Below are 48,834 nucleotides of genomic sequence, written 5' to 3'. Positions count from 1 at the left end.
CAAATCCTGCATCGCCGACCATTACACTAATTCCCCCTTTTTCTTTTCAGCCACTACTGCTACATTTATCTAATACTTAATCAAAAGATTTTGTTGTTAATCCTTGGCTGGAGCTATTGTTATGGACTTTAAGAAAAGTTTAAAGAATCCCGCTGAAGCGTTCGATTCTCCGCAAGACGTGGCAAATGATCCTGAGCTTTCAAACGAGCAGAAAATCGAAGTGCTGACGCAGTGGCGTTATGATGAATTGGAAACCGAAGTCGCCGATCAAGAAAATATGGCCGGGGATAAACCGGATAAACTGGGCGAAATCAACAATCTACTCCTTGAGCTTAAAGATAAATCTTAGTTATTTTTCCTTCCGTTAAAGTGAAGCCTAAAAATTGCCGCTCGGGGGCTCGACTCCGGGCGGTCACCTCGCTATAATGCTGCGTCATTTTTAAAGGTCAACGCCGTTGCCGTATCTCATTTTTATAATGATAAGTTGATGCGAGTAACATTCATTGATTGAAACCGAGGTAATGAAGCAATGCAGGTTTCTGTAGAGACAACTCAAGGTTTAGAACGTCGTGTGACTGTTACAGTCCCGGCAGATACAATTGATAGCGAAGTAAAACGCTTATTAAAAGAAGAATATCGCCATCGTCGTGTGAATGGTTTCCGCAAAGGAAAAATTCCGCCAAACGTATTACAAAAGCTGTTTGGTCGCGAAGCCCGTTCACGTGCAGCGTCAAGTATCATGCAAAGTAAGTACTTTGAAGCTGTTATGCAGGAAAAACTGAACCCTGCTGGCGCACCTGCAATTGAACCTAAAGTCAATGAGCCAGGTAAAGATCTTGAGTTCACGGCTACGTTCGAAGTGTATCCAGAAGTAGAAGTACAGAACCTGGACAAAGTAAAAGTTGAAAAGCCTGCTGTTGAAGTCACTGAGAAAGACGTCGACAACATGCTGGAAACGTTGCAGAAACAACATGCTGACTGGAAAGAAGTTAAGCGTAAATCCAAAAAGGGTGACCGTGTCACTATGGATTTCGTTGGTTCTATTGACGGTGAAGAATTTGAAGGCGGTAAAGCTGACGACTTCGCGCTTGAGCTGGGCGAAGGTCGCATGATTCCTGGGTTTGAAGATCAAATCAAAGGAATTAAAGCGGGCGAAGAAAAGACTATTGAAGTCACTTTCCCGGAAGACTATCACGCTGAAAACCTGAAAGGTAAAGAAGCGCAATTCGTGGTAACCGCGAAGAAAGTTGAAGCACGTGACCTGCCAGAGCTAAACGATGAGTTCGTTGCATTGTTTGGTGTGAAAGAAGGCGGCGTTGAAGCGTTGAAAGAAGAAGTTCGCAAAAATATGGAACGCGAGCTGAAAAACGCAGTGAAAGCAAAAGTTAAAGAACAAGTACTGAAAGGTATTGTTGAAAACAACGACGTTGAACTGCCTAAATCAATGATCGACCAGGAAATTGACCAGTTGCGTAAGCAAGCGGCTCAACGTTTCGGTGGTAATGTTGAACAAATGCCTGACTTGCCGGCGGAGCTGTTCGAAGAACAAGCGAAAGAGCGTGTTAAAGTTGGTTTGTTATTAGGTGAAGTGATTCGTGGTAACGAGCTTAAAGCTGATGATGAGAAAGTTGATGAAATCATCGCAACGGCAGCTTCTGCTTATGAAGACCCGCAGGAAGTTGTGGAATACTACAAGTCAAACAACGATATGATGCAGCAAGTTCGTAACTTAGCGTTGGAAGAGCAAGCAATCGAATTCGTGTTGGAAAAAGCCTCGGTTAAAGATAAAAAAGCGAGCTTTGATGACATCATGAATCCGAAGCAGCAGTAATCTAGTGTAACGGAATCCTTGACGGGTCCCGCTACAGCTTGGTTTAATGGCTCGTATGACCTCATACGAGCCATTTTTATTTCAGGAGCTTTATAAAACATGTCGAGCGATATTCAGGATCCAATGGCACAGCTAGTCCCTATGGTCGTCGAGCAGACTTCGAAAGGTGAGCGCTCTTACGACATCTATTCACGTCTCTTAAAAGAACGTGTCATTTTTTGTTGTGGTCAGGTAGAAGACCACATGGCCAATCTCATTGTGGCTCAGCTACTGTTTTTAGAATCAGATAATCCTGATAAAGACATTTACCTTTACATTAATTCGCCTGGTGGGGTAGTGACAGCGGGTATGGCTATTTACGATACCATGCGCTTTATTAAGCCGGATGTTAGCACGGTATGTATGGGCCAAGCGGCCAGTATGGGCGCGTTCCTATTGGCTGGTGGTGCTCAGGGTAAACGTTATTGTTTACCTAATTCCCGAGTGATGATTCACCAGCCGTTGGGTGGATTCCAGGGACAAGCGTCAGATTTTGAAATTCATGCGAAACAAATTTTGGATCTGAAAGAGCGCTTAAACCGTATGTTAGCGGAGAACACAGGTCAGGATTACGAGAAAGTGGCCAGAGACACTGATCGCGATCACTTTTTATCGGCAGAAGAGTCAATCGATTACGGCCTGGTTGATGGTATTTTACGTCAGCGTGGCGAAGAGTCCTGAGTTGGCGCAGAGCAGTTAGGAGAAAAGCATGACGGATCAGTCCAAAGGTGACGGCGATAAGCCGCTATATTGCACTTTTTGTGGCAAAAGTCAGCACGAAGTTAAGAAGCTTATTGCAGGACCGTCCGTATTCATTTGTGATGAATGCGTTGAGCTATGCAATGACATTCTAAAAGAAGAAATTCATCAACTGTCTCCGGTTCCGGATCAGGATGAGTTGCCTGTGCCAAAAGCTATCCGTAAGCATTTGGATGACTATGTTATTGGTCAGGATCGCGCCAAAAAGGTGTTGTCGGTAGCCGTTTATAATCACTACAAACGCTTACGCGGTTCAGCCAAGCAGGAAGTTGAGCTTGGCAAAAGTAATATCCTGCTAATTGGTCCGACAGGCTCAGGAAAAACTTTCCTGGCTGAAACCTTAGCGCGTTATTTGGATGTGCCATTTACTATGGCAGATGCAACAACATTAACTGAAGCGGGTTATGTTGGCGAAGACGTTGAAAACATAATTCAAAAGCTTTTACAGAAGTGTGATTACGACGTTGAGAAAGCAGAGCGTGGTATTGTCTATATTGATGAGATTGATAAGATTTCACGTAAATCTGACAATCCGTCGATTACTCGCGATGTCAGTGGCGAAGGTGTACAACAAGCCTTACTGAAACTGATTGAAGGAACAGTTGCTTCTGTGCCGCCACAAGGCGGTCGGAAACATCCTCAACAAGAGTTTCTGCAAGTCGACACATCAAAAATTCTGTTTATCTGTGGCGGTGCTTTTGCTGGCTTGAATAAAGTTATCGAGCAACGCTTGTCTACCGGAACAGGTATTGGTTTTGGCGCAGAAGTGAAGAGTAAGACGCAAAGTGAAGAAGGGGCAATCATTGCTAAAGTGGAACCGGAAGATTTGGTTCGCTATGGCTTGATTCCCGAATTCATTGGTCGCTTACCGGTTGTAGCCACGCTAGATGAGCTGGATGAAGAAGCGTTGATTGAAATTTTGCGTGAGCCAAAAAATGCGTTAACCAAGCAATATTCAGCTTTGTTTGAAATGGAAGACGTTGAACTGGAGTTTCGTGAAGATGCTTTAAGAGCTATCGCGAAAAAGGCTATGGCTCGCAAAACAGGTGCTCGTGGTCTACGTTCCATTGTGGAAGGTGTTCTGCTGGGCACTATGTATGAACTGCCTTCTATTGAAGGGGTCGCGAAAGTTGTGGTGGATGAGTCGGTAATCGCTGGTGAATCCGATCCTATTCTAATTTACGCGAATCAGCAGAAAAATAAGCAGGCTTCGGGCGAATAATCCGAAACTGTATTAAAAGTGTTCGAAAAAGGGCCGGAAAGGCCCTTTTTTTCTGTCAAGGATTGAACTTTCAGGTAAAGACCGCATATTACAAAGTAAACCTAGGTCGGGAGAGAATTTAATGAGCGAAGAGCGCACCGAACAATTAACGATGCCGGTTCTGCCGTTGAGAGATGTCGTGGTATACCCGCATATGGTGATACCACTGTTTGTCGGTCGGGAAAAGTCGATTCGATGCTTACAAGCCGCTATGGATGAAGATAAACAAGTTTTTCTGGCGGCTCAGAAAGACGCTTCTGTGGATGAACCTACTACTGAGGATATTTATCAGGTAGGTACAGTTGCGACGGTTCTACAGCTACTGAAACTACCCGATGGCACCGTTAAAGTGCTGGTTGAAGGTAAGCAACGGGCGCAGCTGGATGAATTGCAGGATAACGAAGAATACTTTCAGGCTAGTATTCATTATCTGGCCGCGGAAGAGTTACCGGAAAAAGAAGAAGAGATTCTTATTCGTTCGGCACTGAATCAGTTCGAAGGCTATGTAAAGCTAAATAAGAAGATACCGCCGGAAGTACTGACGTCTCTGTCCGGCATTGAAGACGGCGATCGCTTAGCGGACACAATGGCTGCTCATATGCCGCTGAAACTTGCAGAAAAGCAGGCCATTCTTGAAATTACTGACATTCGGGAGCGCATCGAACATCTGATGGCTCTGATGGAAGGTGAGATTGATATTCTGCAGGTGGAAAAGCGCATTCGTAGCCGCGTTAAAAAACAGATGGAAAAAAGCCAGCGCGAATATTATTTGAATGAGCAAATGAAAGCCATTCAGAAAGAGCTGGGTGAAACCGAAGATGGCGTCGATGAATTTGAGCAGTTACAGAAGAAAATCGATGACGCCAAGATGCCGGCAGAAGCGAAGAAAAAGACTGAAGCTGAGTTACAAAAATTAAAAATGATGTCACCCATGTCAGCGGAAGCGACTGTCGTGCGCGGCTATATAGACTGGATGGTATCGGTTCCATGGAAGAAACGTTCGCGTATTAAGAAAGATTTAGCTCATGCTGAAAAAGTTTTAGATGCTGATCACTACGGGCTAGAGAAAGTTAAAGAACGTATTATTGAGTATCTTGCGGTACAACAACGAACCACCAAAGTGAAAGGTGCGATTCTTTGTTTAGTAGGTCCTCCAGGTGTCGGTAAAACCTCGCTTGGACAGTCGATAGCGAAGGCGACGGGGCGTGAGTATGTGCGCATGGCGCTAGGGGGCGTACGCGATGAAGCAGAAATACGAGGTCACCGTCGTACTTATATTGGCTCTATGCCCGGTAAACTGATTCAAAAAATGTCAAAAGTTGGCGTTCGTAATCCACTGTTTCTGTTAGATGAAATTGACAAAATATCGGCTGACATGCGCGGTGACCCGGCTTCAGCATTGCTAGAAGTACTGGATCCTGAGCAAAACATTAACTTCAATGACCATTATCTTGAAGTCGATTACGATTTGTCAGATGTCATGTTTGTGGCGACATCTAACAGTATGAATATTCCAGCGCCATTATTAGACCGCATGGAAGTGATTCGCTTGTCGGGTTACACCGAAGAAGAGAAGCTGAATATTGCGAAGCGACATTTGTTAACCAAGCAAATTGGCCGTAACGGTTTAAAAGAAAAAGAAATTACGGTTCAGGACAGTGCAATTATTGGCATTATTCGTTATTACACCCGCGAAGCCGGGGTGCGTAACCTCGAACGTGAGCTGTCGCGCTTGTGCCGTAAATCGGTTAAGCAAATTTTGCTGGATAAATCGATAAAACATGTTGAGATTACCGGCGACAATCTTAGCGACTATTTGGGCGTGCAACGGTTTGATTACGGCAAAGCTGAAGAAGCGAATCAAGTCGGTCAGGTTACTGGCTTAGCATGGACTGAAGTTGGCGGAGACTTGCTGACTATCGAAGCTACTAATGTAGCTGGTAAAGGAAAGACAACCACCACAGGTTCCCTGGGTGATGTTATGCAGGAGTCGATTCAAACTGCTCTGACAGTGGTTCGTAGCCGTGCTGACAAGCTGGGCATTGCGGAAGACTTCCATGAAAAACGCGATATTCACGTGCATGTGCCAGAAGGCGCTACACCGAAAGATGGGCCCAGTGCAGGTATTGCTATGGTGACAGCTATGGTGTCATCGTTAACCGGTAAACCTGTTCGTTCTGATGTAGCAATGACGGGCGAAATTACGTTGCGCGGTGAAGTGCTGGCCATTGGTGGTTTAAAAGAGAAATTGCTGGCTGCGCACCGTGGTGGAATCAAGCATGTGTTAATTCCTAAAGAAAATGAACGCGACTTGAAAGAAATTGCTGACAACGTAAAACAGGACTTAGTGATTCAGCCGGTAAAATGGATTGATGAAGTATTGGATGTTGCTTTGGTTAAGGAGTAACCAGCAATATAATACTAAAGTCATATTCAAGCACTAGAATGCGGTCTGCGGATGAGAAATCATGCTTCAGACCGCATTTTTTCGTTAAAAAGTGAGTAAAAAGGGTTTTCAATCTAAAAGACTGTGGTAGCCTAGAGTTTATAGCTGATTCACATGTATGACATACGAACAGCTGGATAGGAAAGCCATTTGGACTAATGGTGCTTGAACAATTAAATCAAGCTTGATATAACCGTTCTGGCCCATTTTAAAATCCGAATGGAACCACGGAAACTTGATAATAACAATCTAAGGGGATGATACTGTGAACAAGTCTCAGCTTATTGACAAAATCGCGGCAGGTGCAGATATTTCTAAGGCTGCTGCTGGTCGTGCTCTGGACTCTATGATCGATGCAGTAACTGATGCTCTAAAAAAAGATGACCAAGTCGCATTAGTTGGCTTCGGTACGTTTAGCGTGCGTGAGCGTTCTGCTCGTACTGGTCGTAACCCTCAAACGGGTGAGACTATTCAGATCGCTGCTGCTAAAGTTCCTTCTTTTAAAGCAGGTAAAGCACTGAAAGACGCAGTAAATTAATTAAAGCGCATTAGCGCTTTTTTTAAAGAATAATAATAGTAGCCCGAGGTTTATAAAACCTCGGGTTATTTTTTTGTATGAATGGTGAGTTTTAAGACGAATCACCTTATAATGTGACGTTGTTTATTCAGGTTAAATAAGGAAAGCCTTATTATGTTAGAGCGGATTCGGGAAGGCTCGCAGAGTTATACTGCTAAGGCCATTCTTGTGTTAATCATTCTAACTTTTGCATTAGCAGGTGTTGGTGGTTATATCACTAGTGACACAGAAGATGCTGTCGCAAAAGTTAATGGAGAAGAAATTCCTCGTAGTGACTACGATCGTGCTTATGAAAATGAGCGTAGTCGCTTGCAAGAGCAGTTTGGTGATATGTTTTCTGCTATTACTTCCGATCCAGATTATATGCGTAATTTACGCAGTGGAGTATTAGAGCAACTCATCGAACAAGAGCTTTTAGTGCAATACGCTGAAGATAACGGGATGAGAGTGAGCCCTGAGCAGGTAAAAGCTGCAATCCGTGATATTTCTCAATTTCGTACAGCAGGACAATTTGATAACGATGTCTACCTGATGGCTTTGCGTAATGCGGGTTATAGCCCTGAAGCTTTCGCGAAAGTGATGCAACAGGATATGACCCGAAATCAGTTACTACGAGGCTTGTCTGCGACTGCGTTCGTGCTTGAACCTGAAGCTATTGCCTTTATGCGCTTACAAAGCCAGTCGCGTTCAGGCGGCTTTTTAGTGGCAAGCAATGAAAGTTTCGAAGAGCAGGTAGAGATTGCAGAACAGGATATCGAAAACTTCTATCAGCAAAATCAAGATATGTTCCGGACTCAGGAAAAACTCAGCGTCGCCTATGTTGAGCTCTCTTTAGCTGCTGTTGAATCAGAAGTCGAAATTTCAGATGAAGAAGTGCGTCAATATTATGATGAGCGTCAGCAGCAATATTCGACCGAAGAAGAGCGCCGTGTTTCTCATATTCTGATCGAGTTCGAGACTGATAACGCTAAAAAGAAAGCTGAAGAAGCACTTGCTGAACTTAAACAAGGTGCGGACTTCTCGGAGGTAGCGCAAACTTATTCAGACGATACTTTCTCAGCTGAGCAGGGCGGAGATCTAGGTTGGATAGAAGCCGGAATGATGGATGAAGATTTCGATGCCTCCGTTTTTGAGTTAGAAAATGTTGGTGATTTATCAGACGTTGTTGAAACGAGCTTTGGTTACCACATTATTAAACTTACCGATTTACGCGAAGGTTCAGTCACACCATTTAACGAAGTGAAAGACGAAGTGCGTCAGCAGTTGTTAACCGAAAAGGCAGAAGATCGCTATTTTGAAAAACAACAGAAACTGGCGGAAATTAGCTTTGAGCAACCTGACACATTGGAGCCTGCTGCTGAAGAAATTGGATCCACTGTACGCCGTTCCGATTTATTCACTCGTGACAGAGCCCCAACGCCCTTGAGCGACGATGTTGTTCTCAATAACCTATTTTCAGAGCAGTTAATTAAAGAGAAGTTGAACAGCGATATTATTGAAACTTCAGATGATCGGTCACTGGTAGTACGTGTAACTGAGCATCAACCAGTGCGAGTAAAAGAGCTGGACGAAGTTCGTGAAAAAATAGTGTCCGAACTGCGCGTAGAAAAAGCTCAGCAATTAGCGCTTGAGCAGGCTAATGAATGGATGCAAGCCTGGAAAGCGGGTGAAGAGGTGAGCGACGAAATTGTCTGGGTAGATAGCATTCAGCGTAACAATGGTGAGCACCCAAGAACTATTGTACGTGAGCTATTCTCAATGTCTCCTTCAGCAAGCGATGAGAGCGTCTTTAACACGGTTGCGTTACCGAATGGAGATGCTGCTGTGGTTGCACTGACCGAAGTTTCTCCAGGAAGTACTGATGACAGCCAACTTGACGAGTTAAAGAGTCAGATGCGGAACCGTCAGGCTCAGGTTATGTTGCAAGCCTTTATTAATAACTTAAAAGCGGACGCAGATATAAAACGTTTATCAACTCCGTAGACGTTGATATCGCAAAAAAGGCTCAGACCGTGACAAGTCTGAGCCTTTTTTATTTCTATTGTAGTGAGTTTATCCGTTATTGCTGTACAAGTTTGGCAACACGTCTTTAGTAGTTGTTATATTTTTTTTTGCTTCTATAGAGGTCTTAACTTCTTTATAAAGCACTTTTCCATCCTGCCATGAGGTAGCCTTCGGCTGATAAAGGCTTTGTTGCAAGCTTGAGCATGCATTTTCTATTGAAAGATATTGAGACAGCTCAGTTATGCTATTAAAGCTGCGTTCAAAATAGCGGTTTGCCCATTTCAGCAAAAACTCTTTTGCTTCTTGTGCGTTATTGTTACGGCAGGCTAGTTGAAACTCTCTCCATAATTTGTCTTTGTTTAGATTGTGAGGTTTATCTTCTGTTGTTTTACGCGTCGATACTTTGCTCTTAGAGCTTGTGCTTCGACTCCAGAGAAGGTACGCGTTCAGTATAATTGAAACAATCAGTACCAGGGCGAGTAAGCTAACTATCCAGGTATTCCATTCAACTGATTGGGTTTTCGCCTCAGTTTGAGTTACTTCCTCATCATTTAGCTGCTGCTCTTCAGTCGCTTTAGCTTCGGCATTATTGCTTGCCTTCGGAATAGATTGCATTCCGTCACCCATTGCGACAGAAAAGTTCAGCTCTTCGGTTACCGCCGATGCAGGTTTGCCCGTTTTGGTATTAAACCAGGGGATATTTAGTGCCGGAATTCTTAATGGTCCTGGCTGATTGGGGACGACCGCAAAGCTTATTGTTTTTTGAGAGATAATAACGCCGTTGCGACTAAATTGATCCGTCTCATCGCCATCCGGATAAATCCTCACCGTATCGGGGAAGCTTGGTCGAACGTCTGGTAGCTGCTCTGGTTTTACACCAACAGCGGTCAGCATATAGGAAATAGTGAAAGGTTCACCTACGGTATAACTTTCTTGCTCAGGCGAAACGGATTGAGAAACACTGACAAGCTCGCTAGGCAACCAGTGACCTTGCCAGCTATCAGGGACGGCCTGCACCTCAACCTCGATAGTTTCAGCAATGGTGCTGACAGGCTGTGTGTTGGAGAAAGACGAAAAGATAGAGCGTTGCCCTTGAGTGAAAACTTCGCCGTCGAAACGGGCGCCTGCGATACTTAAAGAACCTGACTTGCTTGGCGTTATTTGGTAAACACGCTGATAAACCTTATAGCGCCTGCCATTCACCATTTCTGTACTTTCTTCATCCCTGCCAATTTGCTGAATGTCGGCGTTTTCTGCTTCAGGCGGTATTAGGTTTCCTTTGTTCAAGTCGGCCGCAAGAAATAGCCGCGCAACATAAGTGATAGGCTGCTGCAGATAGACTTGCTGATTGTCTATGCGAGCTTCCAGAAAAGCGATTTTCTGTTCGTTATCCTGGTTGTTGCCGGGTTCCAGGACTTGCAATGAAATAGGAGCCGACGAGACACCACCTATGCTAATTTCGGGGATTTTATATTCTCCGGCAGACTGGGGAATAAGCACGGTTGTAAAGCGCGTCTGTTTGCTAAGTTTTCCGTTGATCATTGATGTCTGGCGACTGACCGATGTTCTGCCTACAACGAAGTCTTTTAGTAGTTTAGATGGCGAAAAGCTGTCGTTAGCAACATCGTCATCAACGGTTATCGTTAATACGAAGGATTCGTTCGCCGTAACCGGATTACGGTCTACCGTAGCAGTAACCTCAGAGACATCGGCGTGAGCAAGTTGGCTCACAAGTAAAAAGCTCATCAATAAGATAATGTGTCGCCATACTCTTACCATTTTTTATCGTCTCCCTGGGGTTCTGAGGTTCTGCGCTGACGCCGTTTCTGGCTCTCCAGAAGCATTTTATTACGTAGCAGTATACTTGGGTCATCCGGCACCCGGTTCATCCACTGCTCCAGTTGTTGGGCTTTTTCAGGGTCAATCTCGCCTTCGCGGACCTTCTGTTGAAGTAGTTGGCTGGATTCCTCCTGGCTTTCTGGGCTTGTGTCCTGGCGTTGCTGCTCCTGGGGTTCTTCTTGAGAAGGCTCCTGTTCTTTTTGTTCCGGCTCCGGCTCTCCATCCTCTTGACCCCTTTCATCAGGATTAGGGGGCCCATCACTGTTATTGGACTGATTATTTTGTTGCTCCTCGCCGTCACCACTTTGCTCAGAATTCTTATCCGATTCGTTTTTATCAGAATCTGATTCCTTGGAGGATTCGTCTGAACCGCCGGAGTCTTCTGATTCCTGCTGTTGCTTCAATTGCTCAACGAGTTGCTTATTTTCGGCTGCCTGGGACCAGTCAGGGCGTTGTTCTAAAGCGTTGTCGTAAGCTTCTATTGCCGCATCGTATTGTTGCTGCTTAGCCAGTGCATTACCTAAATTATATTGCGCCTCTGCCGAATCGCCTTGAGAAAAGGCTTCGGCGGCGGCTTCATAGTCACCATCGCGATACAGAGCAGCGCCCTGACGAAACGGAGTTCTGCTAAGGTTAGCCGCCCGTTGGTATTCTTCTTCTTGATATAAACGCTGTGCACGTTGCTCACGGTTTAGCAACTGCTTCTGCCAGACGGATTCTTGTGCAGCATGCACATTGGGACTGAAGCCGATTAAAGGCAATAACATAGAGAGTAATAAAGGGCTAAGCAGGCTGCCCCGACGCCAGCTAAACAACATAATAGGTAAGATAAAGAGGGCAACGTAAGGACCCATATCACGCCATGCGTCTCCTTGCTGTTGTTCATCGCCGTCTTTACCTTCACGCGTCAGTGGTGCCTGGTTTATGAGTTTATCAATATCACGATTGTCGGCGGTTACTGATGAAAAGGCTCCTCCCGTAATAGAAGCCAGATCGGATAATCGTGAAGGATAAGTTTTGGCAATAATGACCTGATTGTTGTCTTTTAATAAACGGCCTGAGCTATCGCGAATTGCAGCACCTTCTTCAGTACCAACCGCCAGAATAGAAACCCTATGATCGACAGAACGCAAGTAACTACTGAGTTGGTTGAGTTCGTTACTACTGATGCCGTCGGTAAGCCAGTATATATCGCCCTGAGGGTAGCCGGCATTTTTTAATAAATCGTCAGCCAGCTTCAAAGCTAACAAGGGTTCACTGCCTTGCGCCGGCATAATATCGGGTGACAGTGATGGGATTAAATTTATTAAATTACGGTTATCGGCAGTAAGCGGACTGATGATAAAAGCATCGTCGGCGTAAGCAATAAGGCCGGTATCACCATCAAGTCCTGCCCGGACTAAATCAATGGCTTTGTATCTCATTCTGGTTAAACGGTTAGGGGCAATATCATCGGCTAAAACCGATGGCGACATGTCCATAATCACGACCTGTCCCGATTCAAGCTGGTAAACCGGTTGTGGTAGTCGTTCCCAGGTGGGCCCGCAAAGAGCCAGTGTTGCCAGAACTGAAATTAACAAAAAACGGTGGGCAGGCCAGAGAGACGGTTGTGACCCTGACTTAACCAATACTTTTGACAGGTGCCCGGGGAGCCATTGATGCCATCCGGCCTGATGTTTCTGACTGTAGAGTAAACGCCAATACAGTAGTGCAACTGGAACTAAAGCCAGTAACCACCAGGGGCGCAATAAGTGAAATTCGCTCATGAACGTCTCCCCCATGGTCGATAGTGCAACATGGCTAACGCAATAAACAGAAGAAAACTTATTACCAATGGCCAGTAAAATAAACTCACTCGAGGTCTTAGTTGCTGAGGGTCGCCAGCAATAGGTTCCAGCTTGTCCAGGCGTTGATAAATTTCTTCGAGTTCATTGGTACTGCGAGCACGGAAGTACTTACCACCAGTTTGTTTAGCGATACTTTGCATTAAAGGTACGTCCAGGTCGCGGCTTGGATTAACTCTTCGTTGCCCGAAAAAGCTATCAACTACTACTTCTTCAGCACCGACCGCAATAGGGTATATCGTTACATCGTAAGCCTGAGCCAGTTCAAGTGCCTGCTCAGGGGGCAGGTTACCGGCTGTGTTCTGACCATCGGTTAGTAATACCAGTACCCGGTTTGACTTTTCGTCGTCTCGAAAGCGCTTCACAGACAAAGCAATAGCATCTCCTATCGCGGTTCGTTCGCCAACTAAGCCGAGTACAGATTCATTAAGCATCTGTTTTACGGTGTTGCGATCGTAAGTCATGGGAGTCTGTAAATAGGCCGTGTCTGCAAATAGAATCAGTCCGAGCCTGTCACCTTCGCGGCGTTCAATGAAATCGCTCAAAACGTGCTTAACCATAGTTAGACGGTTCACTGAGCGGCCTTCCAATTGCATATCTGCAATTTCCATACTGCCGGATAAGTCTACAGCCAGCATAATTTCTCGTCCTTCAGCCCGAATTGCTAGCGGCTCGCCCAACCATTGAGGCTTAGCCACCGCAGCGACCAGCATGATCCAGCATAAACTCATCAGCGGTAACAATAACCAGCGTTTACCAGAGCTCTGACTGCCGCTAACTAAGCCGTAAGTACTGGGAAGGCGTATAGCCGAGCTATTTTTACGTACGGCCGGAAACCATTTCCAGATAATTGCGGGTAAGGGCAGTAGGCAAAACATCCATGGCCAGGCAAATTCAAACATCTTCGGCTCCGGGTTGTTTGCTCAAATCTTTGCTCAGCCAAAGGTGAGCGAGTTCGTAGTATTGTTGATTAAAGTTATTATCAGCAATGCCATAAAAGTTTTTATTAGCCTCATTAAGCAAGGATTCATAAGTTGCTTTTTCCTTTTCTGACAGAGGAGTGAGCAAAAAACTTATCCATTGGCGACTGTGCTTTTCCGCAACGAATTCTCTGGGATAATATGCCAGCGCGGTGCGCTTAAGTATTACCGTAAGCTCTTCGATGCTTATGTTTCTGTCTTGTTGTAACTGCCGGATCGCGATTTTGCGTATGTGCGACTGCTGTCGACGCCGAATCAACCAGAAAATAAAAAAAGCAGTACCGACAAGAAGCGCTATGGCAATAGCAATTGTCGGCCACGAAGGCGGCCACCAACTCGCCGCTCCCGGCTCAACAATATCATTAAGATTATTTAGTGACGGTTGCTGCATTATTTTACCTCTGCCCATTGCTGTTCCAACGGTAAGGCACTGGATATTGGTGTTAAAGCCAGCTTCCGTTTCCTGAATTCTTGCTGAATATTGCTCCAACGAAGCTCGGCGGCATTTTGATATGTTTTTCTTTGCTGTTGATCAGCTAGATTTATACTGACTTGTTGCTGACCATCGGTAATTGCTAGTGGATGCGACGAGTACCCCTGGGGTAACTCATGCTCCATAGGGTCGTAAAGCCCAAAACAACGAACCGAATTATGCTGGGAAAGTACGCGCAATCCATCCATAAAGCGTTCGCTGGCGTTATAAAAATCGCTGATAACATGAATGCTGCTGCCAGGCTTAACCAGTTGTCGTATCCGCTTTAGGTTATCGTCCAGCGTGTTTTGTTGCTGTTTTTGTTTGTTTTGCCAACGGGTCAGGCTGTCATTATGAACTTCCAGAAGCGCATGACACAAACGTAGAACGCCTTTTTGCCGGGCTATAGGTTTTAGCTCCTGATGTTGCCAGCCATTGCCAATGAGCCCTCCAATACGATCACCCTTATGTTGTGCCTGCCAGGCCAGTGCCGCGGCTAAATGGCAGGCCTGAACAGATTTGAACACAAATTGGCTGCCAAAAAGCTGAGTCAGAGACAAGTCCACCCAGATAAATACCGGGCGCTCTTTTTCTTCGCGATAGAGCTTAGTGTGGGCTTTACCGGTTCGTGCGGTTACCCGCCAGTCAATGGAACGGATATCATCGCCCGGCTGGTAATGCCGTACCTCATCAAACTCCATTCCGCGACCACGGCTTTTGCTTAGCAAGGGGCCTGTCTGGCTTGAGCGTGGAAGACTTTTATGATGGCGCGCAAAAGCATTGATTTTGCTGCGATAATAAAGAAGTTCCTGAATACCGGGACTGACTCCATCGCAGTGCAACTGCTTAAGCCATTGTTCAACTTCAGTTCTTAACATTATGGTGCCGGTACAAGTTTCAGTATCGTATCAAGAACCTGATCATGTGATACGCCGTCGGCTTCTGCCTGATAACTTAAAATAATCCGGTGCCGTAAAGCGTTGTGGAAAACACTAATGACATCGTCAGGTGTTACAAAGTCACGACCATCTAACCAGGCTTTAGCTCTGGCGCAGCGCTCCAGCGCTATAGTGGCACGAGGGCTGGCACCATAGCCTATCCATTGCGCTAAATTCTGATCGTAGCGCTGCGGCTGACGTGTTGCGATAATCAGTTGAACCAGATAGTTCTCAACAGCGTCATCTAAATACAGCTGCAAAACTTCGTGGCGTGCGTCGAATAGCTGCTTTTGTGTTAACGGAGTCGGTATATCGAGGTCACCTGATAAGGCTTCACCTCGGGTTAGACGTAGAATTTGCTGTTCAGTCTCGGCATCTGGATAGTCGAGTTTTAAATGCAATAGAAAACGATCCAACTGGGCCTCAGGAAGTGGATAGGTTCCTTCCTGCTCCAGAGGGTTCTGTGTTGCTAGTACCATGAAAAGATCAGAAAGCGGGTAGCTACGTTGACCAACCGTAATTTGCCGTTCTGCCATAGCTTCAAGTAAAGCTGACTGAACTTTTGCTGGAGCCCGATTAATTTCATCGGCCAGAATTAAATTATGGAACAAAGGGCCTTGTTGAAACTCAAACTGTCCAGTTTCGGGACGAAAAATGTCGGTACCGGTTAAATCGGCGGGCAATAAGTCGGGAGTGAACTGCACCCGATGGAAGTCACCTTCAATACCTTTTGCTAAAGCTTGTACTGCACGGGTTTTAGCCAGGCCGGGAGGGCCCTCTACCAGCAGGTGGCCGTCAGCCAATACGGCAATTAAAAGGTTTTGAGTGAAGTCCGGCTGTCCAAGCACTTGCCGATTCAGGTAATTTTGTAGCTTTTGAAACGCTGTCGCGGTCATGTTTACTCCAGGCTGTCGTTATCAGCGAAAACTGACTATGCTGTCAGTACTGCATAGCAATGACAGCAACAATGCTGTCTTTGTTCCGAAATTTCAATCTATACAGCATACTTTACCGAAAACGGTGGTTTTAATCTGCTCTATTACGGGCTAGAATTTGTAACATAATTTGTGGTCAGACCAGTATTGGTTTTTGAATTGAGGATTTATTATGACAGCAGCACAACGCTTGCTAACCGTAAATGGCGAAAGAATTGCCTTTGTGGCGGGTATAAGAACACCATTTGCGAAACAAGCAACGGACTTTCACGGCATACCCGCAGTCGACTTAGGTAAAATGGTTGTTCAGGAATTAGTGAATAAAACCGGTATTGACGGTGACTGGGTTGAGCAACTGGTGTTTGGTCAGGTTGTGCAAATGCCGGAAGCGCCTAACATTGCCCGTGAAATAGTATTGGGAACCAGTTTGCCTGTTGGTACTGATGCTTACAGTGTGTCCCGCGCGTGTGCTACAAGCTTTCAGTCGGCGGTTAATATTGCCGAAGCTATGGTGGCTGGCCATATTCGTGGAGGCATAGCTGGTGGTGCGGATTCATCTTCGGTATTACCTATTGGTGTCAGTAAACGTATGGCGCGTGCTCTAGTCGATTTAAATAAAGCAAAAACCTTAGGGCAACGGTTTTCAATATTGAAGCGTTTAGGTTTTAAAGACTTATTGCCTGTACCACCGGCTGTTGCTGAATACAGTACCGGACTAAGCATGGGACAAACGGCGGAACAAATGGCGAAAACGCATAACATTAGCCGTGAAGACCAGGACGAGCTAACGGTAAGATCGCACCAAAAGGCTCATGCTGCATGGGAAGCTGGTTGGTTAAGTGATGAAGTAATGACGGCTTACCCTGAGCCTTATAAAAAGCATTTGAGCCGCGATAATAATATTCGTGGTGACAGTCAGATAGAAAAACTGGCGAAATTAAAACCGGTATTTGATCGCAAGCATGGTTCAGTGACTGCGGCGAACAGCACGCCTTTAACTGACGGAGCTTCTGCTGTCATGATGATGACCGAAAGCCGCGCGAAAGAACTCGGGTTGCCGGTATTAGGTTACTTACGCAGTTATGCCTTTGCTGCCCTACAGGTGGAAGAAGACATGCTGATGGGACCTTCCTATTCGACTCCAGTTGCTTTAGACCGTGCTGGTATGAGCTTAAACGATTTAGACCTTATTGATATGCACGAGGCTTTTGCAGCGCAAACATTGGCGAATATGAAGATGTTTGCCAGTGATAAGTTTGCGCAAGAGAAGCTGGGTCGTGATAAAGCCATTGGCGAAATCGATATGGATAAATTTAACGTGCTGGGCGGCTCCATTGCTTATGGTCATCCATTTGCCGCAACCGGTACCAGAATGATCACACAGACTTTGAATGAATTGCGCCGTCGCGGTGGTGGTGTCGGTTTAACAACCGCTTGTGCTGCCGGTGGCCTGGGTGCAGCAATGATTGTGGAGACAGAATAATGAGTCAGGATAAAGCATTCACTATGGAAGTTAGGGACGACGGCGTCGCTGTAATTACGATTGATGTCCCTGGTGAGTCGATGAATACCTTAAAAGACTCATTTGCCGAAGAAGTTGGCAGTTTGATGAATCGCTTAGAAAGCGATGATTCAGTCAAAGGTGTGGTTTTTATTAGTGGTAAGCCAGGCTCCTTTATTGCCGGTGCTGATATCAACATGATAGACGGTTGTGAAAATGCCGTGGACGCAGAAAGTCTGGCGCGAAAAGGGCAGGCTATGTTTGATCGCATCGAGCAGTTAAATGTGCCTGTGGTTGCGGCTATTAACGGAGCTTGCCTGGGTGGTGGACTGGAACTGGCCATGGCTTGTCATGTAAGAGTTTGTACCGACAACAGCAAGACAGCTCTGGGCTTACCTGAAGTGAAATTAGGCTTGTTACCGGGCAGTGGTGGTACGCAACGTCTGCCTGAACTGGTTGGTGTTCAGCAAGGACTGACGATGATCCTGACCGGTAAAGAACTGCGTGCTAAACAGGCTTTGAAAGCAGGACTTGTCACCGAGGTTGTTCCCCAAAGCATATTGTTGGATGTTGCCGTTGAGCACGCGTTAAAACGTAAGCCAAAATCAACTAAGCCGCCACTTAAGGGCATTAGTAAAGTGCTGGAGGCGACCAAGTTTGGCCGTGACATTATCTTTAAAAAGGCCAGTGAGCAGGCGCAGAAGAAAGCTCAGGGCAATTACCCGGCAATTGATAAAATCATTCAGACGGTGCGTGAAGGTGTTGAACGTGGCCGCGAAGCTGGCCTGGATAAGGAAGCCCGTAGCTTTGGTGAGTTGGCAATGACGCCAGAGTCTTATCAGCTGCGCCAGATTTTCTTTGCCACCACAGAAATGAAAAAAGAAACCGGCGCCGATGGCGTTAAACCTGATTCGGTCAAACGGGTTGGCGTTTTAGGTGGTGGATTGATGGGCGGCGGTATTGCCTATGTTACGGCGGCTAAAGCAGGTATTCCTGCACGTATCAAGGACATCGCTGAAGACGGAATTCGACATGCATTACATTACAGTTACGAGCGTCTAGATAAAAAAGTGAAACGTCGGCATATGCGCCGGGCCGAGCTTGAAAAGACCATGCTAATGCTGAGCGGTTCGCTTGATTACAGTGGATTTGAGCGTACCGACGTGGTTATTGAAGCGGTATTTGAAGACCTTAACCTGAAGCAAAAAATGGTTGCTGATGTGGAGGAGCACGCAGACGAGTCGACCATTTTTGCAACTAATACGAGCTCACTGCCTATTACTCAAATAGCGGCTAAAGCCAAGCGCCCGGAACAGGTTATTGGGCTCCACTATTTTTCTCCGGTCGATAAAATGCCGTTGGCGGAAATTATTACCCATCCGGGTACTTCCGATAAGACAATAGCCACAACGGTTTCTCTGGCCAAGAAGCAGGGTAAAACTCCGATAGTGGTGAAAGATGGTGCCGGATTCTATGTAAACCGAATTCTTGCGCCCTACATGAACGAAGCTGCGCGCTTGCTGTTAGCCGGAGAGCCTATTGAGCATATCGATAAAACCTTAGTGAAATTTGGTTTCCCGGTAGGGCCAATTACTTTACTGGATGAGGTTGGTATCGATGTTGCGGCAAAAGTGGCTCCGGTATTGGTGAAAGAGCTGGGTGATCGTTTTGAAGCGCCTGAAGCTTTTGAGAAGCTGATTGACGACGACCGTAAAGGTAAGAAAAACCAAAAAGGCTTTTATCAATACGGCAAGAGTGTAAAGGGTAAGCCGGTAGACACTTCAGTGTATTCTTTGCTGGATATTGATCCGAACGAGAGCAAGTCTGCGGACGAAATTATTGATATTTGTTTATTGCCCATGCTGAATGAAGCTGCTTACTGTTTGCAGGAAGAGATTATTCGCAGTCCTCGCGACGGTGATATTGGTGCAATTTTCGGTATCGGTTTCCCACCTTTCCTTGGCGGGCCATTCCGTTATATGGACAGCCAGGGACTTGAAACGATAGTGAATAAGCTAGAGAAGCTGGCAGCAGAACGTGGCGAACGATACACGCCTGCACCTTTGTTGAAGCAAATGCTGGAAAATGGCTGGAATTTCTATCAATAGCCTTTATTAGTAACGTTAAACCTGAGCAGCTACTTCGTTGTGCTGCTCAATAAACTCAATTAACGCATCAGCCGGCATTGGTTTTGCAAAATAGAAGCCTTGAATGTATTCGCATTTGAGGCTTTTTAACGTCTGTAACTGAGCTTTAGTTTCAACCCCTTCCGCAACAACCTTCAGGCCAAGGTTATGTGCCATTGCAATAATTGACGCGACCATATTACGGTCTTTGTCGTTGATGGTAATGTCATCAACAAAGGCTTTATCAATTTTCAGGCTGTTCATAGGAAAACGCTTAAGGTACGACAGCGAAGAGTAACCTGTACCAAAATCATCCAGAGCCAGTTTTACACCCATATCAGATAGGTTTTCCATCATAGTAATGGCGCGTTCAGGGTCGCTCATGACCATGCCTTCGGTTATCTCAAACTCAACATGGCGAGGATGCAACCCCTCTTCACGTAAAATTTGCTCAATTTGTAAGGCCAGACTTGATTGCATAAACTGTCGGGCAGACAAATTAACAGCGATGCTCTTCGGGGAGCCCTGACAGGCCATAAAACGCTTCATATCACGGCATGCCAGCCGTAAAACTTCTTCGCCCAGGGGAATGATAAGCCCGGTTTCTTCGGCCAGAGGAATGAAGTCTGCCGGGTTAATCATTGAGCCGTCTTCACTCTCAATGCGAGCCAGTGCTTCTAGTCCGGCAATATGCCCGGAGTGTATTTCTATTTTCGGTTGGTAGTAAACCCGAATATTATGAGACTTTAATGCCGCTCTTAATTCATTTTCCAGCTTGAGTCGTTTGACTGCGTTTTCGTTCATCGACTGACTGAAAAACTGATAACAGTTTCCGCCACGCTGCTTCGCATGATACATGGCCATATCGGCTTTTTGTAAAAGCTCTTGCGAAGTCTGGCCGTCGTGAGGGTAAAGTACAATGCCAATGGAACTGCCAATGACAATTTCATGCTGCTCAATAAAGTAGGGCTCTGCCACCTTAAGGTTAATTTGATTGGCTAAATCGCCAATTAGGTTAATGTCCACGCTGTCTTCAATGAGCAAACCAAACTCATCTCCACCCAGACGGTAAAGAGTATCCTGTCGACGACCAATATCCATGAGTCGCTCGGCAACCTGACATAAAAGTTCGTCACCAATCTCATGACCTAAGGAGTCGTTAATTTTCTTAAAGTCATCTAAATCAAAGAGTAATAAAGTATGTGAAACCTTTTTCCTGACCAGATTTGAATGACTGACCTGAAAGTAAGAGCGGTTCGGCAGTCCGGTTAATGTATCTGTGTTTGACAGGCGCCGAAGTTCGTTTTCTGTATGGCGCCTTTCGGTGATATCCGAAAAACTGGCAACAATGAGTGACACCTCGCCGTTATCATCCCTAACAGCATCAAGAGTTAATTCCATCAGGAACTCTTCACCGTTGGCTTTAACATCGGTGATTTCACCACGCCAGGTTCCTTCTTTAATTACCGACCTCTTTATCTGGTTAACAAAGCTTTCGGGATAACACTCAAGCGTTAATAACTGACCTAGCACCTGGTCACGACTGAAGCCGCTAATTCGTTCAAACGCATTATTGACTTCGCGTTTTCGGAAAAAACGATCGAAGATGCAAATTCCATCAGATATATTCGTAATCGAAGAGGCCAGCATTGTAATTCGTTCTTCAGAGCTTACCAGTCTGCTTATATCACTTAGCGTACCGAACATGGTTCGCCGTTCATTGTTAACTTGGATTTTCCCTCTATCTAATACCCATAGCCAATTGCCTTGATTGTCCAACCGGTAGCTGCATTCGAACAACTCAGACTCCCCACTTAAATGGTCTTCAAGGCTTTTTTGTAGTCGTTTTAGATCTTCCGGATGCACGTTAGACTTGCCACCAGATAGGCCTAGCCGTATACCGTCAATAGAGAAAGCAGGGCAGTTGTCCCAGATATTCTGTCGTATCAGCTCTCCTGACTCGAGATCCCACTCCCAGCATTGGTAACGGCTGGATAGGACGCCTTGAGCCTGCCGCCGATATTGTTTAAGGTCGTGGCGCATTTTCGCCTGACGCTGGCGTTGATAAAGCCAGTACGAGAACAAGCACAGGATAATGATAAGTATGTAGCCGAGCCAGGCTAAAGGCGTTTTCCAAAAGGGAGCGGGCACGTCAAGCTGAGCCACAGCCGATGGCGACCAACGGTCTTCGCGATAAGCTACCTGAACTTCTAGTTTATGAGATCCGGAGGGCAATGAAGATAGTTGCAGTGATGCCCTGTTGTTCTCTAAAGTTTGCCAATTATTTTCTGCATGACTCAATTTGTAGCGATAGCGTAACTCTGCCGGAGCTGCTGAAAACGGAACCGTAAAGTCTGCTATAAATGTAGCATTATTGACTCTTTCTAAATCAATATGGGGTGGTTTGTCTAACGGTTCATTATCGACAGAAATTACCTTTTTCTGCGAGACTTGTCCAAATGCGTTTATTTCGATGGCTTCGGTCTTTGTATGCAGCCAAAGCGAATGGTTAAACGTCGTTAAGTTCAAATTATCGGGCGTTGCCGATAATGCTGACGTTACCAGTGAATTCCAGTCTCTATTAATAATATCGTACTGATATAGGGCTCCGGAATTATCAACAAGATAAAGTTGGTTTGCGAATAAACGCATTTTATTGATCTCAAACTGGGCATCAGGGTAGTGATTAAGCTCCGAGATTTCTTCATTGACTGTATCGTAAAATACTAACCCTAACTCGGTCGCTAACCACCAGTTACCGTTGTCATCTTGTATTGCTGCTGATACTTGTTGCATCAGTTGCGGAATGTTAATGCTTGCTGAGCTTTGCTTTTTATTGAAATTGGAAGCAAGGGTAGCCGGAGCAAAAGGCGTGTTTATTTGAAATACGCCCTGATTATTGGTTAAGAAAAAAACATCTCCCCGGGTAATTTCTTTAGCTGCGGCTGCGGGTGCGTTATGTAGCAGGGTGAGCTTCCCATTTCGTAATTCATAAAGGCCATTTGCCGTACTGAGTAAAATTGCGGAATTGTTCTGAGTTAATGCTAAATTATTAACTCTCTCTATGTTGTTAAGGTAATCTGGAAGGGGGGTTAAACGTAAATCTTTGTCCAGCAGAATCAAACCTTGCTCTGTTGCAAGCCATAGCTGATTCTGAAAGTGAACCGCAGCATAAAGCTGGCTGCCCGGTATTTTTTCTGTAATTGGGTTTTGTTTACTAACCGCAAAAACTTCGCTGGAAAACCCGTCCCAAACAAATAACCCCTGATTATCAGTACTTAACCAGTTCCATTTCTTTCCGTGATAAATATAGTTGACTTGCTGAATGGGACTGCCGTTATAGCTTAGATTTAATGGTTCAAAAACCTTTGTTCCGGGAGTGTGGCGGTAAATTAATCTGCTTGTAGCAATCAGTAACCGGCCTTTTTCATCTTCTGATATGTGCTTTATACGAATCTGTTCACCAGACTGATGACCCGCTAAATCGAACGTATGAAGCTCATGTTCTGATGAAAACTGAAGTTTTGCCAGACCGCTGTGAGTTCCGAGCCATAGTGCACCCGATGTATCAAAAAACAGATGTTCGATATCATCTGGAAGCAAATGCTTCTTCGCCTCAGATAAGGCTAAACCGTTTTTGAACTCGTTGCCATCGAACCGAGTTAAGCCGCTGACTGTCGCTATCCACAAGAAACCTTCAGGCCCCTGGGCTATAGCATTTACATGGTTGCTGGGTAAGCCATCATTAAAGGTCCATTGATGTACTGAATTGTCTGTGGGGGACTGCTGTGCGTAAACATGAAAGCTAAAGCTTCCGGATAACAAAATACATAGAAAAAGAGCAGAGCATAATGTTCTGATAGGCAATGTAAAATTCACGACAAACCTATTGAATGGCTACTTTAGCAGCTCTTTATTGTTAATATATCGTTAAGATAACGAGAGAGGTACTTACTGTCAAAGACTATTCTACTCGGTCAGAGTTTGGGTTTGAAGCCTTAGCGCTTGCGATTTATCACCTAAACGCAGTTTTATTCGTTCCAGCCAGTCACTGAGTTGACAATGTTCCAACGCACTGAGGAGTTCTTGCTGGCGGTTGAACCCTGTATCGGCGAGTTGAATAGCGCCCCAAAGTCTCTGGCTTCGAACCCTTAAGTTGCGATCAATTGTCTTAATTTGCTGGTTAAGTACTGACTTAGCGTGGTGCCATTCTTTCAGTGTCAGATCCTCAAGCTCAGCAAGTTGCACGTTAATCACGTCATGTATTGCTTGATAAAGTTTATCGGCATCAAACTCGTGGGACTGTAAGAAGAATAAGATTCCGGGTAGACGTTGTACCGGAAAGTACTGGCTTCCGGCAGCATAACCCAGTTGTTGTTCGGTTCGTAAAGCCTGAAATATCGGTTGATGAATTAACTGTTGCAAGAGCATAAAGCTGATTTGCTCGGTTGAAGTATCATCTTCGCCCTGAAAATAAAGCAAAATAGCGGTATCTGAGTGTTCAGCAGGAACAATTAATTGCTGCGAACAGAAGTCGCGGACACGTTTAACCGGAAGTCTTCTGTTGGGAGCGCTTCGTTGGTCAGGGAGGTTATTTTTAATAAGCTGTCCCAGCTCCAGAGCATCGTCTTTTTGCCAGTCGCCATGAGCTAGCGCAGTAACATGCACTGGGGAGAAAAGCTTAGCGACTTCTATTGTAAACTGACGGAAAGAGACCTTCTCCAGTTCACAGGCTAAATCGCTAAGCCGAAATAAACCGGATTGCAACTGCTGATTCAGTTCAGCAAAAAGCTTGTTCAGTGGTTGACTCTGATGAGCGGAGTGCCAGTTACTTAGCAGACTTTGCTTTAGATCCTGCCAGCGGCGTCTTGCAAAACGAGTTTTTACAGCCCGCCGGATAAGGTGTTGCATTAACGGAATTTGACCGGCAGAAAGCCCGGTTGTATGTATTGTTATGCCATTTTGAGTCGGGTAAATATTAAAGTGCAATCCAGCGACTTCGGCGTCATACAAGTCGTCATTTAACGCATCTATCATAAGCTCAGACCATAATCTGGCGATAGCGAAGTGAAAAGCTGAATTGGTTACCGCGGGTAACCTCAAGGACAAGTAGATATGCCCTTTGGGCACCCGGAAATCACGATCCTGCAAGTGCCATAGTTGTAACTGCGCGCTGTCTTCTAATCGTGTTGGCAAAGAACCACCAGACTCCAGAGGTAAAGGTTTAAATCGGGAATTGAGAAAACGGTTCGGCTTGGGTAACTGACAGTTGAAGTCATCCGGTGTTGATAAAAATAGCTGAAACTGTTTTTTGCTAATAGGGTTCAAACTATATTCCGTATGATAAATCGGCGCGACGTCAGTCGTACGGACATCAGGAGCAATTAGAGTAATACGCGCATTTTCAGCGGTCATCTGCTGCAGGGTTTTGGCTGCATAGGAATGATTTAACCCATCCATACGATAATCACCGTAGAGAGTGTCTTCCGGTTTATAGTGAAAAGCGTTTACGGCGAGCTGGTTAGCCAATTCTCCGACCGGAGTCGGCTCTTGATAAAGAAAACTCATTTCTGTGGTAATACGGCGCTCTTTGTAGCGCCAGTCTTCGATCCCGTCAGCTTCTATTTTTCGTATATAGGCAAAAACCCACTGAACAACCTGTTCAACTCTGTGGCGTCCAGACTCAGTAAGCTGGATATTAATATTAAAATCTTTGAAGTTACTACCACTAATGCCACCGCCCGCTGAAAGTGAGTTGACCCAACCCTTCGAACGCAACGAACTAAATAAACTTCCCGGACCCTCGTAGCCTAATAAATGCGCAATAAAGCTGGTGGTTTTATGCGGGTAGTCTGCGTCGATACTCGGTAACGGTAGTGTCAAAATAAGACGGTAAGCTGCTTTGATGGGCTTAACTTTTATCCATACTCCTTTTTGTTCCTTGCGATAAAGAGGAGCATTAATAGAAGTTTTTTTAGTAAGTTGCTGCTTAATGTCAGCGAAGTAGCGGTGTGCTAATTGCTTAAGTTTAGCAATAGATTGAGGCCCTGCAATGACCAGCCGCATTCTTTGCGCTACGTAATGCTCATTAAAAAAAAGCTGCAATTTGCTTTTTAAGGTACCGTGCTCATCGTGTCTGAGAGTATTAAGATTGCCCACAGAAAACTGACTGAAAGGGTGTTTTGGGTTAGCCGTAACCTTGTGAACCTGATACAAGCGTCGGAGTTCATCATTCTGTTTCAGGCGAAACTCCGACTCTATAGAACTTATTTCTTTGTCTATCCAACTCTCCGACAGCAATGGTTTTTTCAGCATAGCGGAAAAAAATTCCAGCGCCTGTGGCAGTGCATTAGCATTGCAGTCAAAGTGATAGTTAGTAAATTCAGTGCCGGTCCAGGCGTTGTGCTGGCCACCCTGCAAATTTAAGAAGTGTCCAAAAGCGGAGGGTTCAGGAAACGCCTGGCTTCCTAAAAATAACATGTGTTCCAAAAAATGAGCCAACCCCTGAGTATGTTCAGGGTCATCGAAGTGGCCGGCATTTACCGCGACAGACGCCGCGGCTTTCTGGCTATCAGGGCAGTGAACCAACAACACCTTAAGCTGGTTCTCTAATGTCAGGTGCTGATAGTCTCGTTTGTCTCCAGAACTTCGGACAACACGGACGACCTCATCGTTAGGTGAAGAGTTCGCCATAATTCTCCTTGATATAGATTTCGAGGCGAGTTACTGATCCAGTGCCTGATTAAAGTCTTCTGGTTTATCAAAGTCGCCTTTAAAATCCTGCAAGCGCTTGTCGTTGAAGGTTAGTACCAGTTCTTTACGGTAATCCTCACCTGAATTGGGATCCATTTTATAAAGGTATACCCAGCGGTCAGAGTCAAAACTGTTCTGCGCAACAGGGGTTCCCAGCACAAAAACCACTTGTTCTTCGGTCATTCCTACACGCAATTTGTCGACATCGTCTTGCTCAAGATAATTTCCCTGAGGAATATCAATGCGATATACCATTTTATCGAGAAGAGAACAGCCATTTAAGGTTATAACGGCAACTAGAAAAACTCCAAATCTTGACATGAAATACCTATTAAAATTAATCTCAATTGATTGTATTGGCGTCGATGATAAACAATGACTTACCCGAACGCCAGTATAGAACGAATTTAACTGGCGAGTAATTCTCTCGCGTTAGCTTTCGCCATGTCGGTGACCTTGTCGCCGCCCAATAAGCGTGCCAGCTCCACAACTCTTTGTTCTTTCGATAACGCAACCACTGCGGTTTCAGTTTCGGCTCCATCCGTTGACTTGCTCACTTGCAATTGTTGATGAGCTTTAGCCGCGACTTGTGGTAAGTGGGTAACACAAATAACCTGAGAGGTTTTCCCCAAAGCCTGAAGCATAGAACCCACTATTGATGCCGTAGGGCCACTGACGCCAACATCAACTTCATCAAACATCATGGTAGGAACCGTTTTCTGTGTTGCGGTCATCACCTGTATGGCAAGGCTAATTCGGGAAAGTTCACCCCCGGAAGCGACTTTATTCAGCGCCTGTATGGGTTGTCCCGGGTTGGTCGTGACCAGAAATTCGACCTCATCTGTACCCAGTCGGGTAGCCCGGGCGCTGGCATCATGTTCAACCTGAATAACAAAACGACCATGGGGCATATTCAACTCTTGCATCGAGCTGCTTATTTTTTGACTTAATTCCGCAGCTGCCTGCTCGCGGCTCGCGGAAAGCTTAAGGGAACTCTCACGGTAGATTTTTCGGGCCTGCTGCCGGTCTTCGTCAAGCTTCTCGGCTTGTTCACCGGCTTGCTCTAAATTATCAAGCTCATCTATTAGCTTTTTGTGTTGCTGGCTCAGTTCTGAGCCAGGTATCTGATGCTTCTTCGCTAGATGAATAGCGGCGCTTAAGCGGTCTTCTATAATCTGGAGTTCGCCCGGGTCGAGCTCTAAATCGTCCTGATACTGGCGTAATTCAAGTGCCGCTTCTTCAATGTGTACTTTCGCCTGTTGCAGTAACTGGTTAATAGGAGAGAGTGAGGTGTCCATATCTTCAGCTTCAGCTAAGCGCTGGCTGGCGGATTGAACCAGGCTTGATGCGTTATTGTGCTCTCCTTCGTAAAGAGCGTTTAAAGCAAACACGCCGGCTTCGAGTAAAACCTTGCTGTTACTTAAGCGTTTGTGTTTTTGCTCCAGTTCGTCGAATTCGCCATCAGCTAGCGCGAACTCATTCAGCTCATTAACCTGGTATTCAAGTAATTGACGCTGGGCTTCCAGTTCTTCTTTTTGTTGTTGATAGCTTTGGTATTGTTTCTCAACTGAAGCCCAGTTTTTATAGTCTTGCTGGACTTTGTCTAACAAGTGCTTATGGCGGGCGTAACTATCGAGTAGCGTTAATTGATGCTCCTCTTTTAACAATAATTGGTGTTCGTGCTGACCATGAATGTTGACCAACAGTGGTGCCAGAGATTTTTGCTGGCTGACAGGAACCGGTGTTCCGTTAATCCATGCTTTGGAGCGTCCGTCGCGCTGAATAACCCGGCGTAAAACGCAGTCATCATCAGCATCAAACTCATTCTCAGCTAACCATTGGTGAGCGGGGCTGGCATCTTCCAAAGCAAAAACGGCTGTAATTTCCGCTTTTTCCTGACCCGGACGAACCCAGTTGGCATCGGCCCGGCTACCCAGACAAAGGCTCAGGGCATCCAGAGCTATAGATTTACCGGCACCTGTTTCGCCGGTGATAGCGGTCATGCCGTTGTGAAATTCAATGTCTAACGATTTAACGACTGCAAAGTTGCGAATAGTTAATTGGGATAACATAGTCTTCGCTCCAATACTGTTGATATATACAGGTTATACAGTATTTATACAGTAGTTACGTTGAAAAGCAAGTATCTTGTTTAAAAAAGTCGGCTACCCCAGCCTAGTTTATTACGTAATACGTGATAGTAGTTGTGGTCAATAGGATGAATCATACGTAAGGCTTTAGGGTATTTTTTAATAATAACATCATCCCCGGGGTGTACTGTCATCCTGACATGTCCATCGCAACTGATTTGCAGTAAGTCATTGTCGAAAGCTGCTTTCAACCTGACTTCACTGTTACCGTCGACGACAATTGGCCGACTGCTTAAAGTATGGGGAAACATAGTCACTAGAGTCATTGCGTCCAGACCGGGATGCAAAATAGGGCCGCCGCCTGATAATGAATAGGCGGTAGAGCCGGTTGGAGTGGCGCAAATTAAACCATCAGAGCGTTGACTAAAGACAAAATGGTCGTTCACGTAGAGTTCAAACTCTATCATGTGCGCGACTTTGTCGGAGTGCAGGACAATTTCATTAATTGCTCTGCCGGTACCCGATGAACTGCCGTTGTTAATGACTTCGGCGGAGAGCAGGAAACGTTCTTCTACGTGGTAGTTTCCATTAAGTACAGACAACAAAGGCGTCATGACTTCGTCAGGGTCTAAGTCGGTTAAAAAGCCCAAATTACCGCGATTGACGCCGATAACACCGATATCATACTCACATAAGGCGCGGGCAGCACCGAGCATGTTGCCATCACCACCGACGACAATAGCAATTTCGGCCCATTCACCTAAGTCCGGCAGGCTCAGCGTCTCAACTTCTTCCGGCAGGTTTAATTGCTCCGCCGTACGTGCTTCCAGACACAGCGTAAAACCACGATGAATTAAAGCCGTGGTAATCGTTTCTAAAGTTAACTGGGTACCACGGTCGTCGGCTTTGCCGAGTAACCCAATCTTTGTAAAAGCGCTCATTAACGGGATCCTTATGCGTTCGTGTGCTTACGCTACGATGAGCAAGAAAATTTATCAAGTAAGAGAAATCCCCTTGAAAGAAAAAAACTTGCCCCCATTAATCCTGCAACCTTAATTTTAAACTGGTTAAAGAGAGTCACTTATGACCGATAAAAACGATTCGAAACAGAAAAACGAAGCGGCTAGTGAGCCGACTGTAGAGCAGCAAAAAGCTGAACAGGAAGCTGCACAGGCAGCGGAAGAGGCGTTGCAGCAGGACGTAGCAGCCGATGAAGCAGAAACTGCGGGACAGTCATCAGAGCAAACGGATCGCATTGCTGAGCTGGAATTAGCTTTAAGTAAAGCAGAAGCGAAAGTAAATGATCAACGCGACTCGGTACTACGCACCCAGGCTGAAATGGAAAATGTTCGTCGCCGGGCCAGTCAGGATGTTGAAAAAGCACATAAGTTTGCGCTGGAGAAGTTTGCTAATGAAATACTAACCTCTGTAGATAACCTGGAACGTGCTTTACAGCTGGCTGATAAAGAAGATGAAGCGAACAAAAACTTTGTAGAGGGGATTGAGCTTACCTATAAAAGTTTAACCTCAACTCTGGAAAAGTTCGGTGTAAAAGCAATTGGTGCAGAAGGCGAAGCCTTTAATCCGGATCAACACCAGGCCATGTCGATGCAGGAATCCGATGAGCATCCGAACAATACTATTATGGCGGTAATGCAAAAAGGCTACGAGCTGAATGGACGCCTGTTGCGTCCGGCAATGGTAATGGTTGCGCGTAACTCGAACTCGGGTGTGGATACAAAAGCGTAACAAAATCGAAAATTATCCCTGTGTTGGGTATTGAAATTCGAACATAGGCACCCCAGATAAGGGGTAACGAAACAAATTACATGAATCAGAAGTTGGAGACGAATCATGGGTAAAACGATTGGTATAGATTTAGGTACAACAAACTCTTGCGTTGCTGTACTGGATGGTGGCAAAGCTCGCGTTATTGAAAATGGCGAAGGCGACCGTACAACGCCGTCAGTAGTTGCATTTACTGACGATGGCGAAATTTTGGTCGGTTCACCGGCAAAACGCCAGGCAGTAACCAACCCAAATAAAACCTTATTTGCGATTAAGCGCCTAATTGGCCGTCGCTTTCAGGACGAAGAAGTACAGCGTGATATCGGTATTATGCCTTACAAAATTGTTAAGGCTGACAACGGTGACGCATGGGTAGAAATTGATGGTGACAAAAAAGCGCCACCACAAATTTCTGCGGAAGTCCTGAAAAAGATGAAAAAAACCGCCGAAGAATTTCTGGGCGAGAAAGTAACGGATGCGGTAATTACTGTACCGGCATACTTTAACGATGCTCAGCGTCAGGCAACAAAAGACGCCGGTAAAATCGCGGGTCTTAACGTCAAACGTATTATTAACGAGCCGACAGCCGCTGCTTTAGCATACGGTATGGACAAGAAGTCCGGCGACAACGTGATTGCGGTGTATGACTTAGGTGGTGGTACGTTCGATATCTCTATTATTGAGATTGACGAAGTTGAGGGTGAGCATACCTTCGAAGTACTGGCAACTAATGGTGATACACACTTAGGTGGTGAAGACTTTGATAACCGCTTAATCAACTACTTAGTTGAGCAGTTCCAAAAAGATCAGGGCATGGATTTGCGTAAAGATCCGCTGGCAATGCAGCGCTTAAAAGAAGCTGCAGAGAAAGCGAAAATTGAACTGTCATCTGCGCAGCAGACCGAAGTGAACTTGCCGTATATTACGGCGGACAACGCTGGTCCTAAGCACATGGCTATTAAAGTGACCCGTGCGAAGCTGGAATCACTGGTTGAAGATTTAATCAAGAAGTCGCTTGAGCCATTGAAACAGGCTTTAGCCGATGCTGATCTGTCTGTCAGCGACATTCAGGACATCATCATGGTCGGTGGTCAGACTCGTATGCCGAAAGTACAGGCTGCGGTAACGGACTTCTTCGGTAAAGAGCCACGCCGCGATGTGAACCCTGACGAAGCTGTTGCAGTGGGTGCTGCGGTTCAGGCTGGCGTATTGCAAGGTGATGTTAAAGACGTATTGTTGCTGGATGTTTGTCCTCTGTCGCTGGGTATCGAAACCATGGGCGGCGTAATGACGAAACTGATTGAGAAGAACACCACGATTCCGACTAAAGAATCGCAAACCTTCTCAACGGCTGAAGATAATCAGTCCGCGGTAACCATTCATGTTATTCAGGGTGAACGTAAACGCGCAGGGGATAACAAATCTCTGGGGCAGTTTAACCTGGAAGGCATTCGCGCAGCAGCTCGTGGTGTACCACAAATCGAAGTCACTTTTGACATTGATGCGGACGGCATTCTGCACGTATCAGCCAAAGATAAAGACACGGGTAAAGAGCAGAAGATTACTATCAAAGCTTCTTCTGGCCTGGATGAGTCTGAAGTCGATAAAATGGTTAAAGATGCTGAAGCCCATGCTGAAGAAGACAAGAAGTTTGAAGAAATGGTGCAGGCACGTAACCAGGCAGACGGTTTGGTTCACGCAACCCGTAATCAACTGAAAGAAGTTGGCGATGCCTTGTCTCAGGAAGACAAAGACGCGATTGAGAAAGCTTGTGAAGAACTTGAGCAAGCGTCTAAAGATGGTGATAAAGAAGCCATTGATGCGAAATCTCAGGCGTTGATGGAAGCATCACAGAAACTGATGGAAGCAGCTCAGCAGCAACAGGCACAACAAGGTGCTGAAGGTGCAGCTGGCGGTGAACAGCAGTCTTCCAAAGCGGATGATGATGTCGTTGATGCTGAATTTGAAGAAGTCAAAGACGACGATAAGAAGTAAGCATTAAGGCAACTTCGCAAAAGCACACGGGTGTTGCCGCAAGGTAATACCCGTGTATTTGTATCAGGCTGACAAACAGCACAGATAGAAGACGAAGAAATTATGGCGACGCAAGATTTTTATCAGGTTCTGGGCGTATCGAAAGACGCCAATGAACGTGACATTAAAAAAGCCTACAAACGTATGGCAATGAAGTATCACCCGGACAGAACCGAGGGTGATAAAGATATGGAAATTAAGTTTAAAGAGATTAAGCAGGCGTACGAAGTTCTTTCTGATCCTCAGAAACGCCAGATGTATGATCAATATGGGCATGAAGCTTTCGAACAGGCACGCCAGGGCGGAGCTGGCCATGGTGCAGGCGGATTCGGCGGTGGCGGTGCTGATTTTGCTGATATCTTTGGTGATGTCTTCGGTGATATTTTTGGCGGCGGCAGACGTCAGCAAGCCCGCGCGCAACGTGGCGCAGATTTGCGCTACAACCTGGATATGTCGCTGGAAGAAGCGGTTCGGGGTAAAACCGTTGAGCTAGAAATTCCAACGCTGGTAGAATGTCGCGACTGTAATGGTAGTGGTGCGAAAAAAGGTAGTAAGCCGCAAACCTGTGGTCATTGTCATGGCTCAGGTCAGATTCAGATGCGCCAGGGCTTTTTTGCCGTGCAGCAAACTTGTCCTCAATGTCGTGGAACCGGCACGATTATTAAAGATCCTTGTCGCACATGTCATGGTCATGGCCGTAAAGAAGAGATTAAAACCTTGTCGGTTAAAATTCCGGCGGGGGTAGATACCGGTGACCGCATTCGTTTAGCGAATGAAGGTGAAGCGGGCGAACATGGCGCACCGGCAGGTGATTTATACGTTCAGGTTCACGTACGGGAGCATCCTATTTTTGCCCGCGACGGCAATAATTTGTTCTGTGAAGTCCCTGTAAGCTTTACTAAAGCGGCTCTTGGTGGTGACATTGAGGTTCCAACTCTGGAAGGCAAAGTAAAACTGAAAGTGCCTAAAGAGACACAAACGGGTAAACATTTCCGGTTACGTGGTAAAGGCGTTAAGTCAGTTCGCACGGGTGAAGTCGGCGACCTGATTTGCAAAGTGGTGATTGAAACCCCTGTAAATCTGTCATCTAAACAGCGTGATATGTTGGAAGAGCTTGAAAATTCAATGGGTACCGGTGATGAAGCCGCAAAATTCCGACCCAAAGAAAAAGGTTTTTTCGACGGCGTGAAACAATTCTTTGATGACTTACGTAGCTAGATTGTCTATCACTATAGTAAGTGAGTGATTAAAAGGGCGGAGGCAGTCAATGAATTGGAAGACAATAGCGTTAAGTGCCTGTACGTTGGTTGTACTGGCCAGTTGTGCAAAATCTCCGACGGGACGCTCGCAGTTGCAACTTTATTCAAGTAGCGAATTGAATAAAATGGGGGCTGCCTCCTACGAAGAAATGCGCGAAGAACAGAAAATTAATGACGATGCTGAGGTCAATGCTTACGTGCGTTGTGTCAGCGATGCATTAATAGAAAATTTGCCAGGAAATTATAGTCAGATGGACTGGCAAGTTACTGTTTTTGCAGAGCCTACTGTCAATGCTTTCGCTCTGCCCGGTGGTTATATTGGCGTATACGACGGCCTGATAAAGGTTGCCGAAAACCAGCATCAGCTTGCTGCAGTTATTGGGCATGAAATTGGCCACGTTATTGCTGAGCACAGTAATGAACGCATCTCCAGCAACATGATGGTCGGGCTTGGCTTACAGCTTGGCGGTATTCTCGCCAGTACTCAACTGGACAACGATAAAGCCGGTTTATTAATGGCCGCGTTGGGCGTAGGAGCTCAGGTTGGTATCCTGCTGCCTTATTCACGCACTCATGAATCGGAGTCGGATGAATTGGGGATGGAATATATGGCTGACGCTGGCTTCAAACTGGAAGAGGCTCCTGAGCTTTGGCGTAATATGCAATCGGCCTCAGACGGTGAGTCGCCGCCCGAGCTGTTGTCAACTCACCCGAATCCCCAAACTCGGATTAAAGACCTTGAAGCGCTGATTCCGTCGTTGCAAGAGCGTTACTCTGCTGCTCGTGCCGCGGGGAATACGCCAGACTGTCAACGTCCGGCATCGGTTGGCAGTTCAGACAAATAAAGTAACAGAGGGAACAGCTCATTCCCTCTGCCTTTCAAAAGGTTATAACCTAGTTCAATTTATTCTTTTTGACCTTCTCTTTAACGTTTTACCCTAGCTCCCATTTTTTATAAAGCGGCTGGGGAATTATGTTTAATGCGTGGTTTGCAATTCCATTTTGGCAACGTGTTTTAGGTGCCTTTGTATTAGGCATGCTTATAGGTGGGCTGGCTCCCGAAGTTGGCGTTGCGCTTAAGCCTCTTGGTGATTTATTTATAAAAGCCATTAAGATGCTGGTCGCGCCGCTTATTTTTTGTGCCATTGTTAGTGCCATTACGGATTTGAATGATGGTAAGAAATTAGGTCGTTTGGGTGCTAAAACCATTGGCTTATTTATGCTGACTGCGGTGATTGCCAGTGCTATCGGCTTAACTCTGGCCAGTGTAATTGATATGAGCCCCGTAGCCACCTTGACCGCAACGGAGCAAAATGAAAAGCAAATTCCCGGCATCGCCCAAGTTTTTCTTAATTTTGTGCCGAGTAATCCTTTTGCTGCTTTAACCGAAGGTAATGTACTGCAAATCGTGGTTTTTGCTGCTTTGGTCGGTATTGCTATTCAGCGTTTAAAAGGCAAAGGTGAGCCTTTGCGTAAGACGATAAAATCAGGCGCTGAAGTCATGTATGAAATTACCCGTATGGTGTTGCAGTTAACGCCTGTTGGTGTACTTGGTTTAATGTCCTGGGTTATTGGTGAATACGGTTTTAGTACCTTACTGCCTTTGGCGAAATTTGTTGGCGTTATTTATTTGGCCTGTCTTATTCATATAGTCGTGATTTACGGCGGTTTAATTCGCACCGCAGGCGGTATGAGCCCCTGGCACTTCTTCAAAGCGATATTTGATGCACAGATTGTCGCCTTTACCACGTGCAGTTCATTCGGCTCTTTACCGGCAGCGCACCGGGCTGTCACCGAACGTTTGGGTGTCTCGAAGGATTACGCCAGCTTCGTTTTGCCTTTAGGCGCCACCATTAATATGGACGGTTGCGGTGGTATTTATCCGGCTGTTGCTTCTATTTTTATTGCGCAGCTCTACGGAATACCGTTAGAGTGGATGGATTACGGCTTGATCATGCTAACAGCAACGCTGGCTTCGGTCGGAACTGCGGGCGTACCGGGTACTGCTCTGGTAATGTTAACTGTTACTCTTAATGTTATTGGGTTGCCTTTAGAAGGCATTGCGTTTATCGCTGCTATTGACCGCATCATTGATATGGCCCGAACCCTGACTAATGTGACCGGCGATATGATGGTTTCTAGAGTTGTTGCGCGTAGTGAAAACCTGTTGCAGGATCAAACTCATTTAGCGACGGAGTCAAAATAATGATCAATGTGGGCGTATTCGGAGCCTCAGGCAGAATGGGACAAGCGGTTATTCAGGCTTTGGCGGACGATAACGAAGCTAAGCTGGGTGCAGCCATTGTCAGAAAAAGCAGTAACAGTTACGGCGACAGTGCGACAGAGAACGAGCCCGTTCATTTTGTTAGCGCCGACGAATTGCAGCCCGAGCAGGTTGATGTCCTTATTGATTTTTCTTTGCCTGAAGCACTCACTGAAAACCTGAAGCTTGCTGAACAATATCAATTACCTATTGTTGTTTGCACTACGGGGTTAAACGAAGAACAGAAAGAACGGCTGGCACAGGCAGCCGAGACTGTACCGGTATTGTATGCTAGTAATACCAGCATCGGCATCGCTTTGCTGGAACAGCTGGTTGGTATAAGCAGTGCAGCATTACCTAATGCCGACATTGAAATTTTTGAGGCGCATCACCGACACAAAAAAGACGGCCCGTCGGGAACTGCACTGAGTTTGGGACAGGCTGCAGCGAAAGGCCGACAGCAAAGCTGGGATCAGGTTAACGATGGTATTCGCGCTGATGGACTGCGCAGCGAAGAGGGTATAGGTTTTTCTGTAATGCGGGCAGCGGATATTATCGGTGAACATCAGGTTACGCTGGCGGTCGCGGGTGAACGAATTGAGATTGGACATCGTGTCAGCAATCGAAAAACTTTTGCCGACGGAGCCTTACGTGCCGCCAAATGGCTTGAAGAACAAGCGCCCGGTTCTTATAGCCTGCAGGACACCTTAAATTTGCAGGACATACTGCAACGCATGCTCAAGCAATAAATACTGCTGGACGATTTTCGTAATATTTCGTAGAATGGCGAGAATTTGCCTGAATCAGTCCGAAGGCCGGCGTGATTTGGCAAAACGCGCGGTTCAGGACGCAAGACGGGGAAGTCAAATTATTGATTTACCCGTTTTTTTATGTACGGAGGTTGCCCTTGAGTATTCTAGCGAGTCAATCCGCTAAACGAGCGATTCTGGTGCTTGCTGACGGGACCGTGTTTCGCGGAACCGCTATCGGAGCCGAAGGCTCTGCAGTCGGCGAAGTGGTCTTCAACACGGCCATGACAGGTTACCAGGAAATTCTTACTGACCCATCTTATACAGAACAAATCGTTACTCTCACTTATCCCCATATAGGCAATACCGGTATTAACTCTGAAGACGCAGAGTCTGATCAGGTTTGGGCGAAAGGACTTATCATTAGAGATTTGGCGATGAAAGCCAGCAATTTCCGTAGTGAAGAGACGCTAAGTGCTTACTTGCAACGTCACAACGTGGTAGGTATTGCCGATATTGATACGCGTCGTTTAACTCGCATTTTGCGCGAAAAAGGTGCGCAAAATGGCTGCATTATGGTTGGCGAGCTGGATGAAAATAAAGCCCAGGAACTGGCTCAGAAGTTTCCGGGTTTAAAGGGAATGGATCTTGCGAAAGAAGTTTGCTGCGATAAGCCTTATGACTGGCAGGGCGGTAGCTGGCAGCTGGGCGAAGGCCATACCAAACCAGAGCAGAATAAATACCATGTAGTCGCTTATGATTACGGTTGTAAACACAACATTCTGCGTTTGCTGGCTGACCGAAACTGTAAGATTACAGTCGTACCGGCTCAAACGTCGGCCGAGGATGTACTGGCATTAAAACCCGATGGGGTCTTCTTATCTAATGGCCCGGGCGACCCTGAGCCTTGTGATTATGCGATTACAGCAATCAAAGCCTTACTGGATAAAGAGATTCCAATTTTTGGTATTTGTCTTGGCCATCAGTTACTGGCTATTGCCAGTGGTGCGCACTCCATGAAAATGAAGTTTGGTCATCACGGTGCTAACCACCCGGTACAAGATTTAAAAACGAAACGGGTGATGATTACCAGCCAGAACCATGGCTTTGCCGTTGATGAGAAACAGTTGCCGGATAACCTGGAAGTGACTCACGTATCTTTGTTTGATGGAACACTGCAGGGTATTCGTCGTAAAGATAAGCCGGCCTTTAGTTTTCAGGGGCACCCCGAAGCAAGCCCGGGGCCGCACGATGCCAGTGAACTGTTTGACCAATTTATTGAATTGATGCAGGCCAAAGCCTGATTCGTCGAATGATATTCGATGCCGTCATCCGTAGCGAAAGGACAGATAGAGCGACTTTATGCCAAAACGTACCGACATTAAAAGCATTCTGATTCTGGGTGCAGGCCCTATTGTTATCGGCCAGGCCTGTGAGTTTGATTACTCCGGCGCTCAAGCGTGCAAAGCGCTGCGCGAGGAAGGTTACCGAGTCATTTTGGTTAATTCTAACCCTGCTACCATTATGACTGACCCAGAAATGGCCGATGCAACTTATATCGAGCCAATTCACTGGGAAGTAGTAGAGAAAATTATTGAGCGTGAGCGTCCGGATGCGGTGTTACCGACCATGGGTGGTCAAACCGCTTTGAACTGTGCGCTGGATTTAGATCGCCACGGTGTGCTGGAACGCTATAAGGTTGAAATGATTGGCGCTAATGCCGATGCGATTGATAAAGCGGAAAACCGTGATCGCTTTGATAAAGCAATGAAAGCGATTGGTCTGGAAACACCGAATGCTGAGATGGCTCATAGTCTTGATGAAGCCTTTGATGTGCTTAGCCGACTGGGTTTCCCTTGCATTATCCGACCGTCCTTCACTATGGGTGGCAGTGGCGGTGGTATTGCCTATAACCGTGAAGAGTTTGAAGAAATTTGTCGACGCGGTTTAGACCTCTCACCAACCAATGAGCTGCTAATTGATGAGTCATTACTGGGCTGGAAAGAGTACGAGATGGAAGTTGTGCGCGATAAAAGCGATAACTGCATCATTGTCTGTACCATTGAAAACTTCGATCCAATGGGGATTCATACCGGTGACTCGATAACCGTTGCTCCCGCTCAGACGTTAACCGATAAAGAATTCCAGCTAATGCGTGACGCGGCAATGGCCGTTCTGCGTGAAATTGGTGTAGAAACTGGAGGCTCTAACGTACAGTTTGGCGTTAACCCGGATACCGGGCGCATGGTCATTATTGAAATGAACCCACGGGTTTCCCGTTCATCGGCTTTGGCATCAAAAGCTACAGGCTTCCCAATTGCTAAGGTAGCAGCGAAACTGGCCGTTGGATACACGCTGGATGAACTGGAGAACGAGATAACCGGCGGCAAAACACCCGCGTCTTTTGAGCCTGCATTAGATTACGTGGTCACAAAAATACCGCGCTTTAACTTCGAAAAGTTTGCGAACTGCAATGACCGGTTGACCACGCAAATGAAGTCCGTTGGTGAAGTGATGGCTATTGGCCGTAACTTTCAGGAGTCGATGCAAAAAGCGCTGCGAGGGCTTGAGCTTGGTGCCTCGGGTTTTGACCCTATTGTGGACTTAGAAGCTAAAGATGCTCGTTCAAAAGTTATCCGTGAATTAAAAGAACCGGGTGCAGAGCGTATTTGGTACATCGCTGACGCTTTTCGCTTAGGTATGACGGTACGCGAAGTCTTTGAGTTAACGCGTATAGACGAGTGGTATCTGATTCAGATTGAAGAGCTTGTAGACCTTGAAAAAGAGGTTGATGAACTTGGTTTAGCCGGGCTCACCGCAGACGTTATGACGGTGTTGAAACGTCGTGGCTTTGCCGACTCCCGTATAGCCGATGTTCTGCATGTGAGTGAAGCAGAAGTTCGTAAAAAGCGTTATAAGTATAAAATTCATCCCGTTTATAAACGTGTTGATACCTGTGCGGCTGAATTCGCCTCTGGCACAGCTTACATGTATTCAAGCTACGATGAAGAATGCGAAGCAGCGCCGACGGACAATGACAAAATTATGGTTATTGGTGGCGGACCAAACCGTATAGGGCAGGGCATTGAGTTCGATTATTGCTGTGTGCATGCGTCGTTGGCGCTGCGTGAAGACGGTTATGAAACCATTATGGTGAACTGTAACCCGGAAACAGTGTCTACCGACTATGACACATCAGATCGTCTATACTTTGAGTCTATTACTCTTGAAGATGTCCTCGAAATTGTTCGTATTGAAAAGCCTAAAGGGGTTATTGTGCAATACGGTGGCCAGACTCCGTTGAAGCTGGCGCGTGAGCTTGAGGCTAATGGTGTTCCAATTATAGGTACTTCGCCTGACGCTATTGACAGAGCAGAAGACAGAGCGCGCTTTCAGACTGCCGTGCGTCGACTGGGATTAAAACAGCCAGAGAATTCGACAGTAACAGGCTTTAACGAAGCTTTGACTGAAGCTAAACGTATTGGTTATCCGTTAGTTGTTCGTCCATCCTATGTTCTGGGTGGAAGAGCTATGGAAATTGTTTATGACGAAGCGGACTTGCAACGTTATCTGACTGACGCGGTCAAAGTGTCAAATGACGCGCCTGTGCTGCTGGATCGTTTCCTTGATAACGCGATAGAAGTTGACGTTGATGCTATCTGCGATGGTACCGACGTTCTGATTGGCGGCATTATGCAGCATATCGAGGAAGCCGGGGTTCACTCGGGTGACTCTGCGTGTTCATTGCCTCCGTATTCATTGAGTGACATTATTCAGGCTCAATTACGTGAACAAATGCGTAAGTTAGCTTTTGAATTGAATGTGAACGGCTTGATGAATGCTCAGTTTGCGGTTAAAGATGATGAAATTTATCTTATTGAGGTAAACCCAAGAGCTGCGAGAACCGTTCCTTTTGTTTCTAAAGCGACAGGTGTGCCGTTAGCCAAAGTGGCAGCTCGGGTAATGGTTGGCCAGTCATTGCAAGAGCAGGGCTATGTAAAAGAAATTATTCCACCGTATTACTCGGTGAAAGAAGTGGTCATTCCTTTTGCTAAGTTCCAGGGGGTCGACCCTATTCGCGGACCTGAAATGCGCTCAACTGGCGAAGTTATGGGTGTGGGTGAAAGCTTTGAAGAAGCTTATGCAAAAGCCAACCTGGGTGCCGGCGAAGCGCTGGCTAAAAAAGGTAAAGCACTCATTTCTGTAAAAGACAGTGATAAGCAACGTCTGATGGACTTAGCCCGAGGCTTATTGGCTTTAGGCTTTAGTTTAGAAGCGACGCGCGGTACAGCGAAAATGCTTGGTGAAGAAGGTATTGACTGCAGTATTGTAAATAAATTGCAAGAAGGCCGTCCAAATATTGTTGATGCGATTAAAAACGGCGAATATTGCTATATTATAAATACAGTAGAAGGCCGTCAGGCGATTGAAGACTCGGTCTATATTCGCCGCGAAGCACTATTGAATAAAGTTATTTACACCACAACATTGAATGCTGCGTTTGCGACAGTGAAAGCAAATACAGCGGATGATCGGGCTCGGGTGAGCTCGGTACAAGAATTACATAAAAGGGTATCGTTAATATGAACCAGATTCCAATGACGGAACATGGCGCGCAATTATTACGTGATGAGCTTAAACGTTTAAAAACGGTAGAGCGTCCGCGCATTGTTGAAGCTATTGCTGATGCTCGCGAGCATGGTGATTTAAAAGAAAATGCGGAATATCATGCAGCGCGTGAACAGCAAGGTTTTTGCGAAGGCCGTATTCAGGAAATTGAATCCAAGCTTTCCAACGCGCAGATCATTGATGTAACTAAGGTACCAAATAACGGCAAAGTTATTTTTGGTTCCACAGTCACCGTTTACAACACGAAAACGGACGAAGAAGTTACTTATAAAATTGTGGGTGACGACGAAGCGGATATTAAATCAAACTTAATTTCTGTGAATTCACCCATTGCGCGTGCACTTATTGGTAAAGAAATTGATGATATTGCGACAGTGACGACACCTAATGGTGAAGTTGAATACGAGGTTGTTGCAGTACAATATAAGTAATATCAACAATGAGTGTATAAAAGGCTGGAAACGGAAGTTTACCAGCCTTTTTCTTTTTATTTTCTTTTGAAACGCATTTCTGTTTGTTTTTTATACGGTCTATTGTATAGTTTGCTCTTATCTTTTTTTCTAACATTAAATTTACAAGAGAAGATGACAATGGACAAGGAACAGTCGCTATCATTTAACACTTTTCAGCATACGCCCCTTGATGAACTTAGCGTCACGGAGTGCTTCGAACGTTTAAAGCTCATTTCACAAAAGGCAACTTATAAAGATGTTTCTGTGTGGTTAGGCCGCAACGCCAACGACTATGCCAACTGGAAACGTAGTAACAAATTACCTTTCGCCGAAATTATTCGGAAACTACTGCAAGAAAGAATTTCTCTTAACTGGTTTTTCGCTCCGGGTTATACCTTGCACGAACCCAGCTACGCTTATACTCAGGGCGATTACGTTAAGAGCAGCGTGGTAGAGGAAGAACGCAAACGGCGAATTGAGTTTTTAAAAGCGCACAAAAAGATAGAGCCGCTATTGAAAGCCTACGGGCTGCAAGATGATGAACAATGTATGACTTTGATGCTGGATGCGTATTTTTCCACTACAGATAAGTGGATGGAAAAATCGCAGGCATTAGAGTTAGTCGCAAAAGCATTAGCTCTTAAGCCTGCGATTCAAAGAATTACCCGCGAGGAAGACGAATCTTAGGTTCTTCTGCAGCACGGTATATCACTTGTGTTTTACCGATAATTTGCACTTCAGCGGCACCGGTTTCATGTACAATGGTTGCCATAATTTGCTTTCTGAGCTCGCGATCTTCTTCCGGAACTTTTATTTTAATCAGTTCATGGTGGTCAAGTGCTTGCTCAATTTCTGCAAGAACACCTTCAGTAAGGCCGTTAGCCCCCAGTAGTACGACGGGTTTAAGCGGATGTGCTAAACCTTTTAAATGCTGTTTTTGCTTATTACTTAATGACATTCGATAATATCCGTTTTAGAGCTTGATTTTTTAACATTGTAACGCCAGATCAGGTATTCAGGCCAGACAATTAAGGAAACTTCGTTAAATCATGGGAAAAAAACGCAGTGTGAGTAGTCAGCGCTGGCTGAAAGAACATTTTGACGATCAGTTTGTCCAAAAAGCACAGAAGAAGGGATTACGCTCCCGCGCTGTTTTTAAATTGGAAGAAATACAAAAACGGGACAAACTGATCAAAAAAGGTCAAACCGTCGTTGATTTAGGAGCAGCCCCAGGTGGGTGGTCACAGTATGTGGCCGACTACTTTAACGGCGATGGTCAAATCATTGCTTGTGATATTTTAGCGATGGACCCAATCGCCGGAGTCGATTTTCTTCAGGGAGATTTTCGTGAAGAATCGGTACTGGAGGCTTTATTAGAGCGTATTGGTGGTAAAAATGTGGATGTGGTGCTGTCTGACATGGCACCTAATATGAGCGGTAATGGCACGGTAGACCAAGCGCGTTCTATGTACTTGGTAGAGCTGGCGCTGGACATGTGCCATCAGGTTTTGAAACCAGGCGGAAGTTTTGCCGTCAAAGTGTTTCAGGGGCAAGGTTTTGAATCTTTTCTGAAAGATGTACGAGCAGCGTTTAATGATGTGAAAACGAGAAAACCAGAGTCCTCAAGAGCACGTTCGAGAGAGGTCTACTTGGTAGCGACAGACTATAAACTGTAGTACCCTGTTGGGTAGTTGATTTTTAATAGAGGTAATAGGCTTTGAGCGATATGGCAAAGAATCTCATCTTGTGGCTTGTAATAGCCGTCGTACTGATGAGCGTTTTTCAGAGCTTCAGTCCGAGCGGAACGTCATCATCAACCATGGTATACAGCGAATTTGTATCTCAGGTTAATAATGGCAACATTCGTCGTGCTGAATTTGGTGATGATGGACGCACTATTTCAGGTATGACTCGCAATGGTCAATCTTATAAAACCGTTGTACCAACTCAATATGATCCAAAAATTCTGGATGATTTGTTGGCAAACGATGTAGAAACACAAGGTACTCCGCCAGAAGAGCAGAGTATTCTGGCATCTATCTTTATTTCGTGGTTCCCGATGCTGTTGCTAATCGGTGTATGGATATTCTTCATGCGTCAGATGCAGGGCGGTGGCGGCCGTGGGGCTATGTCGTTTGGTAAAAGCAAAGCCAAGCTAATGAATGAAGAGCAATCAAAAACAACCTTCAAAGACGTAGCCGGTTGTGATGAGGCCAAAGAAGAAGTCTCAGAGCTTGTGGATTATCTGAAAGACCCTTCTAAGTTTCAGCGTCTGGGTGGCAAAATACCGAAAGGCGTTCTTATGGTCGGCCCTCCGGGTACGGGTAAAACCCTGCTGGCAAAAGCTATTTCGGGCGAAGCAAAAGTACCGTTCTTCAGCATTTCCGGTTCAGACTTCGTTGAGATGTTTGTTGGTGTCGGTGCTTCCCGTGTTCGTGACATGTTTGAACAAGCGAAAAAATCTGCGCCATGCATTATCTTTATTGATGAGCTTGATGCCGTGGGTCGCCAACGTGGTGCCGGACTAGGTGGTGGCCACGATGAACGTGAGCAGACATTGAACCAAATGTTGGTTGAAATGGATGGCTTTGAAGGTAATGAAGGCATTATCGTTATTGCCGCTACTAACCGTCCAGATGTCTTAGATCCTGCATTATTGCGTCCCGGCCGCTTTGACCGTCAGGTTATCGTTGGTTTACCGGATGTTCGTGGTCGTGAGCAGATTCTTAAAGTGCACATGCGTAAAGTACCATTAGGTGATGACGTTAAACCGTCAGTGATTGCTCGTGGTACACCCGGCTTTTCTGGTGCGGACTTAGCGAACTTAGTTAACGAAGCTGCGCTATTTGCTGCCCGGGGCGACAAGCGTGTCGTTTCAATGGAAGAATTTGATAAAGCAAAAGACAAGATCATGATGGGTGCAGAGCGCCGCTCAATGGTTATGACGGATGATGAAAAAGCGATGACCGCTTACCACGAAGCCGGCCACGCCATTGTTGGCCGCCTTGTGCCAGAACATGATCCAGTCTACAAAGTATCGATTATTCCACGAGGCCGCGCACTGGGTGTTACCATGTATCTGCCAGAGCAGGATCGTGTCAGCCACAGTAAACAGCATCTTGAAAGTATGATTTCAAGCTTGTTCGGTGGACGTCTTGCAGAAGCCATTATTTATGGTAACGATAAAGTGACCACCGGCGCCTCTAACGACATTGAACGTGCAACTGAAATTGCTCGTAAAATGGTTACCCAGTGGGGACTGTCGGAGAAAATGGGGCCGTTGCTGTACGCCGAAGATGAAAATGAAGTGTTCCTCGGTCGCTCGGTAACCCAGCACAAGCACATGTCAGATGACACTGCGCGCGCTATTGATGAAGAAGTGAAGTCAGTTATCGACCGTAATTATCAGCGAGCGAAAAAGCTGCTGGAAGAAAACGAAGATATTTTGCATTCAATGAAGGACGCATTAGTTCGCTATGAAACTATTGATGCCGACCAAATTGATGACTTGATGAACCGTCGCGATGTTCGTCAGCCAAAAGACTGGGATGACAGAGACAGTGGTGGTAACGATTCTGACGGTGGGGCTGCTAAGGCAGAGAACACCGAAGAACGTCCGGACCGCCCCATTAATGTTGATAAACCCGGGGATGCAACTTCTTAACGTTGATTCTTTTAAAAAGCCACCGCGAGGTGGCTTTTTTGTAGGACACAGTTATTAGCGGAGCTAAGCCATGCCGAAAAATCCAAAGCCGTTGCGAGTTATGGGAATTGTTAATGTCACTCCGGACTCATTTTCAGACGGGGGGGAGTACAACCACCTAAATGATGCAATAGACCACGTTGCACAGCTGATCAAAGACGGCGCTGACATTGTGGACATTGGTGGGGAGTCAACCCGCCCTGGTGCTTATTCGGTTGCTGAACAGGAAGAGTTGGACAGAGTTGTTCCTTTGGTAAAGGCGGTAAGAGACCGTTTTGATGTTGCTATTTCGGTGGACACAACCAAACCCCAAGTCATGACAGAGTCGATAGAAGTTGGCGCCAATATAATTAATGATGTGAATGCCTTGCGTGAGAAAGGTGCTCTGGAAGCGCTGGCAGCGACAAACGCAGAAGTGTGTCTGATGCACATGCAGGGTGAGCCACGAAGTATGCAGCACAACCCTAATTATGATGATGTTGTTTGCGACGTTAAGACTTTTTTGCAAGAGCGTGTTATAGCGTGTGAAAAAGCGGGTATCGAACGCGAGAGGATTTGGTTGGATCCTGGTTTTGGTTTTGGCAAGTCGCAGCGACATAACTACCAGTTATTGCAACGTTTGCAGGCGTTTCACGAATTACAGTTGCCGTTATTGGTGGGAATGTCGCGAAAAAGCATGATAGGTCATGTTACTGGACGTGAAGTAAAAGATCGCTTAGCAGGCAGTTTAGCGGCTGCAACCATTGCAGCAATGAAAGGAGCACGTATAATTCGCGTTCATGATGTTAAGGAGACAGTTGATGCGATGAAAGTGGTTGCAGCAACTATAGAAGGAGAACACCTTTGAGTGAGCGTAAATATTTCGGCACTGATGGCGTGCGCGGACGTGTCGGGCAATTCCCGATAACCCCTGAATTTGCCGTAAAGCTTGGCTGGGCCGCTGGGCGTGTACTAGCCGCTAAGGGTACCAGTCGCGTATTAGTGGGCAAAGACACCCGGGTTTCTGGTTATATGCTTGAGTCAGCACTGGAGGCTGGTTTAGCCGCTGCTGGTGTTGGCGTGGACTTCTTAGGTCCTATGCCCACTCCCGGAATTGCTTATCTTACACGCACGTTCAGAGCTGCTGCCGGAATCGTGATTAGCGCCTCTCATAACCCATATTATGATAATGGTATTAAGTTTTTTGCTGATAACGGACACAAGCTTCCTGACGCGGTTGAGCTGGAAATTGAACGTTTGTTAGACGAGCCTATGGACTGCGTTATTTCCGAAGAGTTAGGGCGGGCAAAACGCATTAATGATGCCGCAGGACGTTATATTGAGTTTTGTAAAAGCGTATTCCCCAACGAAATGACGCTGGAAGGGCTTCACATCGTGGTTGACTGCGCCCATGGCGCTACTTACCACATTGCGCCTAATGTGCTTCGGGAACTTGGTGCTGAAGTGACCGAAATAGGCACGCAGCCCAATGGACTGAATATTAATAAAGAGTGTGGTGCAACGCACTTAACGGCATTGCAGAATAAAGTGCTGGAAACCAAAGCCGACCTTGGCATAGCGCTTGACGGTGATGGCGATCGTATCATGATGGTGACTGAAAACGGACGCCCCATTGATGGCGACGAAATTCTTTATATGCTCGCTGTTACTGCGCAGAATCAGGGACAGCTTCAGGGCGGGGTTGTTGGTACTTTGATGACCAACTTTGCTTTGGAGAAGGAGCTGGATAAACGGCGTATTCCATTCGTTCGGGCGAAAGTCGGCGACCGCTATGTTATTGAGGAACTGGTTAAGCGTGACTGGTATCTGGGGGGAGAGAACTCCGGCCATGTTATAAACCGTCAGCATCACACTACTGGGGACGGCATTATAGCTGGCCTGCAGGTGTTGGCAGCTATGTATCAGGAACAAAAGTCTCTGGAGAAACTGAGCTGCGACTTTCATAAGCTGCCGCAAGTACTTATTAATGTCCGCTTTGAGAGCGATAAACAGCCGCTGGAATCAGAAAATGTGAAAAGCGTTGTTCGTGAAGTTGAGAGCGCTTTAGCAGGCACTGGTCGGGTCTTATTACGTAAGTCTGGCACTGAACCTTTAATTCGCGTAATGGTCGAGGGTGAGAACGAAGCTAAGGTAAAAGCCTTTGCTCAGCAAATTGCGAACGAGGTCGAAGCGGCTACAAATTAAACAGTTAGCGGATAGTGGTGAAAATCTCGCTTGTAAGTTGGCGAGTGTTTCGCTACTATTCCCGCGCTCTGGAGTAGAGGACAAACTATGCCTAATGCATCACTAGTGATTGCAAATTGGAAAATGAACGGAAATCGCGAGCTAACGAAAACAATGTCGGCGGCTTTGCGGGAAAAACTTAATCAGCTTCAGCAAGTTAAGTTAGTCATTTGTCCTCCGTTCACCCTTATTGGCGAGCTGGCTAATCAATGTTATTACGATGACATTGCCATTGGTGCTCAGAATGTATCTGAACACACTGGTGGTGCCTTTACCGGCGAAATCTCAACCGCACAGCTACAAGAGTTTGGTGTTAGCTATGTGTTAGTGGGACATTCAGAACGTCGGCAGCTGTTCGCAGAAACCGACAAAATGGTGAATGAGAAAGCCTTGGCTACGGTTAATGCCGGTATGACAGCGGTGATTTGTGTTGGTGAGAATAAAGCACAACGCGATGAGGGAAACACCTGGGAAGTTGTAGCACAGCAAGCGCAAGCGGCTTTAGCTGATCTTCCTAAGGAGCAAGCCGGTAAAATTGTTTTGGCCTATGAGCCTGTTTGGGCAATTGGTACTGGAGAAACGGCTTCACCAGAACAAGCACAGGACGTTCATGCAAAATTAAGAGCGTTACTGGTAGAGCAATTTGGCGCGATTGGTGAGAAAATGCCGTTATTGTACGGCGGCTCAGTTAAAGCTGACAACGCTGCCGAATTATTTGCGCAAAAAGACATTGATGGCGGCCTGATAGGTGGCGCAAGTCTGAAAGAATCAGATTTTGTTGCTATTTGCCAAGCTGCTCAAGGGTAAAATTATGTACGAAATTTTGATGATCGCATTTCTCGTTGTCGCTTTGGTCTTAATTGGCTTTATTATGCTGCAACAAGGCAAAGGCGCAGACATGGGCGCATCTTTTGGCTCAGGCGCATCGAACACTGTTTTTGGTTCATCAGGTTCAGGTAACTTCCTGACCCGGGCAACAGCCGGGTTAGCGGTAGTGTTTTTCATTCTGAGCCTGGTGTTGGGTAACTTATCGACCTCTACTGATGAGTCGTCAAATGACTTCTCAGACCTTTCAGTTCCGGCTGAAGAGCAAGAGTTACCTCCAGCGGATGATAAGTCAGAGTCTGAATCTGAAGTGCCGCCAATTGACTAAGATTTTGCAGAAGTGGTGGAATTGGTAGACACGCTACCTTGAGGGGGTAGTGCTCTTACGGGCGTGCGGGTTCAAGTCCCGCCTTCTGCACCAAAATTAGCTCTCTGATTGTTGCCTCAGAGGTTGAAAATAAACGAAAAATACGTATAATGTGCAACAAGTTTCGGACGCGGGGTGGAGCAGTCT

General features: G+C 46.0%; 37 protein-coding genes and 2 tRNA genes (1 of these 39 only partly in view). 27 read left to right on the top strand and 12 right to left on the bottom strand.

The features are described 5' to 3' along the window. Positions 1–121: 121 nt before the first annotated feature. The 7 genes from B2U97_RS02155 to B2U97_RS02125 all read left to right on the top strand — a co-directional run bounded on the left by B2U97_RS02155 (position 122) and on the right by B2U97_RS02125 (position 8,896). Entirely contained in the window at positions 122–349 is a 228-nt protein-coding gene (locus tag B2U97_RS02155; protein ID WP_011234258.1) for a hypothetical protein, read from the top strand. Between the two features lie 180 nt (positions 350–529). Beyond that, on the top strand, positions 530–1,831 hold the full coding sequence (gene tig, locus B2U97_RS02150) for a trigger factor (RefSeq protein ID WP_011234257.1): 1,302 nt from the start codon (positions 530–532) through the stop codon (positions 1,829–1,831). A gap of 99 nt (positions 1,832–1,930) precedes the next feature. Then, a complete protein-coding gene (gene clpP, locus B2U97_RS02145) occupies positions 1,931–2,551 on the top strand; it encodes an ATP-dependent Clp endopeptidase proteolytic subunit ClpP (RefSeq protein WP_011234256.1) in 621 nt (206 codons plus the stop codon). A 28-nt stretch (positions 2,552–2,579) separates the two neighbouring features. Then, positions 2,580–3,851, top strand: a complete 1,272-nt coding sequence (clpX, locus tag B2U97_RS02140) for an ATP-dependent protease ATP-binding subunit ClpX (RefSeq protein ID WP_011234255.1) — start codon at positions 2,580–2,582, stop codon at positions 3,849–3,851. A gap of 121 nt (positions 3,852–3,972) precedes the next feature. Next, the gene (lon, locus tag B2U97_RS02135) at positions 3,973–6,297 is read left to right on the top strand and encodes an endopeptidase La (RefSeq protein ID WP_286825053.1); all 2,325 of its coding nucleotides are present in this window, start codon (positions 3,973–3,975) and stop codon (positions 6,295–6,297) included. A gap of 304 nt (positions 6,298–6,601) precedes the next feature. Beyond that, positions 6,602–6,874, top strand: coding sequence for a nucleoid-associated protein HU-beta (hupB, locus tag B2U97_RS02130; RefSeq protein ID WP_011234253.1), 273 nt, complete (start codon positions 6,602–6,604; stop codon positions 6,872–6,874). A 153-nt stretch (positions 6,875–7,027) separates the two neighbouring features. After that, positions 7,028–8,896, top strand: a complete 1,869-nt coding sequence (locus B2U97_RS02125; protein ID WP_011234252.1) for a SurA N-terminal domain-containing protein — start codon at positions 7,028–7,030, stop codon at positions 8,894–8,896. 69 nt (positions 8,897–8,965) lie between these two features. On the opposite strand, the gene B2U97_RS02120 is transcribed toward B2U97_RS02125, so the two are convergent. The 6 genes from B2U97_RS02120 to B2U97_RS02095 are packed head-to-tail and all read right to left on the bottom strand — an operon-like array spanning position 8,966 to position 15,886. Beyond that, positions 8,966–10,696, bottom strand: a complete 1,731-nt coding sequence (locus B2U97_RS02120) for a BatD family protein (protein WP_011234251.1) — start codon at positions 10,694–10,696, stop codon at positions 8,966–8,968. Beyond that, positions 10,690–12,522 (bottom strand): VWA domain-containing protein, encoded by a 1,833-nt coding sequence (locus tag B2U97_RS02115; protein WP_114981559.1) that lies wholly within the window; start codon positions 12,520–12,522, stop codon positions 10,690–10,692. The genes B2U97_RS02120 and B2U97_RS02115 overlap by 7 nt, the downstream gene beginning before the upstream one ends. Continuing rightward, positions 12,519–13,502 carry a vWA domain-containing protein gene (locus B2U97_RS02110; protein WP_011234249.1) on the bottom strand — a complete coding sequence of 328 codons (984 nt, stop codon included), beginning with the start codon at positions 13,500–13,502 and terminating at the stop codon, positions 12,519–12,521. Before B2U97_RS02110 ends, B2U97_RS02115 begins: the two co-directional genes overlap by 4 nt. Then, positions 13,495–13,971 (bottom strand): DUF4381 domain-containing protein, encoded by a 477-nt coding sequence (locus tag B2U97_RS02105; RefSeq protein ID WP_011234248.1) that lies wholly within the window; start codon positions 13,969–13,971, stop codon positions 13,495–13,497. The genes B2U97_RS02110 and B2U97_RS02105 overlap by 8 nt, the downstream gene beginning before the upstream one ends. Beyond that, positions 13,971–14,930: a DUF58 domain-containing protein gene (locus tag B2U97_RS02100; protein ID WP_011234247.1), complete on the bottom strand. Its 960-nt coding sequence runs from the start codon at positions 14,928–14,930 to the stop codon at positions 13,971–13,973. Before B2U97_RS02100 ends, B2U97_RS02105 begins: the two co-directional genes overlap by 1 nt. Then, on the bottom strand, positions 14,930–15,886 hold the full coding sequence (locus B2U97_RS02095) for an AAA family ATPase (protein ID WP_011234246.1): 957 nt from the start codon (positions 15,884–15,886) through the stop codon (positions 14,930–14,932). The genes B2U97_RS02100 and B2U97_RS02095 overlap by 1 nt, the downstream gene beginning before the upstream one ends. A 211-nt stretch (positions 15,887–16,097) precedes the next feature. Here B2U97_RS02095 and fadI point away from each other — a divergent pair, with 211 nt between their 5' ends. Together fadI and fadJ are read left to right on the top strand one after the other, a co-directional pair. Next, positions 16,098–17,408 (top strand): acetyl-CoA C-acyltransferase FadI, encoded by a 1,311-nt coding sequence (gene fadI, locus B2U97_RS02090; protein WP_011234245.1) that lies wholly within the window; start codon positions 16,098–16,100, stop codon positions 17,406–17,408. Continuing rightward, positions 17,408–19,534 (top strand): fatty acid oxidation complex subunit alpha FadJ, encoded by a 2,127-nt coding sequence (fadJ, locus tag B2U97_RS02085; RefSeq protein WP_011234244.1) that lies wholly within the window; start codon positions 17,408–17,410, stop codon positions 19,532–19,534. The genes fadI and fadJ overlap by 1 nt, the downstream gene beginning before the upstream one ends. A gap of 15 nt (positions 19,535–19,549) precedes the next feature. Here fadJ and B2U97_RS02080 read toward each other — a convergent pair whose 3' ends face one another. From B2U97_RS02080 to nadK, 5 genes are all read right to left on the bottom strand, one after another. Continuing rightward, entirely contained in the window at positions 19,550–23,431 is a 3,882-nt protein-coding gene (locus tag B2U97_RS02080) for an EAL domain-containing protein (protein WP_081423215.1), read from the bottom strand. 90 nt (positions 23,432–23,521) lie between these two features. Beyond that, positions 23,522–26,245: an insulinase family protein gene (locus tag B2U97_RS02075; protein WP_011234242.1), complete on the bottom strand. Its 2,724-nt coding sequence runs from the start codon at positions 26,243–26,245 to the stop codon at positions 23,522–23,524. Between the two features lie 30 nt (positions 26,246–26,275). After that, positions 26,276–26,626, bottom strand: coding sequence for an outer membrane protein assembly factor BamE (locus B2U97_RS02070; RefSeq protein ID WP_011234241.1), 351 nt, complete (start codon positions 26,624–26,626; stop codon positions 26,276–26,278). Positions 26,627–26,712: 86 nt separating this feature from the next. Continuing rightward, complete coding sequence (recN, locus tag B2U97_RS02065) at positions 26,713–28,377, bottom strand: DNA repair protein RecN (RefSeq protein WP_286825007.1); 1,665 nt, start codon at positions 28,375–28,377, stop codon at positions 26,713–26,715. Between the two features lie 80 nt (positions 28,378–28,457). Then, on the bottom strand, positions 28,458–29,336 hold the full coding sequence (gene nadK / locus B2U97_RS02060) for an NAD(+) kinase (protein WP_286825005.1): 879 nt from the start codon (positions 29,334–29,336) through the stop codon (positions 28,458–28,460). Between the two features lie 142 nt (positions 29,337–29,478). Between nadK and grpE the strand changes: the two genes are divergently transcribed. From grpE to B2U97_RS02010, 10 genes are all read left to right on the top strand, one after another. After that, complete coding sequence (gene grpE / locus B2U97_RS02055; RefSeq protein ID WP_286825001.1) at positions 29,479–30,144, top strand: nucleotide exchange factor GrpE; 666 nt, start codon at positions 29,479–29,481, stop codon at positions 30,142–30,144. 105 nt (positions 30,145–30,249) lie between these two features. Then, on the top strand, positions 30,250–32,178 hold the full coding sequence (gene dnaK / locus B2U97_RS02050; RefSeq protein ID WP_011234237.1) for a molecular chaperone DnaK: 1,929 nt from the start codon (positions 30,250–30,252) through the stop codon (positions 32,176–32,178). A 102-nt stretch (positions 32,179–32,280) separates the two neighbouring features. After that, the gene (dnaJ, locus tag B2U97_RS02045; RefSeq protein ID WP_272990728.1) at positions 32,281–33,435 is read left to right on the top strand and encodes a molecular chaperone DnaJ; all 1,155 of its coding nucleotides are present in this window, start codon (positions 32,281–32,283) and stop codon (positions 33,433–33,435) included. Positions 33,436–33,484: 49 nt separating this feature from the next. Continuing rightward, complete coding sequence (locus B2U97_RS02040; RefSeq protein ID WP_272990730.1) at positions 33,485–34,321, top strand: M48 family metallopeptidase; 837 nt, start codon at positions 33,485–33,487, stop codon at positions 34,319–34,321. Positions 34,322–34,449: 128 nt separating this feature from the next. Continuing rightward, the gene (locus B2U97_RS02035) at positions 34,450–35,682 is read left to right on the top strand and encodes a dicarboxylate/amino acid:cation symporter (protein WP_272990733.1); all 1,233 of its coding nucleotides are present in this window, start codon (positions 34,450–34,452) and stop codon (positions 35,680–35,682) included. Next, entirely contained in the window at positions 35,682–36,488 is an 807-nt protein-coding gene (gene dapB, locus B2U97_RS02030) for a 4-hydroxy-tetrahydrodipicolinate reductase (protein ID WP_286824988.1), read from the top strand. The genes B2U97_RS02035 and dapB overlap by 1 nt, the downstream gene beginning before the upstream one ends. A gap of 158 nt (positions 36,489–36,646) precedes the next feature. Beyond that, a complete protein-coding gene (gene carA, locus B2U97_RS02025) occupies positions 36,647–37,792 on the top strand; it encodes a glutamine-hydrolyzing carbamoyl-phosphate synthase small subunit (RefSeq protein ID WP_011234232.1) in 1,146 nt (381 codons plus the stop codon). Positions 37,793–37,850: 58 nt separating this feature from the next. After that, a complete protein-coding gene (gene carB, locus B2U97_RS02020; protein ID WP_110012623.1) occupies positions 37,851–41,075 on the top strand; it encodes a carbamoyl-phosphate synthase large subunit in 3,225 nt (1,074 codons plus the stop codon). Continuing rightward, complete coding sequence (gene greA / locus B2U97_RS02015; protein WP_011234230.1) at positions 41,072–41,548, top strand: transcription elongation factor GreA; 477 nt, start codon at positions 41,072–41,074, stop codon at positions 41,546–41,548. The genes carB and greA overlap by 4 nt, the downstream gene beginning before the upstream one ends. Before the next feature lie 159 nt (positions 41,549–41,707). Next, positions 41,708–42,256: a hypothetical protein gene (locus B2U97_RS02010; RefSeq protein WP_011234229.1), complete on the top strand. Its 549-nt coding sequence runs from the start codon at positions 41,708–41,710 to the stop codon at positions 42,254–42,256. On the opposite strand, the gene yhbY is transcribed toward B2U97_RS02010, so the two are convergent. After that, the gene (yhbY, locus tag B2U97_RS02005) at positions 42,231–42,527 is read right to left on the bottom strand and encodes a ribosome assembly RNA-binding protein YhbY (protein WP_011234228.1); all 297 of its coding nucleotides are present in this window, start codon (positions 42,525–42,527) and stop codon (positions 42,231–42,233) included. The genes B2U97_RS02010 and yhbY overlap by 26 nt on opposite strands. Before the next feature lie 91 nt (positions 42,528–42,618). Between yhbY and rlmE the strand changes: the two genes are divergently transcribed. The 8 genes from rlmE to B2U97_RS01965 form a co-directional block, all read left to right on the top strand. Further along, positions 42,619–43,245: a 23S rRNA (uridine(2552)-2'-O)-methyltransferase RlmE gene (gene rlmE / locus B2U97_RS02000; protein WP_011234227.1), complete on the top strand. Its 627-nt coding sequence runs from the start codon at positions 42,619–42,621 to the stop codon at positions 43,243–43,245. A gap of 41 nt (positions 43,246–43,286) precedes the next feature. After that, complete coding sequence (gene ftsH, locus B2U97_RS01995; RefSeq protein ID WP_011234226.1) at positions 43,287–45,233, top strand: ATP-dependent zinc metalloprotease FtsH; 1,947 nt, start codon at positions 43,287–43,289, stop codon at positions 45,231–45,233. A 70-nt stretch (positions 45,234–45,303) separates the two neighbouring features. Continuing rightward, the gene (gene folP / locus B2U97_RS01990) at positions 45,304–46,119 is read left to right on the top strand and encodes a dihydropteroate synthase (protein WP_011234225.1); all 816 of its coding nucleotides are present in this window, start codon (positions 45,304–45,306) and stop codon (positions 46,117–46,119) included. Further along, entirely contained in the window at positions 46,116–47,456 is a 1,341-nt protein-coding gene (glmM, locus tag B2U97_RS01985) for a phosphoglucosamine mutase (RefSeq protein WP_011234224.1), read from the top strand. The genes folP and glmM overlap by 4 nt, the downstream gene beginning before the upstream one ends. 87 nt (positions 47,457–47,543) lie before the next feature. Further along, positions 47,544–48,302 carry a triose-phosphate isomerase gene (gene tpiA, locus B2U97_RS01980; protein ID WP_011234223.1) on the top strand — a complete coding sequence of 253 codons (759 nt, stop codon included), beginning with the start codon at positions 47,544–47,546 and terminating at the stop codon, positions 48,300–48,302. Between the two features lie 4 nt (positions 48,303–48,306). Further along, a complete protein-coding gene (gene secG, locus B2U97_RS01975; RefSeq protein ID WP_011234222.1) occupies positions 48,307–48,648 on the top strand; it encodes a preprotein translocase subunit SecG in 342 nt (113 codons plus the stop codon). Between the two features lie 6 nt (positions 48,649–48,654). Further along, positions 48,655–48,741: transfer RNA gene (locus tag B2U97_RS01970), tRNA-Leu, on the top strand. A gap of 75 nt (positions 48,742–48,816) precedes the next feature. Further along, positions 48,817–48,834 (top strand) — tRNA-Met (locus B2U97_RS01965); it runs 155 nt beyond the window's last position.

The organism is Idiomarina sp. UBA3176 (genome assembly GCF_002364295.1).
Classification (GTDB): Bacteria; Pseudomonadota; Gammaproteobacteria; order Enterobacterales; family Alteromonadaceae; genus Idiomarina; species Idiomarina loihiensis.
Note: the sequence above shows the minus strand (reverse complement) of the source record. Positions and strands in the feature narration are given on the sequence as shown.

Excerpts from the sequence above, each read along its gene's own strand:
- B2U97_RS02155 (WP_011234258.1), top strand. The coding sequence starts at position 122 with ATGGACTTTAAGAAAAGTTTAAAGAATCCCGCTGAAGCGTTCGATTCT.
- tig (WP_011234257.1), top strand. The coding sequence starts at position 530 with ATGCAGGTTTCTGTAGAGACAACTCAAGGTTTAGAACGTCGTGTGACT.
- clpP (WP_011234256.1), top strand. The coding sequence starts at position 1,931 with ATGTCGAGCGATATTCAGGATCCAATGGCACAGCTAGTCCCTATGGTC.
- clpX (WP_011234255.1), top strand. The coding sequence starts at position 2,580 with ATGACGGATCAGTCCAAAGGTGACGGCGATAAGCCGCTATATTGCACT.
- lon (WP_286825053.1), top strand. The coding sequence starts at position 3,973 with ATGAGCGAAGAGCGCACCGAACAATTAACGATGCCGGTTCTGCCGTTG.
- B2U97_RS02125 (WP_011234252.1), top strand. The coding sequence starts at position 7,028 with ATGTTAGAGCGGATTCGGGAAGGCTCGCAGAGTTATACTGCTAAGGCC.
- B2U97_RS02120 (WP_011234251.1), bottom strand. The coding sequence starts at position 10,696 with ATGGTAAGAGTATGGCGACACATTATCTTATTGATGAGCTTTTTACTT.
- B2U97_RS02115 (WP_114981559.1), bottom strand. The coding sequence starts at position 12,522 with ATGAGCGAATTTCACTTATTGCGCCCCTGGTGGTTACTGGCTTTAGTT.
- B2U97_RS02110 (WP_011234249.1), bottom strand. The coding sequence starts at position 13,502 with ATGTTTGAATTTGCCTGGCCATGGATGTTTTGCCTACTGCCCTTACCC.
- B2U97_RS02105 (WP_011234248.1), bottom strand. The coding sequence starts at position 13,971 with ATGCAGCAACCGTCACTAAATAATCTTAATGATATTGTTGAGCCGGGA.
- B2U97_RS02100 (WP_011234247.1), bottom strand. The coding sequence starts at position 14,930 with ATGTTAAGAACTGAAGTTGAACAATGGCTTAAGCAGTTGCACTGCGAT.
- B2U97_RS02095 (WP_011234246.1), bottom strand. The coding sequence starts at position 15,886 with ATGACCGCGACAGCGTTTCAAAAGCTACAAAATTACCTGAATCGGCAA.
- fadI (WP_011234245.1), top strand. The coding sequence starts at position 16,098 with ATGACAGCAGCACAACGCTTGCTAACCGTAAATGGCGAAAGAATTGCC.
- fadJ (WP_011234244.1), top strand. The coding sequence starts at position 17,408 with ATGAGTCAGGATAAAGCATTCACTATGGAAGTTAGGGACGACGGCGTC.
- B2U97_RS02075 (WP_011234242.1), bottom strand. The coding sequence starts at position 26,245 with ATGGCGAACTCTTCACCTAACGATGAGGTCGTCCGTGTTGTCCGAAGT.
- B2U97_RS02070 (WP_011234241.1), bottom strand. The coding sequence starts at position 26,626 with ATGTCAAGATTTGGAGTTTTTCTAGTTGCCGTTATAACCTTAAATGGC.
- recN (WP_286825007.1), bottom strand. The coding sequence starts at position 28,377 with ATGTTATCCCAATTAACTATTCGCAACTTTGCAGTCGTTAAATCGTTA.
- nadK (WP_286825005.1), bottom strand. The coding sequence starts at position 29,336 with ATGAGCGCTTTTACAAAGATTGGGTTACTCGGCAAAGCCGACGACCGT.
- grpE (WP_286825001.1), top strand. The coding sequence starts at position 29,479 with ATGACCGATAAAAACGATTCGAAACAGAAAAACGAAGCGGCTAGTGAG.
- dnaK (WP_011234237.1), top strand. The coding sequence starts at position 30,250 with ATGGGTAAAACGATTGGTATAGATTTAGGTACAACAAACTCTTGCGTT.
- dnaJ (WP_272990728.1), top strand. The coding sequence starts at position 32,281 with ATGGCGACGCAAGATTTTTATCAGGTTCTGGGCGTATCGAAAGACGCC.
- B2U97_RS02040 (WP_272990730.1), top strand. The coding sequence starts at position 33,485 with ATGAATTGGAAGACAATAGCGTTAAGTGCCTGTACGTTGGTTGTACTG.
- B2U97_RS02035 (WP_272990733.1), top strand. The coding sequence starts at position 34,450 with ATGTTTAATGCGTGGTTTGCAATTCCATTTTGGCAACGTGTTTTAGGT.
- dapB (WP_286824988.1), top strand. The coding sequence starts at position 35,682 with ATGATCAATGTGGGCGTATTCGGAGCCTCAGGCAGAATGGGACAAGCG.
- carB (WP_110012623.1), top strand. The coding sequence starts at position 37,851 with ATGCCAAAACGTACCGACATTAAAAGCATTCTGATTCTGGGTGCAGGC.
- greA (WP_011234230.1), top strand. The coding sequence starts at position 41,072 with ATGAACCAGATTCCAATGACGGAACATGGCGCGCAATTATTACGTGAT.
- B2U97_RS02010 (WP_011234229.1), top strand. The coding sequence starts at position 41,708 with ATGGACAAGGAACAGTCGCTATCATTTAACACTTTTCAGCATACGCCC.
- yhbY (WP_011234228.1), bottom strand. The coding sequence starts at position 42,527 with ATGTCATTAAGTAATAAGCAAAAACAGCATTTAAAAGGTTTAGCACAT.
- rlmE (WP_011234227.1), top strand. The coding sequence starts at position 42,619 with ATGGGAAAAAAACGCAGTGTGAGTAGTCAGCGCTGGCTGAAAGAACAT.
- folP (WP_011234225.1), top strand. The coding sequence starts at position 45,304 with ATGCCGAAAAATCCAAAGCCGTTGCGAGTTATGGGAATTGTTAATGTC.
- tpiA (WP_011234223.1), top strand. The coding sequence starts at position 47,544 with ATGCCTAATGCATCACTAGTGATTGCAAATTGGAAAATGAACGGAAAT.
- secG (WP_011234222.1), top strand. The coding sequence starts at position 48,307 with ATGTACGAAATTTTGATGATCGCATTTCTCGTTGTCGCTTTGGTCTTA.